Origin of the sequence: Streptomyces sp. NPDC007856 (genome assembly GCF_042868225.1) — a bacterium.
GTDB lineage: Bacteria > Actinomycetota > Actinomycetes > Streptomycetales > Streptomycetaceae > Streptomyces.
The window spans coordinates 1-54,383 of the sequence record NZ_JBIAEC010000020.1 but is presented as its reverse complement, the minus strand read 5'-3'; the positions used below and the strand labels follow the sequence as shown (position 1 = coordinate 54,383).

The 54,383-nt window shown below is 71.6% G+C and carries 58 protein-coding genes (1 of these 58 running past the window's edge); 33 read left to right on the top strand and 25 right to left on the bottom strand.

Annotation, left to right across the window (positions count from 1 at the left end; all coding sequences use genetic code 11):
• The 3 genes from ACFYOH_RS36475 to ACFYOH_RS36465 form a co-directional block, all read left to right on the top strand.
• A protein-coding gene (locus tag ACFYOH_RS36475) for an ABC-F family ATP-binding cassette domain-containing protein (RefSeq protein ID WP_388634873.1) crosses the window boundary here: on the top strand, positions 1–847 show its 3' portion. The gene continues 752 nt to the left of window position 1, outside the view; only the last 847 of its 1,599 coding nucleotides appear in the window; its start codon lies off the left edge, out of view; it ends in the stop codon at positions 845–847.
• Between the two features lie 323 nt (positions 848–1,170).
• Complete coding sequence (locus ACFYOH_RS36470) at positions 1,171–1,392, top strand: helix-turn-helix domain-containing protein (protein ID WP_017948860.1); 222 nt, start codon at positions 1,171–1,173, stop codon at positions 1,390–1,392.
• Between the two features lie 161 nt (positions 1,393–1,553).
• Positions 1,554–2,357: an enoyl-CoA hydratase/isomerase family protein gene (locus tag ACFYOH_RS36465; protein ID WP_388634871.1), complete on the top strand. Its 804-nt coding sequence runs from the start codon at positions 1,554–1,556 to the stop codon at positions 2,355–2,357.
• A 37-nt stretch (positions 2,358–2,394) separates the two neighbouring features.
• On the opposite strand, the gene ACFYOH_RS36460 is transcribed toward ACFYOH_RS36465, so the two are convergent.
• A complete protein-coding gene (locus ACFYOH_RS36460; RefSeq protein ID WP_388634869.1) occupies positions 2,395–3,117 on the bottom strand; it encodes a nucleopolyhedrovirus P10 family protein in 723 nt (240 codons plus the stop codon).
• A 97-nt stretch (positions 3,118–3,214) separates the two neighbouring features.
• Between ACFYOH_RS36460 and ACFYOH_RS36455 the strand changes: the two genes are divergently transcribed.
• From ACFYOH_RS36455 to amaP, 5 genes are read left to right on the top strand one after another with little or no spacing between them, the layout of a single operon-like run.
• Positions 3,215–3,688 (top strand): Asp23/Gls24 family envelope stress response protein, encoded by a 474-nt coding sequence (locus tag ACFYOH_RS36455; protein ID WP_388634867.1) that lies wholly within the window; start codon positions 3,215–3,217, stop codon positions 3,686–3,688.
• Between the two features lie 48 nt (positions 3,689–3,736).
• Positions 3,737–3,931, top strand: a complete 195-nt coding sequence (locus ACFYOH_RS36450) for a hypothetical protein (RefSeq protein ID WP_388634865.1) — start codon at positions 3,737–3,739, stop codon at positions 3,929–3,931.
• Between the two features lie 6 nt (positions 3,932–3,937).
• Positions 3,938–4,294: a hypothetical protein gene (locus ACFYOH_RS36445; protein ID WP_388634863.1), complete on the top strand. Its 357-nt coding sequence runs from the start codon at positions 3,938–3,940 to the stop codon at positions 4,292–4,294.
• Entirely contained in the window at positions 4,294–4,908 is a 615-nt protein-coding gene (locus ACFYOH_RS36440; RefSeq protein WP_388634861.1) for a DUF6286 domain-containing protein, read from the top strand. Before ACFYOH_RS36445 ends, ACFYOH_RS36440 begins: the two co-directional genes overlap by 1 nt.
• Positions 4,909–4,913: 5 nt before the next feature.
• Positions 4,914–5,495, top strand: a complete 582-nt coding sequence (amaP, locus tag ACFYOH_RS36435) for an alkaline shock response membrane anchor protein AmaP (protein ID WP_388634859.1) — start codon at positions 4,914–4,916, stop codon at positions 5,493–5,495.
• 19 nt (positions 5,496–5,514) lie between these two features.
• On the opposite strand, the gene ACFYOH_RS36430 is transcribed toward amaP, so the two are convergent.
• From ACFYOH_RS36430 to ACFYOH_RS36405, 6 genes are all read right to left on the bottom strand, one after another.
• Positions 5,515–6,270 (bottom strand): SDR family oxidoreductase, encoded by a 756-nt coding sequence (locus tag ACFYOH_RS36430; protein WP_388634857.1) that lies wholly within the window; start codon positions 6,268–6,270, stop codon positions 5,515–5,517.
• 5 nt (positions 6,271–6,275) lie between these two features.
• Positions 6,276–8,060: a glycoside hydrolase family 15 protein gene (locus ACFYOH_RS36425; RefSeq protein ID WP_388634855.1), complete on the bottom strand. Its 1,785-nt coding sequence runs from the start codon at positions 8,058–8,060 to the stop codon at positions 6,276–6,278.
• 102 nt (positions 8,061–8,162) lie between these two features.
• The gene (locus ACFYOH_RS36420) at positions 8,163–8,990 is read right to left on the bottom strand and encodes an SURF1 family protein (protein ID WP_388634853.1); all 828 of its coding nucleotides are present in this window, start codon (positions 8,988–8,990) and stop codon (positions 8,163–8,165) included.
• 16 nt (positions 8,991–9,006) lie between these two features.
• Positions 9,007–9,240, bottom strand: coding sequence for a hypothetical protein (locus ACFYOH_RS36415; protein ID WP_055704294.1), 234 nt, complete (start codon positions 9,238–9,240; stop codon positions 9,007–9,009).
• Positions 9,241–9,353: 113 nt separating this feature from the next.
• A complete protein-coding gene (locus tag ACFYOH_RS36410) occupies positions 9,354–10,346 on the bottom strand; it encodes a DEDDh family exonuclease (protein ID WP_388634851.1) in 993 nt (330 codons plus the stop codon).
• 71 nt (positions 10,347–10,417) lie between these two features.
• On the bottom strand, positions 10,418–11,101 hold the full coding sequence (locus ACFYOH_RS36405; protein ID WP_388634849.1) for a TetR/AcrR family transcriptional regulator: 684 nt from the start codon (positions 11,099–11,101) through the stop codon (positions 10,418–10,420).
• 101 nt (positions 11,102–11,202) lie between these two features.
• On the opposite strand from ACFYOH_RS36405, the gene ACFYOH_RS36400 reads away from it, so the two are divergent.
• The 6 genes from ACFYOH_RS36400 (at position 11,203) to ACFYOH_RS36375 (ending at position 17,379) form a co-directional block, all read left to right on the top strand.
• The gene (locus ACFYOH_RS36400; protein ID WP_388634847.1) at positions 11,203–12,021 is read left to right on the top strand and encodes an acetoacetate decarboxylase family protein; all 819 of its coding nucleotides are present in this window, start codon (positions 11,203–11,205) and stop codon (positions 12,019–12,021) included.
• Entirely contained in the window at positions 12,021–12,905 is an 885-nt protein-coding gene (locus ACFYOH_RS36395) for an SDR family NAD(P)-dependent oxidoreductase (protein ID WP_388634845.1), read from the top strand. Before ACFYOH_RS36400 ends, ACFYOH_RS36395 begins: the two co-directional genes overlap by 1 nt.
• Before the next feature lie 17 nt (positions 12,906–12,922).
• A complete protein-coding gene (locus tag ACFYOH_RS36390; protein WP_388634843.1) occupies positions 12,923–14,236 on the top strand; it encodes an amidohydrolase family protein in 1,314 nt (437 codons plus the stop codon).
• Entirely contained in the window at positions 14,233–15,462 is a 1,230-nt protein-coding gene (locus ACFYOH_RS36385; protein WP_388634841.1) for an amidohydrolase family protein, read from the top strand. The genes ACFYOH_RS36390 and ACFYOH_RS36385 overlap by 4 nt, the downstream gene beginning before the upstream one ends.
• 39 nt (positions 15,463–15,501) lie before the next feature.
• Positions 15,502–16,212: a VIT family protein gene (locus tag ACFYOH_RS36380; protein ID WP_388634839.1), complete on the top strand. Its 711-nt coding sequence runs from the start codon at positions 15,502–15,504 to the stop codon at positions 16,210–16,212.
• A 117-nt stretch (positions 16,213–16,329) separates the two neighbouring features.
• On the top strand, positions 16,330–17,379 hold the full coding sequence (locus ACFYOH_RS36375) for a zinc-dependent alcohol dehydrogenase family protein (RefSeq protein WP_388634837.1): 1,050 nt from the start codon (positions 16,330–16,332) through the stop codon (positions 17,377–17,379).
• Positions 17,380–17,383: 4 nt separating this feature from the next.
• Here ACFYOH_RS36375 and ACFYOH_RS36370 read toward each other — a convergent pair whose 3' ends face one another.
• The 3 genes from ACFYOH_RS36370 to ACFYOH_RS36360 form a co-directional block, all read right to left on the bottom strand.
• Positions 17,384–18,394 carry a CopD family protein gene (locus tag ACFYOH_RS36370; RefSeq protein ID WP_388634835.1) on the bottom strand — a complete coding sequence of 337 codons (1,011 nt, stop codon included), beginning with the start codon at positions 18,392–18,394 and terminating at the stop codon, positions 17,384–17,386.
• A gap of 124 nt (positions 18,395–18,518) precedes the next feature.
• Complete coding sequence (locus tag ACFYOH_RS36365; RefSeq protein WP_388634833.1) at positions 18,519–19,898, bottom strand: CoA transferase; 1,380 nt, start codon at positions 19,896–19,898, stop codon at positions 18,519–18,521.
• A gap of 57 nt (positions 19,899–19,955) precedes the next feature.
• The gene (locus ACFYOH_RS36360; protein WP_388634831.1) at positions 19,956–21,485 is read right to left on the bottom strand and encodes a S8 family serine peptidase; all 1,530 of its coding nucleotides are present in this window, start codon (positions 21,483–21,485) and stop codon (positions 19,956–19,958) included.
• 260 nt (positions 21,486–21,745) lie between these two features.
• Here ACFYOH_RS36360 and ACFYOH_RS36355 point away from each other — a divergent pair, with 260 nt between their 5' ends.
• From ACFYOH_RS36355 to moaA, 3 genes are all read left to right on the top strand, one after another.
• Complete coding sequence (locus ACFYOH_RS36355; protein WP_388634829.1) at positions 21,746–22,102, top strand: DUF485 domain-containing protein; 357 nt, start codon at positions 21,746–21,748, stop codon at positions 22,100–22,102.
• Complete coding sequence (locus tag ACFYOH_RS36350) at positions 22,099–23,718, top strand: cation acetate symporter (protein WP_388634827.1); 1,620 nt, start codon at positions 22,099–22,101, stop codon at positions 23,716–23,718. The genes ACFYOH_RS36355 and ACFYOH_RS36350 overlap by 4 nt, the downstream gene beginning before the upstream one ends.
• Before the next feature lie 155 nt (positions 23,719–23,873).
• Positions 23,874–24,863, top strand: coding sequence for a GTP 3',8-cyclase MoaA (gene moaA / locus ACFYOH_RS36345; protein WP_388635000.1), 990 nt, complete (start codon positions 23,874–23,876; stop codon positions 24,861–24,863).
• Here the strand turns inward: moaA and ACFYOH_RS36340 are convergent.
• On the bottom strand, positions 24,860–25,078 hold the full coding sequence (locus tag ACFYOH_RS36340) for a hypothetical protein (protein WP_388634825.1): 219 nt from the start codon (positions 25,076–25,078) through the stop codon (positions 24,860–24,862). The genes moaA and ACFYOH_RS36340 overlap by 4 nt on opposite strands.
• A 226-nt stretch (positions 25,079–25,304) precedes the next feature.
• On the bottom strand, positions 25,305–25,697 hold the full coding sequence (locus tag ACFYOH_RS36335; protein ID WP_388634823.1) for a DUF3099 domain-containing protein: 393 nt from the start codon (positions 25,695–25,697) through the stop codon (positions 25,305–25,307).
• Positions 25,698–25,898: 201 nt separating this feature from the next.
• Here ACFYOH_RS36335 and ACFYOH_RS36330 point away from each other — a divergent pair, with 201 nt between their 5' ends.
• Entirely contained in the window at positions 25,899–26,186 is a 288-nt protein-coding gene (locus tag ACFYOH_RS36330; protein WP_388634821.1) for a GlsB/YeaQ/YmgE family stress response membrane protein, read from the top strand.
• Between the two features lie 65 nt (positions 26,187–26,251).
• Here the strand turns inward: ACFYOH_RS36330 and tyrS are convergent, their stop codons facing one another.
• The 3 genes from tyrS to ACFYOH_RS36315 form a co-directional block, all read right to left on the bottom strand.
• Positions 26,252–27,520 (bottom strand): tyrosine--tRNA ligase, encoded by a 1,269-nt coding sequence (gene tyrS, locus ACFYOH_RS36325; RefSeq protein WP_388634819.1) that lies wholly within the window; start codon positions 27,518–27,520, stop codon positions 26,252–26,254.
• A 66-nt stretch (positions 27,521–27,586) separates the two neighbouring features.
• Entirely contained in the window at positions 27,587–28,981 is a 1,395-nt protein-coding gene (locus ACFYOH_RS36320; RefSeq protein WP_388634817.1) for a metallopeptidase TldD-related protein, read from the bottom strand.
• The gene (locus tag ACFYOH_RS36315; protein WP_388634815.1) at positions 28,978–30,540 is read right to left on the bottom strand and encodes a TldD/PmbA family protein; all 1,563 of its coding nucleotides are present in this window, start codon (positions 30,538–30,540) and stop codon (positions 28,978–28,980) included. The genes ACFYOH_RS36320 and ACFYOH_RS36315 overlap by 4 nt, the downstream gene beginning before the upstream one ends.
• 207 nt (positions 30,541–30,747) lie before the next feature.
• Here ACFYOH_RS36315 and fabG point away from each other — a divergent pair, with 207 nt between their 5' ends.
• The 3 genes from fabG (at position 30,748) to ACFYOH_RS36300 (ending at position 32,743) form a co-directional block, all read left to right on the top strand.
• On the top strand, positions 30,748–31,467 hold the full coding sequence (fabG, locus tag ACFYOH_RS36310; RefSeq protein WP_388634813.1) for a 3-oxoacyl-[acyl-carrier-protein] reductase: 720 nt from the start codon (positions 30,748–30,750) through the stop codon (positions 31,465–31,467).
• A 5-nt stretch (positions 31,468–31,472) separates the two neighbouring features.
• A complete protein-coding gene (gene fabI / locus ACFYOH_RS36305; RefSeq protein ID WP_365721999.1) occupies positions 31,473–32,240 on the top strand; it encodes an enoyl-ACP reductase FabI in 768 nt (255 codons plus the stop codon).
• A 155-nt stretch (positions 32,241–32,395) separates the two neighbouring features.
• Complete coding sequence (locus tag ACFYOH_RS36300; RefSeq protein WP_388634811.1) at positions 32,396–32,743, top strand: hypothetical protein; 348 nt, start codon at positions 32,396–32,398, stop codon at positions 32,741–32,743.
• Between the two features lie 9 nt (positions 32,744–32,752).
• Here the strand turns inward: ACFYOH_RS36300 and ACFYOH_RS36295 are convergent, their stop codons facing one another.
• Positions 32,753–33,445 (bottom strand): FadR/GntR family transcriptional regulator, encoded by a 693-nt coding sequence (locus ACFYOH_RS36295; protein ID WP_388634809.1) that lies wholly within the window; start codon positions 33,443–33,445, stop codon positions 32,753–32,755.
• A gap of 94 nt (positions 33,446–33,539) precedes the next feature.
• Here ACFYOH_RS36295 and ACFYOH_RS36290 point away from each other — a divergent pair, with 94 nt between their 5' ends.
• The 4 genes from ACFYOH_RS36290 (at position 33,540) to ACFYOH_RS36275 (ending at position 36,133) form a co-directional block, all read left to right on the top strand.
• Positions 33,540–34,946 carry a CynX/NimT family MFS transporter gene (locus tag ACFYOH_RS36290; protein WP_388634807.1) on the top strand — a complete coding sequence of 469 codons (1,407 nt, stop codon included), beginning with the start codon at positions 33,540–33,542 and terminating at the stop codon, positions 34,944–34,946.
• Between the two features lie 80 nt (positions 34,947–35,026).
• Positions 35,027–35,146: an SGM_5486 family transporter-associated protein gene (locus ACFYOH_RS36285; protein ID WP_279617406.1), complete on the top strand. Its 120-nt coding sequence runs from the start codon at positions 35,027–35,029 to the stop codon at positions 35,144–35,146.
• A 183-nt stretch (positions 35,147–35,329) separates the two neighbouring features.
• On the top strand, positions 35,330–35,536 hold the full coding sequence (locus ACFYOH_RS36280; protein WP_388634805.1) for a hypothetical protein: 207 nt from the start codon (positions 35,330–35,332) through the stop codon (positions 35,534–35,536).
• Between the two features lie 78 nt (positions 35,537–35,614).
• A complete protein-coding gene (locus ACFYOH_RS36275; protein ID WP_388634803.1) occupies positions 35,615–36,133 on the top strand; it encodes a SixA phosphatase family protein in 519 nt (172 codons plus the stop codon).
• Positions 36,134–36,197: 64 nt separating this feature from the next.
• On the opposite strand, the gene serB is transcribed toward ACFYOH_RS36275, so the two are convergent.
• Positions 36,198–37,421: a phosphoserine phosphatase SerB gene (serB, locus tag ACFYOH_RS36270; RefSeq protein WP_388634801.1), complete on the bottom strand. Its 1,224-nt coding sequence runs from the start codon at positions 37,419–37,421 to the stop codon at positions 36,198–36,200.
• Between the two features lie 207 nt (positions 37,422–37,628).
• Entirely contained in the window at positions 37,629–39,422 is a 1,794-nt protein-coding gene (locus ACFYOH_RS36265) for a streptophobe family protein (RefSeq protein WP_388634799.1), read from the bottom strand.
• 241 nt (positions 39,423–39,663) lie between these two features.
• On the opposite strand from ACFYOH_RS36265, the gene ACFYOH_RS36260 reads away from it, so the two are divergent.
• Positions 39,664–42,255, top strand: a complete 2,592-nt coding sequence (locus ACFYOH_RS36260) for an FHA domain-containing protein (RefSeq protein ID WP_388634797.1) — start codon at positions 39,664–39,666, stop codon at positions 42,253–42,255.
• A gap of 83 nt (positions 42,256–42,338) precedes the next feature.
• Here ACFYOH_RS36260 and ACFYOH_RS36255 read toward each other — a convergent pair whose 3' ends face one another.
• The 3 genes from ACFYOH_RS36255 to ACFYOH_RS36245 form a co-directional block, all read right to left on the bottom strand.
• On the bottom strand, positions 42,339–43,094 hold the full coding sequence (locus tag ACFYOH_RS36255; RefSeq protein ID WP_388634795.1) for a transglycosylase SLT domain-containing protein: 756 nt from the start codon (positions 43,092–43,094) through the stop codon (positions 42,339–42,341).
• Positions 43,095–43,395: 301 nt separating this feature from the next.
• Positions 43,396–44,502 (bottom strand): S-adenosylmethionine:tRNA ribosyltransferase-isomerase, encoded by a 1,107-nt coding sequence (locus ACFYOH_RS36250; protein ID WP_388634793.1) that lies wholly within the window; start codon positions 44,500–44,502, stop codon positions 43,396–43,398.
• A complete protein-coding gene (locus ACFYOH_RS36245) occupies positions 44,499–45,194 on the bottom strand; it encodes an SDR family NAD(P)-dependent oxidoreductase (RefSeq protein WP_388634791.1) in 696 nt (231 codons plus the stop codon). The genes ACFYOH_RS36250 and ACFYOH_RS36245 overlap by 4 nt, the downstream gene beginning before the upstream one ends.
• A 228-nt stretch (positions 45,195–45,422) precedes the next feature.
• On the opposite strand from ACFYOH_RS36245, the gene ACFYOH_RS36240 reads away from it, so the two are divergent.
• From ACFYOH_RS36240 to ACFYOH_RS36230, 3 genes are all read left to right on the top strand, one after another.
• Positions 45,423–46,568, top strand: a complete 1,146-nt coding sequence (locus ACFYOH_RS36240) for a GAF domain-containing sensor histidine kinase (protein ID WP_388634789.1) — start codon at positions 45,423–45,425, stop codon at positions 46,566–46,568.
• On the top strand, positions 46,561–47,202 hold the full coding sequence (locus ACFYOH_RS36235; RefSeq protein WP_388634787.1) for a response regulator: 642 nt from the start codon (positions 46,561–46,563) through the stop codon (positions 47,200–47,202). The genes ACFYOH_RS36240 and ACFYOH_RS36235 overlap by 8 nt, the downstream gene beginning before the upstream one ends.
• Before the next feature lie 170 nt (positions 47,203–47,372).
• The gene (locus ACFYOH_RS36230) at positions 47,373–47,618 is read left to right on the top strand and encodes a chaplin (protein ID WP_388634785.1); all 246 of its coding nucleotides are present in this window, start codon (positions 47,373–47,375) and stop codon (positions 47,616–47,618) included.
• Positions 47,619–47,705: 87 nt separating this feature from the next.
• Here the strand turns inward: ACFYOH_RS36230 and ACFYOH_RS36225 are convergent, their stop codons facing one another.
• Positions 47,706–48,494, bottom strand: coding sequence for a hypothetical protein (locus tag ACFYOH_RS36225; RefSeq protein ID WP_388634783.1), 789 nt, complete (start codon positions 48,492–48,494; stop codon positions 47,706–47,708).
• A 150-nt stretch (positions 48,495–48,644) separates the two neighbouring features.
• On the opposite strand from ACFYOH_RS36225, the gene ACFYOH_RS36220 reads away from it, so the two are divergent.
• From ACFYOH_RS36220 to ACFYOH_RS36210, 3 genes are all read left to right on the top strand, one after another.
• Positions 48,645–49,436: an ABC transporter ATP-binding protein gene (locus ACFYOH_RS36220; protein WP_208901649.1), complete on the top strand. Its 792-nt coding sequence runs from the start codon at positions 48,645–48,647 to the stop codon at positions 49,434–49,436.
• A gap of 104 nt (positions 49,437–49,540) precedes the next feature.
• The gene (locus tag ACFYOH_RS36215; RefSeq protein WP_388634781.1) at positions 49,541–49,972 is read left to right on the top strand and encodes an NfeD family protein; all 432 of its coding nucleotides are present in this window, start codon (positions 49,541–49,543) and stop codon (positions 49,970–49,972) included.
• 111 nt (positions 49,973–50,083) lie between these two features.
• A complete protein-coding gene (locus ACFYOH_RS36210; RefSeq protein WP_388634779.1) occupies positions 50,084–51,052 on the top strand; it encodes an SPFH domain-containing protein in 969 nt (322 codons plus the stop codon).
• Between the two features lie 115 nt (positions 51,053–51,167).
• Here ACFYOH_RS36210 and ACFYOH_RS36205 read toward each other — a convergent pair whose 3' ends face one another.
• The 3 genes from ACFYOH_RS36205 to ACFYOH_RS36195 all read right to left on the bottom strand — a co-directional run bounded on the left by ACFYOH_RS36205 (position 51,168) and on the right by ACFYOH_RS36195 (position 53,210).
• Positions 51,168–51,674 (bottom strand): HNH endonuclease, encoded by a 507-nt coding sequence (locus tag ACFYOH_RS36205; protein ID WP_356310418.1) that lies wholly within the window; start codon positions 51,672–51,674, stop codon positions 51,168–51,170.
• A gap of 168 nt (positions 51,675–51,842) precedes the next feature.
• Complete coding sequence (locus ACFYOH_RS36200) at positions 51,843–52,382, bottom strand: YbhB/YbcL family Raf kinase inhibitor-like protein (protein WP_388634777.1); 540 nt, start codon at positions 52,380–52,382, stop codon at positions 51,843–51,845.
• A gap of 45 nt (positions 52,383–52,427) precedes the next feature.
• Complete coding sequence (locus tag ACFYOH_RS36195; protein WP_388634775.1) at positions 52,428–53,210, bottom strand: sporulation protein; 783 nt, start codon at positions 53,208–53,210, stop codon at positions 52,428–52,430.
• Positions 53,211–53,309: 99 nt separating this feature from the next.
• Between ACFYOH_RS36195 and ACFYOH_RS36190 the strand changes: the two genes are divergently transcribed.
• Positions 53,310–53,960, top strand: coding sequence for a DNA-3-methyladenine glycosylase (locus ACFYOH_RS36190; RefSeq protein ID WP_388634773.1), 651 nt, complete (start codon positions 53,310–53,312; stop codon positions 53,958–53,960).
• Positions 53,961–54,383 lie beyond the last annotated feature (423 nt).

The following is a 54,383-nucleotide window of genomic DNA, read 5'->3' as shown; positions in this document are numbered from 1 at the left end:
CGACGAGAAGCGCCGCAGGCGGGAGCGGGCCAACGCCGAGAAGAAGGCCGCCGCCCTCAACGCCCAGGCCGACAAGATGCGCGCCAAGGCCACCAAGACGGTCGCCGCGCAGAACATGGCCCGCCGGGCCGAGAAGCTGCTCTCCGGCCTCGAAGAGGTCCGGATGTCCGACAAGGTCGCCAAGCTCCGCTTCCCGGAGCCCGCGCCCTGCGGCAAGACCCCGCTGATGGCGGAGGGCCTGTCGAAGTCGTACGGCTCGCTGGAGATCTTCACCGACGTCGACCTCGCCATCGACAAGGGCTCGCGGGTCGTCATCCTCGGCCTCAACGGCGCGGGCAAGACCACGCTGCTGCGCCTGCTCGCCGGCGTCGAGAAGCCCGACACCGGTGAGGTCGTCCCCGGCCACGGCCTCAAGCTCGGCTACTACGCCCAGGAGCACGAGACCCTGGACGCCGACCGCACGGTGCTGGAGAACATGCGCTCGGCCGCCCCCGACATGGACCTCGTAGAGGTCCGCAAGGTGCTGGGCTCGTTCCTCTTCTCCGGCGACGACGTGGACAAGCCGGCCGGCGTGCTCTCGGGCGGCGAGAAGACCCGGCTCGCCCTGGCCACCCTGGTCGTCTCCGCGGCGAACGTGCTGCTCCTCGACGAGCCGACCAACAACCTCGACCCCGCGAGCCGCGAGGAGATCCTCGGCGCCCTGCGCACCTACAAGGGCGCGGTCGTCCTCGTCACCCACGACGAGGGCGCGGTCGAGGCGCTCCAGCCGGAGCGGATCATCCTGCTGCCCGACGGTGTCGAGGATCTGTGGGGCTCCGACTACGCGGATCTCGTCGCCCTGGCGTGATCCACTGCGTATGGATCATTCGGCTCATCCGTGATCCATCATCTGTGTGAGATCTCCTCGTATCGAGGTGTGTCGTACACGGAATTCCCGGCCGATCCCTTGCGTACCAAGGGATCGGCCGCCGCGCGTCCCTGACCTGGCACTTCGCGAATCCACCCGTTCGGCCCCCTCGACACCACCCCATGGAATCCTTGATTCCGCTTGTGGGGATCGACTCCTGTCGTCACAACGATGTCTCACGGACCTTGCCGAATGGGTGGCCATCAGGCCCAAGAGGGGTGATCATGAGGGGACCAGAGCGCACTTCCCATGAGGAGGCACGGGTGGCCGAGACTCTGAAGAAGGGCAGCCGGGTGACCGGCGCCGCGCGCGACAAGCTCGCGGCAGACCTGAAGAAGAAGTACGACTCCGGTGCGAGCATCCGGGCGCTGGCCGAGGAGACCGGCCGCTCGTATGGCTTCGTACACCGGATGCTCAGTGAGTCGGGCGTCACGCTTCGTGGGCGTGGCGGAGCGACCCGGGGCAAGAAGGCCGCATCGACCTGACGCCGGGCGGCCATCGGCTTCGATGGTGGGCCACCCGGTCGGCCTCCCCCTGGGCTCTTATGGGGCCCGGGGGGACCCCCAGCTCAGCTGGGTGGTTACTGTGCAGTCACTTGAGCATGCCGTAGGCATGCCCGGATGACCGCACCCATCGGAGGCGCCCCATGGCTTCGCCCGACCAGGACCTCGCTCCTGTACTCGACAAGGACGGCGTACGGCTCACCATCGACGACGCGCTCGCCACGGTGACGCTGACCAACCCGGCCAAGCGCAATGCGCAGAGCCCCGCTCTGTGGCGCGCGCTCACCGAGGCCGGCCGGCTGCTGCCGGGCTCCGTCCGTGTCGTGGTGCTGCGCGGCGAGGGCAGGTCCTTCTCCGCCGGGCTGGACCGGCAGATGTTCACCCCGGAGGGGATCCCGGGCGAGGCGACCTTCATCGAACTCGCGCGCCGTGACGACGCCGGGCTCGACGAGAGCATCGCCGAGTTCCAGGAGGCTTTCACCTGGTGGCGGCGGAACGACATCGTGTCCATCGCCGCTGTCCAAGGACATGCCATCGGGGCCGGCTTCCAGCTCGCGCTCGCGTGCGATCTGCGGGTCGTCGCGGACGACGTGCAGTTCGCCATGCGCGAGACCAGCCTCGGCCTGGTCCCCGACCTGACCGGCACGTACCCGCTGGTCGGTCTGGTCGGCTACGCCCGCGCGCTCGAGATCTGCGCGACCGGACGGTTCGTCGGCGCCGCGGAGTCGGTGGCGTCCGGGCTGGCCAACGTCGCCGTGCCGGCAGCCGAACTCGATGCGGCGGTGCAGGACTTGGCGGCCGCGCTGCTGGCTGCGCCGCGGGACGCCGTCGTGGAGACCAAGGCGTTGCTGCGCGGGGCGCTGGGCCGCGACTACGAGGCGCAGCGGGCGGCCGAGCGTGCCGCTCAGGCACGGCGCCTTCGGGAGCTGGCCGGCCTCGGGGAATGAGCCTGCGCCGGTGAGGCACCCTGCGCGAGCGGGCCGCTCAGCCGACCGCCGTCACCAGCACGGCCACCGTCGGCCGGTCCTCCAGCGCATCCCTCACGGCCGTGCGGACCTGCCGAGCCACGTCGATGGCCCGGCGGTCGGTGCTCGTCGTCAGCTCCACGCGCGCGTGCCGGTGCGGTAGCGCCGTACCGGCTGTGCGCTCCTCCAGGTGCACCGCCCGGCCCACACCGCCGAGGGAACCCGTCAGCCCGGTCACACCGGGGACGGACAGCGCGGCCGCGGCCACCCGGATCTCGTCCGGGTCCGAGGGCTCCCGCGCGGGCACCGGCCGCGGTGCCCGCACCTCCGCGGGCGGCTCCGCCGCCGCGAGCAGGTCGGTGACCCGCAGGTCCACCTCCGTCACCGCGAGCCCGAGCCGCTCCACCGCGGCCGTCGCCAGTGCCAGCCGTAGCTCGGACGCGACGGCCGGCAGCGGCTCGGTGGCCGTCGCGGCGAAGTCCACCGTCAGCCGCAGCGGGCCCGGCGGCAGCGCACTCGGCGGCGCCGGTACGACGGGCTCGTGGACCGCCTCCGGATCGGCGAGCGCGAGCCGCGGGGTGCCGAGCCGCACCCCGGGCATCCCCTCCGCCGCCGCGCGTTCCAGTACCGCCGCGGCAGCGCCCTCCGCGATCCACACGCCGTCGCGCGGCCCGCCGAGCGGCAGCAGCCGTCCCAGCCCGACCTGGCGCCGGACCACCTGTGTCCACCGGTCAGCCGTCATTCCTCCAGCCTGCCGTATCACCGGGGCGCGGTCGGGGAACCTTGCTTACGGTGGGCGGAGGACGATCGAAGGGGACGACCGAAAGGGACGTACCGCGATGACCGACATGACGACGACCCCCGAGGGCGAACACGAGCCGCAGGTCTCGACCCGCAAGACGACCCGGCGCGGCGGTGGTGATCCCGCGGCCCGCGGACGGACGACCATCGCCGACGGCGTCGTGGAGAAGATCGCCGCTCTGGCCGCCCGGGACGTGGTCGGCGTGCACGCCCTGGGCAGCGGCCTGGCCCGCACCCTGGGCGCCGTGCGCGACCGGGTGCCCGGCGGCTCCAGGTCGGTCACCCGGGGCGTGAAGGCCGAGGTCGGTGAGGTGCAGACGGCGCTGGACCTGGAGATCGTCGTGGACTACGGCGTCTCGATCGCCGATGTCGCCCGCGCCGTGCGGGAGAATGTGATCGCCGCCGTGGAACGCATGACCGGACTTGAGGTGGTCGAGGTCAACATCGCCGTCAGCGATGTCAAGTTGCCCGAGGAAGAGGACGAGGAGCCCGAGCCGCCCCGGATCCAGTGAGGCCCCGGCGACCCGACACCGCACTCCCGACGAGCTGAGGAGCGAGGCATGAGCATGGCCGTGGTCGGCATGATCGCCGGAATGGCGCTGGGCTTCGCCGGGTACTTCGGCGGCTTCGGTGCCTTTCTGCTGGTGGCGGCGCTGGGTGCGCTCGGGTTCGTCGTCGGCCGGTTCGCCGAGGGCGACCTGGAACTGGGTGACTTCTTCCGCACCCGCGACGGCCGGCGCGAACGGCGGCGGTGACCGACGGTGAGTGCCGAGTCCGGCGCGGTGCGCCCGCCGTCGGCCCTCGTGCCGCCGGGCGAGCGCGGCGCCACCCGGATCGCCGACCGGGTCGTGGCGAAGATCGCCGCGCAGGCCGCCCGTGAGGCGCTGCCCCCGCTGCCCGCCGACGCGGCCGCCCCGCACGCCACGGTCGTCGTCCACCAGGAGACGGCCCGCGTGAGCCTGTATCTCGAACTCGGCTACCCCTGCGACATCGGCGCCCACTGCGCCGCCGTGCGTCGTCATGTCGCCGAGCGGGTAGGCGCGTTGGTGGACATGGCGGTGCCCGAGGTCGCCGTCCAGGTCGAACGGCTGCACCCGGCACCGCACGGGAGGGCGTGATGAGCGAACCCCAGTCGACTGCACCGACCCTCGACAAGGACCCCGGCACCACCCCGCCCGCACCCGCCGAGGGCAGCGGCCGCTTCTGGTCCCCGCGCCGCGTTCCGGCCGCCGTCGTCGCGCTCCTGCTGCTGGCCGGCGCGGGCCTGCTGTTGTACGACATCGCCGCCGTGCGCGCCCACCACCCCGCGATGCACTGGCGCCGCGCACTCGCCCGGCAACTGGCCGAACGGCCCCTGGACGGCATCTGGGTGCTGACCGGCGCGGCCGTCGCCGTCGCACTCGGCCTGTGGCTGATCGTCCTCGCGGTCACACCCGGCCTGCGCGGGCTGCTGTCCATGCGGCGCCCGCACCCCGATGTCCGCGCCGCACTCCGGCGGGACGCTGCGGCGCTCCTGCTCCGCGACCGGGCCATGGACATCTCCGGCGTCCGGTCGGTCCGGGTGCGGATGCGCCGCACGAAGGCCGACGTCCGTGCCGTCTCGCACTTCCGTGATCTCGACGAGGTACGCGCCGACCTGGACACCGTGCTCACGGACGCGATCCAGGGCCTCGGCCTGGCCCGGCCGCCCACACTGTCCTTGCGGGTGGCCCGGCCCGGACGGAAGGGGTGACGGCGATGCGCGCCGGCGGCCTCAACCGCGTCCTGCTGGCCCTCGTCGGCCTGCTTCTGCTCGCGCTCGGCGGCGCGGTGCTGGCCGTCGGCCTGGGGGCGCCGCCGCCCTCCTGGTGGATCCACACCGGCCCGCACGACGTCCTGCTCACGCGGGCCGAGCGCACCCACTGGCGGTCCGCCGGCTGGTGGTGGCCGGCGGTCCTCGCCGCCCTGGCCCTCGTCGTCCTGCTCGCCCTGTGGTGGCTCACGACGGTCCTGCGCCGCCGCCGGCTGACCGAGATCCTGATCGACACCGGCGACGAAGAGTCCGCCCTCCTGCGCGCCAGGGCCCTGGAGTCGGCCCTCGCCCAGGACGTCGTACAGCAGGAGGGCGTGGCGCACGCGGAGATCCTGCTGCGGGGCCGCCGTACGGCGCCCGCGGCAAGGGTGTGGCTCCAACTGGAGCCGCACGTGGACCCGGCAACGGCCCTGAACGAGTTCACCGCCAAGGCCCTGACCCGCGCCCGCCGGTCGGCCCGCTTGCCTGCGCTTCCGGCGGAAGTGCGGCTCGGGTCGGTCAAGCACCGCGCGGAAAGGGTCACTTGACCGCGAACGGCGATGTTGTTCAGAACCCGTGCCGCATGCCCCCGTCCACGGGCAACATGACCCCACTCAGATACGACGCGGCCGGAGACAGCAGAAACGCCGCCACCTTCCCGAACTCCGCCGGAGTCCCATACCTCCGCAACGGAATCCGGGCCTCGTTCGCGGTCCGGGTGGCCTCGGGATCCGCCGACAAGGCGTCCAGCTCGCGCACGCGGTCGGTGTCGATGCGCGACGGCAGCAGCCCCAGCACCCGGATCCCGCGTGGCCCCAGCTCGTCCGCGAGGGACTTGGCGAACCCGGCGAGCCCGGGCCGCAGCCCGTTGGAGATGGTCAGCCCCGGAATCGGCTCGTGCACCGACGCGGACAGCACGAATCCGATGACGCCGCCCGGCTCCAGCTCGGCCGCCGCCGCGCGAGCGAGCCGGACCGCACCGAGGAACACCGACTCGAACGCGGCGCGCCACTGGTCGTCGGTGTTGTCCGCGACGAACCCCGGCGCCGGCCCGCCCACGCTCACCAGGACGCCGTGGAAGCCCCCGAAGTGCTCACGCGCGGCCGCGATCAGCCGCTCCGGTGCCTCGGGGTCGGCGTTGTCCACGCCCACGCCCACCGCGTTCGGGCCCAGTTCGGCGGCGGCATCGGCCACCCGCTTCTCGTCCCGGCCGCTGATCACGACCTTCGCCCCGTCCGCGACGAGTTCCCGCGCGGCGGCGTTGCCCAGCCCGCGGGTCGCCCCGGTGACGACGTACACCCGGTCCTTCAGTCCAAGATCCATGGCCCCTATCCTGCCCGGTCGTCCCCGAACAGTGTGAGGGCGGTGTTCACCAGCGCGATGTGGCTGAAGGCCTGCGGGAAGTTGCCCAGATGGCGGCCGTCGACCGGGTCGTACTCCTCGGCCAGCAGCCCCACGTCGTTGACCAGGCCCACCAGCCGGCCGAACAGCTCCCGCGCCTCGTCCTTCCGGCCGGTCAGATGCAGGGCGTCGGCCAGCCAGAACGAGCAGGCCAGGAAGGCGCCCTCGCCGCCCGGCAGCCCGTCGATCACCGAGTCCTCGGTGTCGTAGCGGCGCAGGAAGCCACCGTGGCCGAGGGTGTGACGGATCGCGTCGACCGTGCCGACCACCCGGGGGTCGTCGGGCGGCAGGAAGCCGACGCGCGGGATGAGCAGCAGCGACGCGTCGAGTTCGTGGGAGCCGTAGTACTGGGTGAAGGTGTTGCGCTCGTGGTCGTAGCCCTTCTCGCACACCTCCTGGTGGACCTCGTCGCGGAATCTGCGCCAGCCCTCCAGGTCGCCCTTGAGGTCCTTGTACTGCTCCAGGGTCTTCACGGCCCGGTCGGCGGCCACCCACACCATCACCTTGGAGTGCACGAACTGCTGCCGGCCGCCGCGCACCTCCCACAGGCCCTCGTCCGGCTGCCGCCACGCCGACTCCAGGAACTGCATGAGGGCGCGCTGCATCGCCCACATGTGGGGCCGCGGGGACAGACCCGCGTTGCGGGCCAGGGCGAGCGAGTCCATCACCTCGCCGTACACGTCGAGCTGGAGCTGCTCGACCGCGCCGTTGCCGATGCGTACGGGGGCGGACTCGGCGAAGCCGGGCAGCCAGGACAGCTCCATCTCCGGCAGCCGCCGCTCGCCCGCGACGCCGTACATGATCTGCAGGTCGGCCGGGTCGCCCGCGACCGCGCGCAGCAGCCAGTCGCGCCAGGCCGAGGCCTCGTCGTGGTAGCCGGCGTTGAGCAGCGCGCCGAGGGTGAGGGTGGAGTCGCGCAGCCAGCAGTACCGGTAGTCCCAGTTGCGCACCCCGCCCGGCTTCTCCGGCAGCGAGGTGGTCGCCGCGGCGACGATCCCGCCGGTCGGGATGTAGGTGAGGGCCTTGAGGGTGATCAGGGAGCGGACGACCAGGTCCCGGTGGGGCCCCCGGTAACGGCACTGCCGACTCCAGCCCTGCCAGTCGGCGACGCTGCACTCCAGGCCCTCGAAGGGGTCGTTGAGCGGCGGGCGCTCCTCGTGCGAGGGATGCCAGGTGAGCACGAACGCGACCCGCTCGCCCTCGGCGACGGTGAACTCGGAGTGGGTGCCGAAGTCCTCGCCCCAGGTGTGCACGGACGGCTCGGAGCGCAGCCAGACCGAGTCCGGGCCCGCGACGGCCACCCGGTGCCCGTCCGCGCGGCGCATCCACGGCATGATCGAGCCGTAGTCGAAGCGCAGCCGGAGGGTGCTGCGGACGGTGACCCGGCCGCTGACGCCTTCGACGATGCGTACGACGTCGGGGGCGCGGTCGCGCTGCGGCATCAGGTCGGTGACCCGGACCGTGCCGTCCGGGGTCTCCCACTCGGTGTCGAGGACGAGGGTGTCGGGCCGGTAGGCGCGGCGCGAGCAGGTGTCCGCTCCCTTCGGGGCGATCCGCCAGTAGCCGTGGTCCTCGTCGCCCAGCAGCCGGGCGAAGCAGGCGCCGGAGTCGAAGCGGGGCAGGCACAGCCAGTCGATCGAGCCGTTCTTGCCGACCAGCGCCGCGGTCTGCTCGTCACCGATGAGTGCGTAGTCCGCGATGCGCGGGTTCACGGGATCCGGTTTCCCGGCGGGCCAGAGAGCCAATCAGGTGGTGCGCCGGGGGAGTGACGTAACCCGCGCGATGCTTCCCGTGACGCTTTCCCTGGTGCCCGGTCAGACCGTGGCCGGTGCGCTCTCCTCCGGCTGCACAGCCGCCGTGGCCTCCTCCCGGTCGCGGATCTCCCGCCGGACCAGGAACCACCAGCCGACCGGGACGCCCGCGGCGAACAGCCACCACTGGATCATGTACGCGTAGTTCAGCGGGGCGTCCTCGCTGCCGGGGTCGGAGATCTGCTCCGGGCCGCCCTTGGGCGTGGGCGCCGTCTGCTCGACATAGCCGCCGAGCACCTGCGCGCCGAGCCGGTGCGCCTCCTCCGTGCTGTTGATCAGCATGAGCTGCCGGTCGGGCAGGCCCTTGACGTTCTTGATTCCGCTCGCCGCGGTCGTCTCGTCGGCCATCAGCCGCCCCGTGATGGTGGTGCGGCCGGACGGCGGGGCGGGGATCTTCGGGAAGGCCGTCTGGACGCCGTCCGCCGGGATCCAGCCACGGTTGACGAGGAGGACCCTGCCGTCCGTGAGGACGAGCGGGGTGAGCACATGGAAGCCGACCTCGCCGTCGGAATTGGTCCGGCGCCGGACCACGACCTCCCTGGCGGTTTCGAAGGTGCCGGTCGCGGTGACCGTGCGGTACTTCTCGGTGCGGGTAACCGTGTGCCGGGGAGAGGTCAGCCGCTCGACCGGGACCGGCTTGGCGTGCAGCGCCGAGGAGACCAGGTCGTTGCGCGCGGTGCGCTCCTCGTACCGGTGCTTCTGCCAGAAGCCCAGCCTGATCATCGTCGGGATCAGTGCGATCGCGACGATGCTGAGGATCACCCACTGGCGGGACAACAGGAAGCGGTAGCGGTGCACCCCACGACGGTACATCCGGGCCGTGGGGTGCATTCAGGCGGGTACCGGGTCACACCCGGTCGACAATTCCCACCTTCCCCTCGGCGCGGGCGCAGTGGGCCCCGCAGTAGAACCGGCCGTCGGCCTCCACGCCCTGGCCGATGATCTGCACCCGGCAGTGCTCGCAGATGGGGGCCATCCGGTGGATCGCACAGGAGAAGCAGTCGAAAACGTGCACCGCGCCCTGTGCGTGGACCTCGAAGGTCATTCCGTAGTCATTGCCGCAAACTTCGCATTTCGCCATGCGCCACAGGGTGAGCCCGCCACCGGCGCACGGCGAGCGGTCGCCGGGTGAGTCGTCCGGCAACCACCCGTTCGTACGATTTCCTTCCGGTTCGGAGTCGGTCTTCCGTGCCGCTATCCGTCGGCGGGCTCGACGTCCCGCAGCAGCTGCCCGAACGCGGCCTCGTCCACGATCGGCGTGCCGAACTGCCGCGCCTTGACCACCTTGGACGTGCCCGCGTCGGGGTCGTTGGTCACCAGCAGGCTGGTCAGCCGGGAGATGCTGGACGCCACGTGCAGACCGGCCTCGGTGGCCCGGTCCTCCAGTAGCTCGCGCTCGACGGAGGTGTCCCCGGAGAACGCCACCCGCATGCCCTGTTTGAGGCGTTTGCCGTCTTCGTAGCGACCCGGGTTGGGGTACGGGCATGCGGGCCTTTTGCGGGAGGGTCGCCAACTGGTCGTCCGGTAGCCGCCGTAGCCCCCGTACCCGCCCGACGACTGCCGCGGCACCGGGCGGTCGGACCACTCCGTCAGCGGCCGGCACTCCAGCAGCGGCAGCCGTACGCCGCCCGCCGCCGCGGCCCGCAGGCTCGGCCGGAACGCCTCCGCCAGCACGCGCGCGTCGTCCAGCGCGTGGTGCGCCCGCTGCTGTACGACGCCGTAGTGCGCCGCCAGCGACTCCAGCTTGAAGTTGGGCAGCGGCAGCCCCAGCTCCTTCGACAGCGCGATGGTGCACAGCCGCTGACGCGCCGGCGCCTCGCGCTCCGCGCGCGCGTACTCCCGCGCGATCATCTGCCAGTCGAAGACGGCGTTGTGCGCGACCAGCACCCGGCCGTCCAGCCGGGCCGCGAACTCCTCGGCGATGTCCGTGAAGAGCGGCGCCCCTTCGAGTACCTCGCTCGTCAGACCGTGTATCCACACCGGCCCCGGATCGCGCTCCGGGTTGACCAGCGTGTACCAGTGGTCCTCGACCTCGCCGCGCTCGTCCAGCCGGTACACGGCCGCCGAGATGATCCGGTCGTCCCGGGCAAGGCCGGTGGTCTCCACGTCAACGACCGCGTATCCCTTCGGATACGCGGCCGGCCACTGGGTGGGGGAGGACACTGCGGTCGCACGGTCTTCGAGCATGGTCACTGAGGATACGGGCCGCGACTGACAGCGCGGTCCGGCAGGTGCCGGAGGCTTCGCCGGCTTGCCGCTCAGCCGCTCGGCCGCCGTACACACGTGCGTGCCGAGTCGGGCGAGTGGGTGGGCAAGTGGTCGGCCAGAAGCGACCGCACCAGCGCCCGGACGGCCGTCACGAACAGCCGGTCGGTGTCCACCGGCCGGGCCAGCGCACGCGCCAGCGCGGCGTCGCCCCCGGCGGCCTCCGCGCTCCACAGCTCCTCCTCGCCGGGGCACTGCACGGGGGCCCGCTCGCGGTTGCGCTCGACCAGTACATGGCCGACGACCTGGAACTGCACCGCCTGGACGAACTCGGCGGCCCGGGCGCCGCGCAGACCGGCCGCGTGCGCCTCGCGCACCAGGACCCGCTGCGCCGGCAGGAACATCCGCTCGGTCAGCCCCCGCTCGTGCACCAGGGCCACCAGATGCGGATGGTCGCGCAACTGCCGGCGCAGGGCGCGCGCCACGGAGACCACCCGCTGCTCGGGCGTGCGCCCGGACGGCCGGATCTCGCCGAGCTCGGCCACGGTCCGCTCCACGAGCGCGTCGAGCAGCGCCTCCCGGCCCCCGACGTGCCAGTAGATCGACGTCACGGCGGTGCCCAGCTCCGCTGCCAGCCCCCGCATGGTGAGCGCGTCCGGACCGTGCCGCTTCACCAGTCCCGCGGCCGCTTCCAGCACCGTCTGACGGCTCAGCGCACTCCTCGACCCGCTCGGCATGATCCCCCAACTCCCGTCCGTCCCCGTGCCTTTACCCCTCACCGAGTCTGCTGTAACTGTGTTACAGATGACGGCCCGTCAGAAGAAGGGCGGTACGGCGTATGGCACACGCACGCGTACGGTACGGCGCACGGACCGAGCGGGAGATCGCCGCGACGCGCACCGCGAGCGCGCGGCTTCCCGACATCTGGTCCACCGGGGTGGTGGCCGTCTGGGAGACCGACCCGGACGCGGTCGCCGCGGTCCTGCCGCCACCCCTGAAACCCACCGGCAGCCCGCTCGTCCGAGTGAACATCAGCAAGGTCGACCTGCCCGGGTATCCGCTCGGCGCGGGCTCGGTCGCGGTCGCCGCCGCCCATGGCACGGTCGAGGGCTGGTACCCGCTGGTCATGCCGATGACCCACGAGCGCGCCCTCACCTGCGGGCGCGAGGTCTTCGGCGAGCCCAAGAAGCTGGGCGAGGTGACCGTCGAGCGCGACGGCCCCGGTGTGCGCGCGGCGCTGAGCCGGCACGGCATCGCGTTCGTCGAGGTGCGCGGCACGGTCGGCGCCGGGCTGCCGCTGCCGGAGCCGAGCCGCAAGACCGACTTCTACTTCAAGTTCCTGCCCGCCGTGGACGGTTCCGGCTTCGACCTCGACCCGGTGCTGGTCCACTGCGTCCGCCACGAGCGGGTGCGCCGGCTGGAGCGGGTCATCGGGGAGGTCGTCCTGCGCGAGTCGGCGTACGACCCCGTGGCCGACCTTCCCGTGCAGCGCCTGTGCGAGATCACCGTCGGCGAGAAGACGAGCGACCAGAGCGGCCGGGTCGCCGAACGCGTCGACGCCCAGGCCCTGTTGCCGTACGTCCACCAGCGCTACGACGATCCGCTGCAGATCCTCGACGGGCCACCGGAGCTCGCCTCGCCCGAGGGGAGTGCGTGATGGACCTCCAAGCCGGACAGGTCGCGGTCGTCACCGGCGCCGCGAGCGGCATCGGGCTCGCGATGGCCCGGCGGTTCGCCGCCGAGGGCCTGAAGGTCGTCCTCGCCGACGTGGAGGGGGCCGCACTGGACAAGGCCGCGGCCGGGCTGCGGGCCGAGGGCGCCGACGTGCACGCGCGCGTGGTCGACGTCGGCGAACGCGCCCAGGTCATGGAGTTGGCCGACGCGGCGTACGACACCTACGGCGCCGTGCACGTCCTGTGCAACAACGCGGGCGTCGGCTCGGGCGCCGAGGGCCGGATGTGGGAGCACGACCCGAACGACTGGCGGTGGGCCTTCGCCGTCAATGTGTGGGGCGTCTTCCATGGTGTCCAGGCTTTCGTCCCCAGGATGATCAAGTCGGGTCAACCCGGTCATGTGGTCAATACATCCTCCGGCGACGGCGGCATCACGCCCCTCCCGACCGCCTCCGTGTACGCGGTCACCAAGGCGGCCGTCGTCACCCTGACCGAGTCCCTGTACGCCCACCTGAAGGCCGAGCACGCACGCGTGGGTGCCTCGGTGCTCTTCCCCGGCCCGCACATGCTGCGCACCGGCCTGTGGGAGTCGCACCGCAACCGCCCCGCCCGCTACGCCAAACAGCGCCCGCGCAGGACGCCGTACCGCAGCCTCGACCAGTGGGAGGCGGCGATGCGCGCGGCCGGCCAGGAGGTCCGCTTCACGCCGGTCGAGGACGTCGCCGGCCTCGTCGTGGCCGGCATCCGCGCCGGCCGCTTCTGGCTGCTGCCGGAGAGCGAGCACAGCGACGCGCAGATCCGCGCCCGGGCCCGGTCGATGCTGGACCGGGCGAACCCGTCGTACCTCGAAAGCTTCGTCCTGGACTGAACCGAGAGGAGGCCCTGGTGAGCGCATACGACGACCCGTACCTGATCATCTCCTCCGACTGCCACGCCGGGCTGCCCACCGAGGAGTACCGGCCCTATCTGGAGTCCCGTTTCCACCGGGACTTCGACGAGTTCCTCGCGGGTCGCGACCGGCGCCGCGAGGAGATGACCCGGCTCGGCATCCGCAACGAGGCCTTCGCCGACCGGTGGTTCCACGACAACGCCGAAGGCCTGCGCGGCGGCTGGGACACCGCACAACGGCTGAAGGAGCTGGACGGGGACGGCGTGGCCGCCGAGGTGGTGTTCCCGGACGCCGACGCCGTCGACAGCCGCACCGCCGCCCCCTTCGGCGTGGGCCTCGGCCTGAGCGGCGACCACGACCCGGAGCTGGGCATGGCGGGTGCCCGGGCGCACAACCGCTGGCTCGCGGACTTCGTCTCCGAGCATCCTGAACGGCACTGCGGAGTCGCCCTGCTGCCGGTCACGGCCCCCGTCGAGCAGGTCGTCGCCGAGATCCACGGGGCCCGGGAGTCCGGCCTCGGCGCGCTGATGATCCCGGCCATGTGGGCGCACAAGGAGCCCTACCACGACCGCCGTTACGACCCCGTGTGGGCGGCCGCCGCCGAGTGCCGCATGCCGGTGCTCACCCATTCCGGCGCAGCCCCGCGCCAGGAGTACGGCGACCACCTCGGCATCTATGTGAGCGAGGTGACCTGGTGGCCGGCCCGGCCGCTGTGGTTCCTGCTCTGGTCCGGCGTCTTCGAACGCCACCCCTCCTTGCGCTTCGGCGTCGCCGAGTCCGGCTGCTGGTGGCTGCCGAACCTGCTGTGGTTCATGGACCGCCTCTACCTCGGCGCGCACGGCGGCAAGAAGCTCTCCCCGTTCGAGGAGCTGAAGCGCCCGCCGCACGAGTACCTGGACCGGCAGGTGTTCGTCTGCGCCACCAACACCAAGCGGCGCGAGCTGGCCCAGCGCTACGAGATCGGCGTCGACAACATCCTGTGGGGCAGCGACTTCCCGCACCCCGAGGGCACCTGGCCCGACACGCGCGCGTGGCTGCGCCGTACCTTCCACGACATCCCCGTCACCGAGACCCGCCGCATGCTCGGCCTCGCCGCGGCCGAGGTCTTCGGCTTCGACGCCGACAAGCTCACGCCCCTGGCCCGCCGCATCGGGCCAACCCCCGCCGACCTCGGCCAGCCCGCCGACCAGACGGCCGTCGAGGCGTCCTGGGCGCGCTCGCGCGAAACGGGCCGGCACTGGCTGACCGACCGGGACTTCCCGGTGCTGGGCACCGACCCCGGCTCTTTTGCGGAGGGAGCGTCCGCATGAGCGACGACCGGTACACCGTCATCTCCGCCGACTGCCACGCCGGCGCCGACCTCCTCGACTACCGGCCCTACCTGGAGAAGCGGTACCACGACGACTTCGACGTCTGGGCCGCCACGTACGTCAACCCCTACGAGGACCTGCTCGCCGACTCCGCCGACCGCAACTGGAACTCCGAGCGGCGCCTCGCGGAGCTGGAGGCGGACGGGATCGTGGCGGAGGTGATCTTCCCGAACACCATCCCGCCGTTCTTCCCGTCGGGCTCCCTGATGGCCCCGCCGCCCGGCGCCGAGGACTTCGAGCGCCGCTGGGCGGGCCTGCGCGCGCACAACCGCTGGCTCGCCGACTTCTGCGCCGCCGCGCCGGGCCGCCGGGCGGGTGTCTTCCAGATCCTGCTGGGCGATGTCGAGGAGGCCGTCAAGGAGATCCGGTGGGCCGCCTCCGCGGGCCTGAAGGGCGGCCTGATGCTGCCGGGCACCCCGCCCGGCTCGGGGCTCCCCGAGCTGTACTCGCGGACGTACGACCCGATCTGGGCCACCTGCGCGGAACTCGGCGTCCCGGTCAACCACCACGCCGGTTCGGCCTCCCCGCCGCTCGGCGAGGAACCGGCCGCCCGCGCGGTGTTCATGGTGGAGACGACCTGGTTCTCCCACCGCGCCCTGTGGCACCTGGTCTTCGGCGGCGCCTTCCGCAGGCACGCCGAGCTGAAACTGGTCCTGACCGAGCAGGGCTCCGGCTGGATCCCCGGGGTGCTCGGCATGCTGGACTACTACCACGGCCGCCTGGTCGCCGCGGCCACGAGGGCCGACACGGCGGAGGCCAGGTTCGGCACCGGACTCGCCGCGGGCATGGGCGCGCCGCCCTCCCGGGTCTGGCAGGACAACTGCTTCGTCGGCGCCAGCTTCATGCGCCCGCACGAGGTGCCGCTGCGCGACCGCATCGGCGTCGACAAGATCATGTGGGGCAGCGACTACCCGCACGACGAGGGCACCCATCCCTACACCCGCGAGGCCCTGCGGTGCGCCTACGCGGGCGTGCCGCGCGAGGAGGTCGCGGCCATGCTCGGCGGCAACGCGGCCCGCGTCTACGGCTTCGACCTCGCCCACCTCGACCCCGTCGCGGCGAAGGTGGGGCCCACGGTGGCGGAGGTCGCCGAGCCCCTGACGCAGCCACCGGCGGACGCGACCAGTCCGGTGTTCGCCCGGGGGGCCTCACTGCGGGTGTGGTGATGTGGAGGCGGCAGCCCCGGGAGTGCGATCCTCCCTGCTGTGACGGATCCCACCCACGAAGAGGCCCACGGGGCCGCGCTCGGCTCGCGGCTGAACTGGCTGCGGGCCGCGGTGCTCGGCGCGAACGACGGCATCGTCTCCACCGCGGGCATCGTCGTCGGCGTGGCGGGCGCCACCCAGAGCCGGTCCGCCCTGCTCACCGCCGGACTGGCCGGCCTGCTCGCCGGGTCGATGTCCATGGCGGCCGGCGAGTACGTCTCCGTGTCCACCCAGCGCGACTCCGAGGTGGCCGCGCTGGCCGTGGAGAAACGGGAACTGCGGGAGCAGCCGGAGGCCGAGCTGCAGGAGCTGACCACGCTGCTGGAGGAGCGTGGGCTGTCCCACGAGGTGGCCCGGGAGGCCGCCGAACAGCTCACCGCGCGGGACGCGCTCAGGGCGCACGCGCGCGTGGAGCTCGGTATCGACCCGGAGGACCTCACCAACCCCTGGCACGCGGCCCGGGCGAGCTTCCTGGCCTTCACGGTGGGCGCGCTGCTGCCGCTGCTGGCCATCGTCCTGCCCCCGGCCGGCTGGCGGCTGGGCGTGACCGTCGTCTCCGTCCTGGCCGCGCTCGTCCTCACCGGCTGGATGAGCGCGAGGCTCGGCGCGGCCGACCCGAAACACGCGGTGCTGCGCAATGTGGTGGGCGGGGCGCTGGCGATGGGGGTCACCTACGCGGCGGGCAGCCTGCTGGGTGCGGTGGGGGTCTGATACGTGGCCGGGGACCCTGGGCGCGCGGGCCGGGCCGGCGACGGCGTACCGTGAGCTGCGCTCGACCACCCCCCCCCTGAGCACCCGGTACCGACCCGCACGAGAAGGACCCTCGCCATGCGCGCCACCACCATCCACGCCCCGTACGACATGCGCGTGGAGGACGTCCCCGAGCCCGTGGCGCAGCTGCCCACCGACGCCGTGGTAAGGGTGCTGCGCGCCTGCATCTGCGGCAGCGACCTGTGGGCCTACCGGGGCGAGGCGGCCCGGCAGCCGGGGCAGCGCATCGGGCACGAGTTCCTCGGGATCGTCGAGGAGACCGGCTCCGAGGTGAGCACCGTCCGGCGCGGTGACCTGGTGGTCGCGCCGTTCATGTGGTCCGACGGCGTCTGCGACTACTGCCGCGAGGGCCTGACGACGTCCTGCGAGCACGGCGGCTTCTGGGGCTCCGTCGGCTACGACGGCGGCCAGGGCGAGGCCGTGCGCGTGCCCTTCGCCGACGGCACCCTCGTCCAGCTCCCCAAGGACGCGGCCTCCGACGACCACCTGCTGTCCGCCCTGCTGACCCTCTCCGACGTCCTCGGCACCGGCCACCACGCCGCCCTCGGCGCGGGCGCCCGCCCCGGCGCCACGGTCGCCGTCGTCGGCGACGGCGCGGTCGGCCTGTGCGCGGTCCTCGCCGCCAAGCGGCTGGGCGCCGAGCGGATCATCGCGCTCGGCCGGCACGAGGTCCGCACCGACATCGCGCGCCGCTTCGGTGCCACCGACGTCGTCGCCGAGCGCGGCGACGCGGCCGTCGAGGCCGTCCGTGAGCTCACCCGCGGCCAGGGCGCGCACGCCGTCGTCGAGGCCGTCGGCACCGAGCAGTCCATGCGGACCGCCGTCAACATCACCCGCGACGGTGGCGCGATCGGCTTCGTGGGCGTGCCGCACGGCAGCGGCACCGGCCTCGACCTCGGCGTCATGTTCGACCGGAACATCGCTCTGCGCGGCGGCGTCGCCCCGGTCCGCGCCTACATCCCCGACCTGCTGCCCGACGTCCTGGACGGCACGATCGACCCGTCGCCGGTGTTCGACATGACCGTCGACATCGAGGGCGTGCCCGCGGGCTACAAGGCGATGGACGAGCGCACCGCCCTCAAGGTCCTGGTCACGTGCGACCGGTGACCCGCTAGGTCCAGCGGATCGGCAGTGGCAGCGCCGTGAGCAGACCCGAGACCGCGACCACCGCGCCCAGCGCGATCAGCTCGGCCCGCGCGGGCGGGTACGCGGTCAGCGGGTCGGCGGCGCGGCGCAGCCGGATCCGCGCCCACAGGGCGAGCAGCGCGACGACGGTGACCAGGATCACCTTGGCCAGCAGGGTGCGTCCGTACGCCGTCGTCGTCAGCTGGTCCAGGATCGTGGCCGACGGCATGCGGCGCAGCGAACTGCACACGCCCGTCGCGGTGATGGCGGCGAGCAGGACGGCCGCCACGCGCGCGTAGCGGCCGAGCAGCGCGGCACCGGCCGGATCGCCGCGCCACAGCCTCAGCAGCCGTAGGGCGTGCAGCAGACCGCCGGTCCACAGCGCCGCGCACGTCAGGTGCACCAGCGTCAGACCCGAGCCGGCCAGCGGGCTCTGCTCGGTCGTCGGGTGGGCGCGCAGCGCCTCCGCGACCACCACCGCGGCCAGCGGCCACACCTGGGCCGCCGGACGGCGCAGGAACGCGCACACGGCCGCCAGCAGAAAGGCGTTGACCTCCAGCAGGGCCAGCCTGCCGTCGCGGGAGCCGTACAGGCCGCCGACGTCGATCTGGCCGAGGCGGTGCGGGATCAGATTGCCGGCGGACACCACCGAGGCGAGCGCCAGCGCGGCGACGAAACCGGCGGCGGTCGCGAACAGCGCCCAGCTGTACGGCCGTTCGGGCGGGACACCGGGCAGGCGCCGGGCGAGCCGATGCACGAACAGCTCACCGAGGGGCACGCTCAGAGCGGCGAACACCACCGCGCGCAGCAGCCCGATGCCGCCGACCCCCGGCGCGGCGGCCTCCCCGGTGCCGTGCAGCGCAGCCGACGGCCCGAGCAGGGGGATCAGGGCGCCCAGCGCCACCAGGACCAGGAGCGCGACGGCCCGGCCGGTGCCGGACCGCCGCGCCGAGCCCTGGTCGTCGGGCGCCTCGGCGGTCGGTCGTGTCAAGCCCACCCTGTGATCTTCGCCAGCCGCCGCAGAACCGGGCAAGTCCCGGAAAACAACTGGCAGTACGGAATTCCACGCATACATACGTTTCCGGCCGCCCCCGCACTCACGTGTCTCCGGCCGCCGGCACTCACCGCCAGCGGGCGCTGTCCGACCCCCACGGCAGCGGAGGCCGCGCCCAGTCGGCGGGGCCGCCCGCGAAGGACACCGGCGGCAGCGCGTGCCGCAGCCGGCCGAGCGGGCTGTCCGTCTCGGCCAGCCAGGCGTCCGGCCCCGCGTACGGCGCACCCATGGCAGCGGTCGGCCGGATCCCGTCGGTCAGCCAGTGCGCGGTCCTGGCCAGCGCCAGCCGCACCGACCGGCCGCCGCCGTCGTACGACTGCTCGGTCAGCGCCCGCAGGACGGCCGCCGCCAGCAGATAGCCGGTGCCGTGGTCCAGCGCCTGCGCGGGCAGTGCGCCCGGCTCTCCGGCCGAGCTCTCGGTCGCGGCGATGCCGGTCGCGACCTGCACCAGGCTGTCGAAGCCGCGCCGCCCGCCCCAGGGACCGTACGCGCCCCACGCCGAGACCTGCGCCACGACCAGTCCGGGCCGGCGCGCGGCCAGTGCCTGCGGCGAGAGCCCGAACCGGTCGAGGGCGCCCGGCCGGTAGCCGGTGACGACGACGTCCGCCGCGGCCAGCAGTTCCTCGAAGGCGGCGCGGTCGGCGGTGAGGTCGAGCGTCGCCGACCGCTTCCCGAATCCCGTGTCGGCGTGCTGGTCGGGGAGTTCGGGCAGCCAGGGGGCGTCCACGCGGAGCACGTCCGCGCCGAGCAGGGCGAGGGTGCGGGTGGCGACCGGGCCGGCGAGGACCCGGGTCAGGTCCAGCACGCGCAGCCCGGCGGCGGGCAGCAGGGGAGCGGCGGCGGGATCGAGCGGGGTGAGCACGCGCGCGTGCGTGGAGCCGAGGCGCTCGCGCTCGACCAGCGGGCGTGCGGCGACCTCGGCGGCCTGCTCGGTGGCCGCCCACTCCTTCGGGGTGCGCAGGGCCACCGCGAGGCCGCCGGCGCCGTACACCGCCTGCTCGACCGCCACCGCGGACCGCTCGGCGAGCCGGCCGGCCACCGCCTCCGGCGTGGCGTCCGCCGGCAGGCCCAGCGCGTGGAGCAACCTGGCCCGGTGGTGCGGGTAGTTGGCGTGGGTGCGCACCCAGCCGTCGGCCGTCCGCCAGAACCGCGACAGCGGCGCGAAGACGACCGGTGCCCGCCCGTCGACCAGCAGGTGCCGTTCACTGTGGAAGGCGGCCGCCACGGCGCCGTCGTCGACCCGGACGGCGGGCACCTCGGCGAGCCCGGCCCGGCGGGCCGCCAGTTCTGCGGCGGCCAGCGCACAGACCCCGACGCACGCGCGCGCCAGCTCCCGCACGGGAAGCCGCGCCGGAAGCGCGCCGGGGCGCCCGACCGTCGTCACCCGGGAGACGAGGGCGGAGTCGCCGCCCAGTGCGGACCATGCCACCTCGATGTCAGCAGTCATGACCACACTATGCATTATTGATTGATCAATATTGATCGAATCAACTCGTGGAACGGGCTACTCGACTGCGCGCAGTGCGTTGACGACGCCGAAGCCGTAGAAGCCGTTGACGCGCTTGCCGCCGGCGCAGGTCGCGTCCACGACCCCGTCACCGTTGCCGTCGTAGGGCTCGCTCGGGCAGCCCGGGTTGTCCGCCTCGGCCTTCAGCAGGGCCTGCAGCTGGGCCGGAGTGGCGTTCGGATGGGCGGACTTCAGCAGCGCGGCCACCGCGGCCACGTGCGGGGAGGCCATCGAGGTGCCCTGGAGGAAGCCGTACTGGCCGTTCGGCAGCGTGGACAGGATGCGGCCGTTCTTCGACGGCGTGTCCGGGATCTGGTACTTGTCGCCGCCCGGCCCCGCCACGTCGATCACGCCCTGGCCGTAGCTGGAGTAGTAGGACTTGGCGCCCTTCACGCCCACCGCGCTCACCGTCACCACACCGGGCAGCTGGGTCGGCACGTCGAAGCACTCGTGCGGATCGACCGTGCGGGTCGTCGCCGTCGAGTCGTCGGGGCTGGAGGCGTCCACGAGCGCGTGCGAGTCCAGGTCGTCGTTGGAGTTGCCCGCGGAGGCCACATTGAGCGTGCCCTTGCTCTGTGCATACAGCTGGGCCCTGTTGACCGCGTCGACGATGGCCCGTTGATCCGGATCGTCCATGCAGTTGTACAGCCACGGATCAACGTAGTAGCTGTTGTTGGTGACCTGGATGCCGTGGTCGGCGGCGAACACGAAGGCGCAGACCACGCTCTCCGGGTAGAACAGCTGCGTGGAGTCCGGCTGGGCCACGGTGATGCTCGCGACCTTCACGCCCGGTGCCACGCCGGCCACGCCAATGCCGTTGCGGGCCGCGGCTATCTCGCCGGCCACATGGGTGCCGTGGTAGTGGGCGGCGTCCGCCGGGCGCCAGGCGCCGTACGTCGTGTCCGCCTTGCCGCTCACGCAGTTCGCCGACTGGGAGGCGGAGAAGTTCGGGGCGATGTCCGGATGGGTGTCGTCCACGCCCGTGTCGATGACACCGACGGTCACACTGCTGCTGCCCGGGTTGATCCGCGCGGCCCGGTCGGCGCCGATCGCCCGCAGGTCCCACTGGTCCGCCTCCAGCGGCTCCTCGCCCGGGGCCGCGGCCTGGGTGAGCCTCGCGGCCTCCGCCTTCGACAGGACCTGCACCGCGCCCTCGTCGGTCGTGCCCGCGGCGCTCAGCGGCGCGGTACGCGTGGCGCCCGCCGAGTCCACCCCGCGCACCGCGCGCATCCGCGCGGCGAAGTCCGCCTTCGCGGAGTGGGCGACGATCACGCCGATCCTGTCGTAACTGGCCACGACCGAGCCGCCGTTGCGCAGGATCTCCCGCTGCACGGACTCGATCGTGCCGTGATCCGTACGGGTGTTGACCACGTACGCGAGGTTCGGTCCGTCGTCCGCCACCCGCGCCGCCCTGGCCGCGGCGGGCGCCGCGGAGGCCGCCGTCGGCAGGAAGCCGAGCGAGGCGGTCAGCGACAGCACGACGGGCACGGCGAGCGCGAGCCGGCGTCTGGAACGCAGATGAACCATGGGATCTCCACATCATCCGGATACGAAACCGCCCGAGACACAGATGGTGCCCGGGCAGGTGCATGGCGAGTGGTGCAGGCAGAAGCTATCCCCACGGCTCACCGCTCGGCAATGACTTGGCAATGCCTCGACAAGACCGCTTGCGAAAGAACTCATAGGACTTGAACCGGTCCTCGCGTGGCGCCGTGGACCTTGGGCAGGGAGCGCCAGCACGATCGAGCTCCCCGTTCGTCATTGCTTCCGCAACGCGAGGAGACCCCGTGGCCACCGAGACACCGCCCCCCGCCACACCGGGGGCCCCACTTCCCTCCACCGAGGAGTTCGCCGAGGTGCAGCAGAGCGCGGAGTTCGGCGAACTGCGCCGCGCCCACCGCTCGTTCGTCTTCCCGCTGGCCGTCGCCTTCACCGCCTGGTACCTGCTGTACGTGCTGCTCTCCAACTACGCGGGCGGCTTCATGGGCACCAAGGTGGCCGGCAACGTCAATGTGGCCCTCGTCCTGGGCCTCGCCCAGTTCCTCACCACCTTCCTCATCGCCTGGTGGTACGCACGGCACGCCGCCACCCGGCTCGACCCCAAGGCGGAGGCCATCAAGTCCCGGATGGAGGGCGGCGCATGAGCCCCGCGATCACGCTGGCCGCCGGCGAGGCGAGCGACCACCGGACGCTGATCATCACCCTGTTCTCGGTGGTCGTCGCCGCGACCCTCGTCATCACCGTCTGGGCCGGCCGCCAGACGAAGAACGCCGCCGACTTCTACGCCGGCGGACGCCAGTTCACCGGCTTCCAGAACGGACTCGCCGTCTCCGGCGACTACATGTCCGCCGCGTCCTTCCTCGGCATCGCCGGCGCCATCGCGCTGTTCGGCTACGACGGCTTCCTGTACTCCATCGGCTTCCTCGTCGCCTGGCTCGTCGCCCTGCTCCTGGTCGCCGAACCCCTGCGCAACTCCGGCCGCTACACCATGGGCGACGTGCTGGCCTACCGCATGCGCCAGCGCCCGGTCCGCACGGCCGCCGGCACCTCCACCATCGTGGTCTCGATCTTCTACCTACTGGCCCAGATGGCGGGCGCGGGTGTCCTCGTCTCGCTCCTGCTCGGCATCACCAGCGACGGCGGCAAGATCGGCATCGTCGCCCTGGTCGGCCTGCTGATGATCGTCTACGTCACCATCGGCGGCATGAAGGGCACCACCTGGGTCCAGATGGTCAAGGCCGTGCTGCTGATCGCGGGCGCTCTGCTGCTGACCTTCCTGGTCCTGCTGAAGTTCCACTTCAACGTCTCCGACCTGCTCGGCAAGGCCGCCGACAACAGCGGCAAGGGCTCGGCGTTCCTGGAGCCCGGTCTGAAGTACGGCGCCACCGGCACCACCAAGCTGGACTTCATCTCGCTCGGCCTCGCCCTGGTCCTGGGCACCGCCGGCCTGCCGCACATCCTGATCCGCTTCTACACGGTCCCGACCGCAAAGGCCGCCCGTAAGTCGGTCATCTGGGCGATCGGCCTGATCGGCGCCTTCTACCTGATGACCCTCGCCCTCGGCTTCGGCGCCGCCGCGCTGATCAAACCGGACGAGATCATCGCCTCCAACAAGGCGGGCAACACCGCGGCACCCCTGCTGGCGCTGCATCTCGGCGGCGTCGACTCCAACTGGGGCGCGATCCTGCTCGCCACCATCTCGGCCGTCGCCTTCGCGACGATCCTCGCTGTCGTCGCGGGCCTCACCCTGGCCTCGTCGTCCTCCTTCGCCCACGACATCTACGCCAACGTCATCAAGAGGGGGCAGGCCACCGAGAAGCAGGAGGTCGGCGCGGCCCGCTGGGCGACCGTCGGCATCGGCGCGGTCTCGATCGTCCTCGGCGCCCTGGCCCGCGACCTGAACGTGGCCGGCCTGGTCGCCCTCGCCTTCGCGGTCGCCGCCTCCGCCAACCTGCCGACCATCCTCTACAGCCTGTTCTGGAAGCGGTTCACCACCTCGGGCGCCCTGTGGTCGATCTACGGCGGCCTGGTCACCGCGGTCGGCCTGGTGCTGTTCTCCCCGGTGGTCTCCGGCAGCCCGGCCTCGATGTTCCCCGGCGTCGACTTCCACTGGTTCCCGCTGGAGAACCCCGGCATCATCTCCATCCCCGTCGGGTTCCTGCTCGGCGTCGTGGGCACCCTGCTGTCCAAGGAGGTCCCGGACGCCGGCAAGTACGCCGAACTGGAGGTGCGGTCCCTGACCGGCACCGGAGCACACTGAGATTCGTACGACGGCCGCGTCGTGGGGGGCTGTACGGTCCTACGACGCGGCCGTGTCGTACCTCGTCGGATCGGGCCGCTGTCGTTGTCAGTGGTGTCACGTAGGCTCGCAGGTGACGGAAAATGAGTGATCCGGGATCTAGGGAGGGGGCCCACGTGCTCATCGACACCTACGGCCGGGTGGCCACCGACCTGAGGGTCTCGCTGACCGACCGCTGCAATCTGCGCTGCACGTACTGCATGCCCGAGGAGGGCCTGCAGTGGCTGGCCAAGCCCGATCTGCTCACCGACGACGAGATCGTCCGCCTCGTCGACATCGCCGTGCGCATGCTCGGCATCGAGGAGGTCCGCTTCACCGGCGGCGAGCCCCTGCTGCGCCCTGGCCTGGTCGGCATCGTCGAGCGCGTCGCGGCCCTCACCCCCCGCCCGCAGACGTCCCTCACCACCAACGGCATCGGCCTCAAGCGCACCGCGACCGCGCTGAAGGCGGCCGGCCTGGACCGGGTCAACGTCTCCCTGGACACCCTCCGCCCCGCCGTCTTCAAGACCCTGACCCGCCGCGACCGCCACAGGGACGTCCTCGAAGGCCTCGAGGCCGCCCGCGAGGCCGGTCTGACCCCCGTCAAGGTCAACTCGGTCCTGATGCCGGGCATGAACGACGACGAGGCCCCCGACCTGCTGGCCTGGGCCGTGGAGCACGACTACGAACTTCGGTTCATCGAGCAGATGCCACTGGACGCCCAGCACGGATGGAAGCGCGAGGGCATGGTCACCGCCGGGGACATCCTGGCCTCCCTGCGCACCCGCTTCGACCTCACCCCCGAGGGCGCCGACAAGCGCGGCTCGGCCCCGGCGGAGCGCTGGCTGGTGAACGGCGGCCCGCACCGGGTCGGCGTCATCGCCTCGGTCACCCGCCCCTTCTGCGCGGCCTGCGACCGCACCCGCCTCACGGCCGACGGGCAGATACGCACCTGTCTCTTCGCGACGGAGGAGACGGACCTGCGTGCAGCGCTGCGCAGCGACGCCCCCGACGAGGAGGTCGCCCGCATCTGGAAGCTGGCGATGTGGGGGAAGAAGGCGGGAGCGGGCCTGGACGACCCGTCGTTCGTCCAGCCGGACCGACCGATGTCGGCGATCGGCGGCTAGGCGTCCTCGGGATCCTGCCAGTCGGCGAACTTCACGACGTCCTTCAGGAAACCCCGCACTCCGAGGAACTGCGAAAGATGCTCGCGATGCTCCTCGCACGCGAGCCACGTCTTGCGCCGCTCCGGCGTGTGGATCTTCGGGTTGTTCCACGCCAGCACCCACACGGCAGCGGCACGGCAGCCCTTGGCGGAGCAGATCGGCGTCTCGTCACTCACGGGTTCGTCTCGGGTTCGTCGTGCAGAAGGGGCCTGAACAAGGCGACGCCGAGCAGCCACGGGGGGAGCTGCCCGGCGTCGGTCCGTCGCTCCGACGGGGGATGCGGAGCGCGTACGCAGTATGTCACGGCTACCCCGCCGCCCGGCACTGGAACTACACGATCCATCTGAGCTTTTCTTGAGCTTGACGGGCGACGGCATTCCGCTTCCGGCGTATCCGCAACGGTCACATCGGGTCCGACCGCTCACCACCCGCCGCCGTCGGACGAGCCGCCGCATCCTCCGGAACGGATTCCGCCTGCGCCTCCTCCGCCCGCGGCGGCGTGATCATCGGCCGTGTCGGCGCGGTGATGAACGTGGAGGGCAGGGACGGCGGCCGCTCTCGGCCGGCGTTCGCGATCACCACCGCGATATAGGGGAGCAGCGCCCCGGCGACGAGCGCCACGACGGCGACGTACCGCTCGACGTTCCACAGGGAGACCGCGAGGATCACCGACACCGTGCGGATCGTCATCGAGATGACGTACCTGCGCTGCCGGCCCCGTACGTCCTCGGCGAGTCCCGTCCGGGCTCCGGTGATCCGGAACACCTGGACGTTGCCGCCGTGCTGTTTCCGCATCGCATTCCACCATCCGCCCACATCGGCTCGCCCCGACCCTTTACGTTACGCCGCGGCTGCGCAGCCCACGAGACCGGGTCGCCCGCTGCCTGCGGCAACGCCACCGGCCGTACCGCGCACGGGGGAACCCGACATGCGCCGTACGGACCACCGACCCACACTTGCCGTAATGCTCACGTCGAGCCGTACGAGGAGGCAGCCATGGGCTGGTTGTGGGCGATCATCGTGGGATTCGTGCTGGGCCTGATCGCCAAGGCGGTCATCCCGGGCAAGCAGCACAGCCCGCTCTGGCTGACCACCATCTGCGGCATGCTCGGCGCCATCGTGGGCAACGCGGTCGCCCGCGCCGTCGGCGTGGCGCAGACCCGCGGCATCGACTGGACCCGGCACGCCTTCCAGCTCGTGGCGGCGATCATCATCGTCGCAGCGGTGGACGCCCTGTACATGGCGACGCTGGGCAAGCGGAAGCAGGAGAGGGTCGGGGCGTGAGATCTCGTTGAGCGGGGGCGCCCCGAAAGGGGCGCGGGGCTGTGTTCCCCCCGCCCCACACGGCGCTAAGCGGAAACGACCTCCACCGCGGCCAGGTTCTTCTTCCCCCGCCGCAGCACCAGCCACCGCCCGTCCAGCAGATCCTCGGACGAGGGCACCGCGTCCTCGGAGCCGACCTTCGCGTTGTTCACGTAGGCCCCGCCCTCCTTCACGGTCCGCCGCGCGGCGGACTTGCTGGCGACGAGCCCGACCTCGGCGAACAGATCGACCACCGGACCCAGCTCGGCGACCTGGATGTGCGGGACCTCGGACAGCGCCGCGGCCAGTGTCCGGCCGTCCAGCTCCGACAGCTCGCCCTGCCCGAACAGGGCGCGCGACGCGGCGATCACCGCGGCCGTCTGGTCCGCGCCGTGCACCAGCGTCGTCAGCTCCTCGGCGAGCGCACGCTGCGCGGCCCGGGCCTGCGGCCGCTCCTGCGTCTGCCGCTCCAGCTCCTCGATCTCCTCCCGGGACTTGAAGCTGAAGATGCGCAGGAACTTCGAGACGTCACGGTCGTCCGCGTTCACCCAGAACTGGTAGAACGCGTACGGCGTCGTCATCTCGGGGTCGAGCCAGACCGTGCCGGACTCGGTCTTGCCGAACTTGGTCCCGTCCGCCTTGGTGATCAGCGGCGTACCGAGCGCGTGCACCACGGCGTCCTGCTCGACCCGGTGGATGAGGTCCGTGCCCGACGTGAGGTTGCCCCACTGGTCGCTGCCGCCCGTCTGCAGGGCGCAGCCGTACCGCCGGTAGAGCTGCAGGAAGTCCATGCCCTGCAGGATCTGGTAGCTGAACTCGGTGTAGCTGATGCCCGCATCGGAGTTCAGCCGCCGGGAGACGGCCTCCTTGGCGATCATCTTGTTGACCCGGAAGTGCTTGCCGATGTCCCGCAGGAACTCGATGGCCGACAGGCCCTGGGTCCAGTCCAGGTTGTTGACCATGACAGCGGCGTTCGGCCCGTCGAAGTGCAGCAGCGGCTCGATCTGGGCGCGCAGCCGGTCCACCCAGCCCGCCACGGTCTCCGGCGCGTTCAGCGTGCGCTCGGCCGTCGGCTTCGGGTCGCCGATGAGACCCGTGGCACCGCCGACCAGCGCCAGCGGCCGGTTACCGGCCTCCTGGAGGCGACGCATCGTGAGGATCTGCACCAGGTTGCCGAGGTGCAGGCTGGGCGCGGTCGGGTCGAAGCCGCAATAGAACGTGACGGGGCCGTCCGCGAACGCCTTGCGCAGTGCGTCCTCGTCCGTGGAGAGGGCGATGAGCCCACGCCACTTCAGCTCGTCGACGATGTCCGTCACGGTTCTCGTGTCTCCTTGATGATCTTCGGGCAGCCGGGTGACACCCGACCACGAACGCCTACGAGGTTATACGCCCTGGCTGACAGAGCTCATGTTGAAATCAGGGATCCGCAGCGCCGGCATCGCGGCCCGGGTGAACCAGTCGCTCCACTCGCGCGGCAGCGTCTTCTCCGTACGGCCCGCCTCCGTGGCCCGCCGCAGCAGGTCGACCGGCGACTCGTTGAACCGGAAGTTGTTCACCTGCCCCGTCACCTCGCCGTTCTCCACGAGGTAGACGCCGTCCCGGGTCAGACCGGTGAGCAGCAGCGTGGCCGGGTCCACCTCGCGGATGTACCACAGACAGGTCAGCAGCAGCCCGCGCTCGGTGCCCGCGACCATGTCCTCCAGGGAGCGGTCGTTCCCGCCGTCCAGGATCAGGTTCCCGAGGACCGGGGCGACCGGCAGCCCGGTCAGACCCGCGCTGTGCCGGGTGGTCGTCAGGTGCTTGAGCACACCCTCGCCGATCCACTCCGTCGTGTGGGTCGGCAGCCCGTTGTCGAACACGGACTGGTCCCCGCCGGAGGAGTGGGCGACCACGAAGGGCGGGCACTCAAGGCCCGGCTCGTTCGGGTCGCTGCGCAGGGTCAGCGGCAGCTCGGTGAGCCTCTCGCCGACACGCGTGCCGCCGCCCGGCTTCGAGAACACCGTCCGGCCCTCGGCCGCGTCCCGGCCGGACGCCGACCACAACTGGTAGATCAGCAGGTCCGCGACGGCCGTGGGCGGCAGCAGCGTCTCGTACCGGCCGGCGGGCAGCTCCACGCGCCGCTCGGCCCAGCCGAGCCGTACCGCCAGCTCGGCGTCGAGGGCACCCGGGTCGATGTCCTTGAAGTCCCGCGTGGAGCGGCCCGCCCACGCCGAGCGGGTGCGGTCGGGCGACTTGGCGTTCACCTCCAGCGTGCCGGTGGGCTGGTCGTGCCTGAGGCGCAGCCCGGTGGACGTGCCCAGGTACGTCGAAACCAGCTCGTGGTTGGCGAAGCCGTACAGCTCACGGCCGCCCGCACGCGCGCGTGCGAACGCCTCGCCGAGCGCCGGGGCGAAGTCGGCGAACACCGCGGAGGAGGTCGCGGCGGGCGCGTCCGTGAAGTCCGGCGACTGCGGCACATCGCCGACCAGCGGCTGCGCGTCCTCGGCGGGCCCCGCACCGCGCGCGGCGGTCTCGGCGGCCCGCACCAGCGGCTCCAGCTCCTGAGCGGTGACCGCCGAGCGCGACACGACACCGGAGGCGGTGCCCTCCTTGCCGTCCACGGTCGCGATCACGGTGAGCGTACGGCCGCGGGTCACGCCGTTCGTGGTGAGCGCGTTGCCCGCCCAGCGCAGGTTGGCCGTGGAGTACTCGTCCGCGATGACGACACAGCCGTCGGCCCGGGACAGCGCGAGCGCCTGCTCGACGATCTCGTGCGGCTTGTTCGTACGGGCGCTCATCGACCGGCCTCCTGCGTGGTGTTCAGAATGTTGACGCCCCTGAAGAGGGCGGACGGGCACCCGTGCGACACCGAGGCCACCTGCCCCGGCTGGGCCTTGCCGCAGTTGAAGGCGCCGCCGAGGACATAGGTCTGCGGACCGCCGACCGCGGTCATCGAGCCCCAGAAGTCGGTCGTGTTCGCCTGGTACGCCACGTCCTTCAGCTGACCGGCGATCCGCCCGTTCTCGATCCTGAAGAAGCGCTGCCCGGTGAACTGGAAGTTGTACCGCTGCATGTCGATCGACCAGGAACGGTCGCCGACCACGTAGATGCCCCGGTCGACACTCCCGATCAGGTCCTCCGTGGACAACCCCGCCGGGTCCGGCCGGAGCGAGACGTTGGCCATGCGCTGCACCGGCACATGCGCGGGGGAGTCGGCGTACGCGCACCCGTTGGACCGGTCGAAGCCGGTGAGCCGGGCGATCCGCCGGTCCAGCTGGTAGCCGACCAGCGTGCCGTCCTTCACCAGGTCCCAGGACTGCGCCTCGACGCCCTCGTCGTCGTACCCGACGGTCGCCAGGCCGTGCTCGGCGGTGCGGTCGCCGGTGACGTTCATCAGCTCGGAGCCGTAACGCAGCTTGCCCAGCTGGTCGAAGGTGGCGAAGGAGGTGCCGGCGTAGGCGGCCTCGTAGCCGAGCGCCCGGTCCAGCTCCGTCGCGTGCCCGATGGACTCGTGGATGGTCAGCCACAGGTTGGACGGGTCGACGACCAGGTCGTACAGGCCCGGCTGCACACTCGGCGCCCGCATCTTCTCGGCGAGCAGCTCCGGGATCCGCTCCAGTTCCTGGTCCCAGTCCCAGCCGGTGCCGGTCAGGTACTCCCAGCCCCGGCCGACCGGCGGCGCGAGGGTCCGCATCGAGTCGAACTCGCCGCTGGACTCGTCCACCGACACCGCGGTCAGCTGCGGATGCAGCCGCACCCGCTGCTGGGTCGTCACGGTCCCGGCGGTGTCGGCGTAGAACTTGTTCTCGTGCACGGTGAGCAGGGAGGCGTCCACGTGGTTGACGCCCCTCGCGGCCAGCAGCCGTGCGCTCCAGTCCGCCAGCAGCGCGGCCTTCTCCTCGTCCGGCACGGAGAACGGGTCGATCTCGTACGACGACACCCACGTGCGGTCCGCGTGCACCGGCTCGTCGGCCAGCTCCACCCTTTCGTCCGACCCGGCCGCCTTGATGACCTGCGCGGACAGCTTGGCCATGGCCACCGCCTGCGAGGCCACCTTGGCGGCCGCGTCCATGGTCAGGTCCACACCGGAGGCGAAGCCCCACGTACCGCCGTGCACGACCCGCACCGCGTACCCGAGGTCGGTGGTGTCCGAGGACCCGGCGGGCTTGGCGTCCCGCAGCCGCCAGGACGCGTTGCGCACCCGCTCGAACCGGAAGTCCGCGTGCTCGGCCCCGAGCGCACGCGCGCGTGCCAGAGCGGCGTCGGCGAGGGACCTTAGCGGAAGCGCCGTGAAGGCTTCGTCGATGGAATGGGGCACGGAGGTCTCCCTGCTGTCGTGGCCTGTGGGTCCGATCATGTCGCGGGAACGGCCCGGCGGACCACACGTTTCGCGCCCGGACCGAGCGGTTCTGTAGGGATCCGACAGTGACTCCCGCCCGCCACTGTCGGTGCCCGATTGCCCACGGGCCCGGCCGTACCGATAGGTTTTCGATGAAGCCGCCTGTCATCCAGGTGTCCGGGCGGGTTGTCCGACATCTGCAGACCGCTACGAAAGGGTGATCCGTTGAGCCGCTCGGTTCTCGTCACCGGAGGAAACCGGGGCATCGGCCTCGCCATCGCCCGCGCGTTCGCCGACGCCGGCGACAAGGTCGCGATCACGTACCGCTCGGGTGAGCCGCCGGTCGCCCTGACGGAACTGGGCTGCCTGGCCGTCAAGTGCGACATCACCGACCCGGAGCAGGTGGAGCAGGCCTACAAGGAGGTCGAGGAGCAGCACGGCCCGGTCGAGATACTGATCGCCAACGCAGGTGTGACCAAGGACCAGCTCCTGATGCGCATGTCCGAGGAGGACTTCACCTCGGTCATCGACACGAACCTCACCGGCACCTTCCGTGTGGTCAAGCGCGCCAACCGCGGCATGCTGCGCGCCAAGAAGGGCCGCGTCATCCTGATCTCGTCCGTCGTCGGCCTGCTCGGCTCGGCGGGCCAGGCGAACTACGCCGCCTCCAAGGCCGCCCTGGTCGGCTTCGCGCGCTCCCTCGCCCGTGAGCTGGGCTCGCGCAACATCACCTTCAACGTCGTCGCGCCCGGTTTCGTCGACACCGACATGACCAAGGTGCTCAGCGACGAGCAGCGCCAGAACATCGTCTCGCAGGTGCCGCTCGGCCGTTACGCGCAGCCGGAGGAGATCGCCGCGACGGTGCGGTTCCTCGCCTCGGACGACGCCTCGTACATCACTGGAGCCGTCATCCCCGTTGACGGCGGACTGGGAATGGGTCACTGATCACCATGAGCGGAATCCTCGAGGGCAAGCGCGTCCTGATCACCGGCGTGCTGATGGAGTCCTCCATCGCCTTCCACGCGGCCAAGCTGGCCCAGGAGCAGGGCGCGGAGATCATCCTGACGGCGTTCCCGCGGCCCACGCTGACCGAGCGCATCGCCAAGAAGCTGCCGAAGCCCACCAAGGTCATCGAGCTGGACGTCACCAACGACGAGCACATGGGCCGGCTGGCCGACGTCGTCGGCGAGGAGCTGGGCGGCCTCGACGGCGTCGTGCACTCCATCGGCTTCGCGCCGCAGGACGCGCTCGGCGGCAACTTCCTCAACACGCCGTTCGAGTCGGTGGCCACCGCCATGCACGTCTCGGCGTACTCCCTGAAGTCGCTCACCATGGCCTGCCTGCCGCTGATGCAGAACGGCGGCTCGGTCGTCGGCCTGACCTTCGACGCGCAGTTCGCCTGGCCGCAGTACGACTGGATGGGCCCGGCCAAGGCGGCCCTGGAGGCCACCAGCCGGTACATCGCCCGTGACCTGGGCAAGCAGAACATCCGCTGCAACCTGATCTCCGCGGGCCCGATCGGCTCCATGGCCGCCAAGTCCATCCCGGGCTTCGGCGAGCTGGCCTCCGTCTGGGACACCCGCGCCCCGCTGGAGTGGGACCTGAAGGACCCGGAGCCGGCCGGCAAGGGCATCGTCGCCCTGCTGAGCGACTGGTTCCCGAAGACGACCGGCGAGATCATCCACGTCGACGGCGGTCTGCACGCCATCGGCGCCTGATCCTCGTTACCCTGACGCCCCGTTTCCCGCAGCGCGGGGAGCGGGGCGTCACCCGTTCGGCCCACCTGCCGGGCGCCGCGCGGCCCGGGCGGCTCACCCTGGATTGAGCGTTCACCCCACGCGTCCCTCCCCAGCCCGGCCGAGGAGGTCCCGTTGTGCGCCTGTCCCGAAGCCTGGCCCCGGTGACCGTGGCCGTGGCCCTCGTGCTCCTCCTGCCGTACGACGCGATGCCCTACGCGCGCGTGGACCACGGAAAGCCCCCCGCGCCGAGCTTCGGGGCCACCTGCCGTACGACCGTCCACGGCTCCCATGTGGTGGCGTACTGCCACAATCCCTATGTCGACACCGATCGCGTGCGTCTGCACATCGAGTGCGCCCGCTGGTGGGACATCGACACCGACAGCGCACCGGTGGACACCGGACCCGCCATGACCGTACGGCTGACGGGCCGGTGCTGGAAGGAAGTCCGCTCGGTGTGGATCAGCCACCAGAACGAGCACTGAGCGGCTCGATCAGTCACCGGAAGGGGCGCTGAACCGGCCCGGGCGGCACAGGAACGGATAGCTCGCGGCCTCGGCCGCCGCCGCCTCGGCGTCCCCGGTGCGGATCGCGTCCACCAGACGCGTGTGGTCCATGTACGTCTCCGGAGTCAGCTCCGCGCCCACGTCCGCGCGCAGCCAGTCCCGCAGCACCTCGCTCAGATCGGCGTACATCGCGGTGATCACGTCGTTGTGGGAGGCGGCCACGACGGCCAGGTGGAAGGTGGCGTCGGCGGTCACGAAGGCCTCCGCCTCGCCGGTCTCCCAGGCCACCTCGCGCCGGTCCAGCAGCGCGTCCAGCTGCTTGAGGTCCTTCTCGGTGCGCCGCTCGGCGGCCAGTTTCGCGGCGGCCGACTCCAGCGCGGCGCGCAGTTCGGCGATGTGCCGGGGGTCGGCGTCGGCGAACCGGCGGTGCATCACGCCGGCCAGCTCGCTCGTCGCCACCACATAGCTGCCCGAGCCCTGCCGGATGTCCAGCAGCCCGTTGTGGGCGAGCGCGCGGACGGCCTCGCGGACGGTGTTGCGGGCGACGCCGAGCTGCTCGACCAGTTCCGGCTCCGTCGGGATGCGCGCGCCGACCGGCCACTCGCCGGAGGTGATCTGGTTGCGCAGTTCTGCGATGACCTGCTCGGACAGCGCCGAACGGCGCGGGTGGCTCAGGGGCATGGCACACCTTCGCACGCGAGGCCCGGACGGGGACGCCCCGGGGCCGGAACACGGAATGGACAACCAATCATCCCATGATTCTATGATGGGTCTCATGGCATGTGAGGAAACCCGGACAGCGGAGACCCGTACGGCGATGTCACCGACCGAACCCGGTACGGCCGCCACGACGAGCAGCCTCGAGACGCCCCCCGGCGCCGCCCGCACGCGCGCGTGGGCGCTCCGCCTGGTCGTCGTCGGCATCGTCCTGTCCGCGCTGAACCTCCGCCCGGCCATCACGAGCCTCGGCGCGCTCCTGGAGGAGGTCCGCGGCGGGCTCGGCATGAGCGGCAGCGTGGCCGGCGTGCTCACCTCCGTGCCTCCGCTCTGCTTCGCGGTCTTCGGCGTCACCGCGCCCCGGCTGGCCCGCCGCTTCGGACCGGCCGCCGTGGTGTGCGCCGGCATGGCCGCCATCACCGCCGGCCTGCTGATACGGCCGTTCGCCGGCAACACGGCCGGGTTCCTGGCCGCCAGCGCGCTCGCCCTCATGGGCATCGCCGTCAGCAACGTGCTCATGCCGGTCATCGTCAAGCGCTGGTTCCCCGACCGGGTCGGCTCCATGACCGGCCTGTACTCGATGGCCCTCGCCCTCGGCACCTCCCTCGCCGCCGCGGTGACCGTGCCCCTGACCGACGCCCTCGGCGGCAGCTGGCGGTCCGGCCTCGTCGTGTGGGGCGCCCTCGCGGGCGCCGCCGTCCTGCCCTGGCTGCCGCTCGTCCGGGAGCGTGGCGGCGAGGCCGCGACCGCGCCGCGGACGGGGCAGCGGGAGCGCGCGGAGCAGCAGCGTGGGAAGGCCCAGTACGGGGACGTACGGCGCACGGATACACGGCAGGCGGGGGACCGGCACGCGGGGGCGGCGGTACAGCACGCGCCGCTGCGCATCACCCGCAGCCGCACGGCCTGGGCGCTCGCCGTCTTCTTCCGCCTCCAGGCCACCGCCGCCTACATCACCATGGGCTGGATGCCGCAGATCTTCCGCGACGCCGGTGTCCCGGCCGGCACCGCGGGCGTGCTGCTCGCCGTCACCATGGTGATGGGCGTGCCGCTGGCCTTCGTCATCCCGCGGGTCGCCGCCCGGCTGTCCCACCAGGGGCCGATCGTGCTGGTCCTGGGCGTGTGCGGGCTCGCCGGATACGCGGGCCTGTACTTCGCGCCGGCCGCCGGAGCCTGGGCCTGGGCGCTCCTGCTCGGCGTCTCCAACTGCGCCTTCCCGCTGGCCCTGACGATGGTCGGCATGCGGGCCCGGAGCGGGCCGGGCGTGGCCCAGCTGTCCGCTTTCGCGCAGAGCACCGGCTATCTGATCTCCATCCCCGGCCCGCTGCTGGTCGGCGTGCTCTACCAGCAGAGCGGCGGCTGGGGCCTGCCGATCGCCCTCATGACGGGCCTGATGCTGCCGCAGATGCTGGTGGGCTTCCTGGCGGGCCGCAACCGCACGGTCGAGGACGAGGCGACCGCAGGCTGACCTGGGGGTCGGGCCGCGGGGCGGGACGCACCGACCGCCCCGGCCGACCCCCGCGGAGCGGAGGGTGCGAGACTGGGCGCATGCAGCCTGTGCTCGACCCGAACCCGCAGAACGGCCAGAAGAAGATGCTGATCGTCTTCGGCTCGTTCTTCGCCATCTTCGTGATCATCGCCGTCATCGCGACCCTCGCCTCCCCGTGACGGCCGCGTCCCGGCCCGCGTCTTCGGGCGGATGGTGGGGTTAGCTCCACCATCCCCTAGGGGGAAAGGGTCAGGGTCAACTGGGTGGAAGTCCGGATGGCTTGGCCACCCCGGATTCCGTAGCTTCGAGATGTGACCGCACGACCCGGTCACGGACCCGCTCGAAGACCCACGGAGGCGATCATGTCGGCCCGCACCCACTCCCGGCCCCACCCGGCGACCACGGGCGGCGTCGACATCCGGCTGCCCTGGTGGGCCCTCGCCCTCCCCGCGCTCGCCTTCATCGCACTGCTGGCGCTGATACTGAACCCGCCGGACGCCCACGCGGCGAGCGGCGACCCGGCGATCACGCACCTCTTCGAGCGCGCCCACCAGCTCCTCACGCGCTGACCAGGAGCCTCCGTACGCGATGAATCCGCATGTCAACTCCCTGCGCCGCATGGCCTGTTTCATGCGAAGCTGGGTCACATGAGCGCCGCAGAACCTCGCAGTATCGTCCTCCTCCGGCATGCGAAAGCCGACTGGCCCCAGGTGTCCGACCATGAGCGCCCGCTCGCCGAGCGCGGCCGCAAGGACGCCGCGGTCGCCGGACGCAAGCTGGCCGACACCGGCATCACCTTCGATCTCGCCCTGTGCTCCACCGCCAACCGGACCCGCGAGACCTGGAAGCTCGCCGTCCACGAACTGGCGCACCGGCCGAAGACCGTCTACGAGGAGCGGGTCTACGAGGCCTCGCCCGGCGAACTGATCGCCGTGCTGAACGAGACGCCGGACGACGTGCGGAACGTGATCCTGATCGGCCACAACCCGGGCGTCCACGGCCTGGCCGACATCCTGTCCGGCACCGCCGAGGGCGACGCCCGCGACCGGATGAACCGCCGCGGCTTCCCGGCCGCCGGTTTCGCGCTGCTGTCCTTCGACGGCCCCTGGAAGAGCCTGGAGCCGGGCGTGGCCACGCTCACGGACTACTGGGCGCCCGAGGAGTGACCCACCCATGCGGCGAGGGCCCGGCACCTGTGCGGTACCGGGCCCTCGCGCATCTCAGGCCTGCTCAGCCCTCGTCGTGCGTGTCGGCCGCCTCGACCTCTTCCCGGGTGACGCCCAGCAGATACAGGACCGTGTCGAGGAAGGGGAAGTTCACCGCCGTGTGCGCGGCCTCGCGGACCACCGGCTTGGCGTTGAAGGCGACGCCCAGACCGGCCGCGTTCAGCATGTCCAGGTCGTTGGCGCCGTCGCCGATCGCCACCGTCTGCGACAGCGGCACCCCGGCCTCCGCGGCGAACCGGCGCAGCAGCCGGGCCTTGCCCGCGCGGTCCACGATCTCGCCGGTGACCCGGCCGGTGAGCTTGCCGTCGACGATCTCCAGCGTGTTGGCCTGTGCGAAATCCAGGCCCAACCGTTCCTTCAGATCGTCCGTGACCTGGGTGAAGCCACCGGAGACGACCCCGACCTGGTAGCCGAGCCGCTTCAGCGTGCGGATCAGGGTGCGGGCGCCCGGCGTCAGCCGTACCTCGTTGCGCACCTTCTCCACCACGGAGGCGTCCAGCCCCCGCAGCAGCGCCACGCGCGCGTGCAGCGACTGCTCGAAGTCCAGCTCCCCGCGCATCGCCGCCGCCGTGACCTCGGCGACCTTGTCCTCGCAGCCGGCGTGCGCCGCGAACAGCTCGATGACCTCGTCCTGGATCAGCGTGGAGTCCACGTCCATGACCACCAGGCGCTGAGCGCGCCGGTGCAGGCCCGCCGCGACGACCGCGACATCGACACCCAGTGCCGCCGCGTCCGTGACCAGGGCCGTGCGCAGCGGCTCGGTCTCCACGCCGGACACCGCGAACTCCACTGCCGTCACCGGGTACTTGGCGAGCCGGAAGATGCGGTCGATGTTGCCTCCGGCCTTCGCGATCCGGTCGGCGATGGCGGCCGTCGACTCGGCGGTCAGCGGATGGCCGAGGACGGTCACCAGCGAACGCCCGAGGCCGCGGGGCCGGTTGTCGCCGTGCCCCGAGATGATCTCCGCCTGCATCTTCATCGACTCGGCCCAGCTGTGCACGGTGGCCCTCAGATCGCCCTCCAGGCCGGCCGGCGGCTGCGTCACCAGCGCGCACAGCACCAGGCGGCCCCGGGTGACGACCTGCTCGATGTCGACCACGTCGACGAGATAGGCGGCGAGGGTGTCGAAGAGACCCGCCGTGATGCCCGGCCGGTCCTTGCCGAAGATCTTGACGAGGAGGGTGGGGACCTCGGGGGTCTGTTCAGCGGAGGTCTGCGAAGCGCTCATGGTGTCACCACCGTATCCGGCACCCAGTGCCGTCCGCCGTCGAGGTCCGACTGACGGACACGGAACAATGGATGTCGCGCCGGTGTCAGGGATCTTGCCACCGGGAGACACCGCCCGCCCGCACACGGCGGCCCCCGGCCCCACCACGACTGTGCCACGAGATGCCCCGGCGGGCAGGACGTGCGCTTGTGCACGCCCCCGGCCGACTCACCCCCGGCGCTTCGGCTTCCCCGGAGGTGCCGGGGGCGGCGGCGGAGGGGGCGGCGGTGGCCATTCGGTGCCGTCGGAGCCCTGCGGGCGCTCACCCCGCCGGGCCGGGGGACGGCGCCGGGGCGGCGGGGGAGCGGAGCCGAGCGGGCGGGCGATGGTCGGAGCGCCGTACATGTCGTCCCCGGCGGGCCCCGGCCCGGCACCCGGCGCCTCCTCGCGCAGGTCCCGCGGCACCTGAAGGTCCTCCGGCACCTGGAGATACGGATTCGTGTCAGGGTTCGGCGGACGGTACGGCGCGCTCGGCGCATACGGCCCGACACCGTCGCCGCGTCCGGAACCACCGGCGCCCTCGCGCCCGCCACCACGGTCACCCCCGACCGCCACGCCCCCCGGCACCCCGCGAGCCGCCCAAACCGCCCGTCCCCCCGCCGCCCCCGTCGCCCAGGCCGTCAGGGCGCCGATCGCCCCGCCGCCCGCGCCCCACGCCGCGCCGAGGAGCAGGGCCATGCCGAGGCGGCCGTGCAGTTCGAGGCCGGCGTCGAAGGCGTCGAAGCCGAGCACGGACAGGGACGAGGTGACGGACACGCCCGTCAGCCAGGCGAGCAGGGGCAGGGCGAGGGCGGTGGTGATGCCCAGGCGCAGTCCGCACCGCGCGGCGAAACCCAGGGCGCTGTCGGCCTGCCGCACCACCGGCGTGCGGACCGCCGTCAGGACGCCGGCCAGCAGCATCGCCAGGGCCGCGGCCAGGGTCAGCAGCCACACCCGGCCGTCCAGGTCGGCCAGCCGGCCCAGTGTCACGGGCTGATCGGTGTGCGCTCCGAGGAACTGGTCCAGCGGGTGGGGGAGGGACCTGCCGAGGACGCCGGAGGCGTGGCCGTCCCAGGGGACGAACAGACCGAGGGGCAGGCCGAGCCAGACCCCGTTCGGCGCGCCGAGCAGGGCCGCACCGGCGATCCGCCCGGGATGGTCGTCGCCGATCGCCGCGTACGCCGCCGCCGCGAGCCCCGCCGCCACGGCCACCAGCAGCACGGTGACGAGCGCCGAGACCGCCGGCCGTACCACCCGGTGCACGGCGGACCAGCCCGGTGGCAGGGGAGCGCGACGGGAGGCGAGCAGGGCGAGCAGCAGGACGCCAGCACACCAGAGCGCGCCGCCGAGCAGCGTGGCCGTCGTGTCCACGGTGAAGCCGACCGCGGCCCTGGCATGGACGAGGTCACCGATCCGGCCCGGCAGCAGTCCGCTCACGTCGCCGAGGCCGGGGATGCTCAGCCGTCCGCCTCCGTCGCCGCCCGTGCCCGGCAGCTTGTCCAGCCCGAGCGAGCCGCCGTCGATGGTGACGACGTCGTGACCCGCCCAGGCGAGACCGCCCAGCAGCGCGACGAAGAGCGCGACCACCGTGCCCGCGCGGGCGAGGAGTTCGGCGGGCGCGACGACAACTCCGGCCCTGCGCAAGGACCGTAGGAAGAACCACGACAGCAGCAGGGCACCGGCCAGGCTCACCCCGAGTGGCGTGATCTCGATGGCAGTGCGGGCCGCGGCGCCCTTCAGTCCGAAGGCGGACACATCGCCCGACGGCGTGACCGAGCCACCCACCCCCAGCGCCACAACTGCCGCCGTCATGGGGCCGAGTGAGCCGGCCGCGTCCGCCTTCAGCAGGTGCAGGCCGAGCGCGGCCGTGCCCGCCATACCGATCAACGCCCAGCTCACCGCGGCGATCGCGGACAGCAGGACGTCCTTCCAGGGCACCGTCGTGGCACGCGGCGCGGTCTCGGTGCTCGTGGCAGACCTCATGGCAGACCCCCCGATCCGCGGCGCGGCACCGGAGCCGCGCTTGTCCCCCTCGCCGGGATTACCACTCTCCGGCCCGGTTTCAACCCCGTCAACGGGGCGAGTTGAAGCGTGCGCGGGCGCCCGTCGACAAGGCCCGGGTTTCGGTCAGCGGGCCGGGCCTGAAATAGTTCCCCCCGATGTTCGACATCCCTAGACTCCCTGTGACGGGGGTAATTCGGGGGACAACTCAGTGGGGCATGGAGTGCCGGAACTCGTACTGGAATCAAACGGACGGACCTGGACGTTGGACCCGTCCAGGCCCTACACCCTCGGCCGCGATCCGCAGGGTGACATCGTCTTCGACGACGCCAGGGTGTCCTGGCGGCACGCCACGGTCAGCTTCAACGGCCGCAGTTGGGTCATCGAGGACCATGGCAGCACCAACGGCACGTTCGTTCAGGGCCGGCGGATCCAGCAGATGGAGATCGGGCCGGGCGCGTCGCTGCACCTCGGCAACGCGACCGACGGACCGCGGCTGAACCTGTCGGGCGCCACGGCCGGTCGGCAGCAGCCGGCGCCGTACGCCGCGCAGGGCGCCGGAGCGCCGGGCTGGGCCCAGCAGGCCCCCGCCTCGCAACAGGCCGCGCAGCCGCAGGCACTGGCCCCGCAGCAGGCCGTACCGCACCAGGCTGCCGCGGGAGCACAGGCTCCACAGCAGGGCTGGCAGCAGCAGGCGCCCGCGTTCCCGCAGCAGCAGGCCGGGCCCGCGGACCAGTACGCGCAGAAGACGCCCGGTGATGGCGCGGGGGCGCCGCCGGTCTACGGCGACCGCAGCCCGACCACGTTCCACCAGTTCGCCGTCGGCCGGGTGATGCGCATCGGCCGTGCCCTGGAGAACGACCTGGTCGTCTCCGACCTCCAGGTCTCCCGGCACCACGCCGAGTTCCACGCCACGCCCGACGGCCGGCTGGAGATCCGCGACCTCGGCTCGCACAACGGCACCTACGTCAACGGCCAGCCGATCCCCAAGGGCGGCTCGGTGCAGTTGGGTCCGGCCGACATCGTCGGCGTCGGCCACTCCACCTTCCGGATCGTCGGCGACCGGCTCGAGGAGTTCGTCGACACCGGCGAGGTCTCCTTCTCCGCGCGCCATCTGACCGTCACGGTCGACGGCGGCAAGCAGATCCTGAAGGACGTCTCCTTCGGCGTCCCGGAGAAGTCCCTGATCGCGGTCATCGGCCCGTCCGGCTCCGGCAAGTCGACCCTGCTCAAGGCGCTCACCGGCTACCGGCCCGCCAACCAGGGCGAGGTCCTGTACGACAACCGCAACCTGTACAAGCAGTTCGCCGAGCTGCGCCAGCGCATCGGTCTGGTCCCGCAGGACGACATCCTGCACAAGGAGCTGACCGTCAAGAAGGCCCTGAAGTACGCGGCCAAGCTGCGCTTCCCGGCCGACACCACCGCCGCCGAGCGCGAGGCCCGCATCGACGAGGTGCTGCGCGAGCTCAAGCTCGACATCCACAAGGACAAGAAGGTCACCTCGCTCTCCGGTGGCCAGCGCAAGCGTGTCTCGGTGGCCCTGGAGCTGCTCACCAAGCCGTCGCTGATCTTCCTGGACGAGCCGACCTCGGGTCTCGACCCGGGCATGGACCGCGATGTCATGCAGCTGCTGCGCGGCCTCGCCGACGACGGCCGTACGGTCCTCGTGGTCACCCACTCGGTGGCCGAGCTGGCGCTGTGCGACAAGCTGCTGGTGATGGCGCCGGGCGGCGCGGTCGCCTACTTCGGCCCGCCGGAGGAGGCGCTGAACTTCTTCGGCTACGACAGCTGGGCCGATGTCTTCTCCGCCTTCGAGAACTACCGCGACTACGACTGGGCGGGCCGCTGGAAGGGCTCGCAGCACTACCAGATGTACGCCGCGGACGTGGACTCGGTCGCCCCGCAGGCCGTACACATGCCTCCGCCGCAGGCCATGAAGCCGCCCAAGCCACAGGGCTGGGGTTCGCAGCTGATGACCCTGATCCGGCGCTATGTGTCGGTCATCGTGTCCGACAAGGGTTTCCTGGCGCTGACGGTGATCCTGCCGGCGGTGCTCGGCGCGGTCAGCCTGCTGATCGACCACAAGAGGGGCCTGCTGGTCAACGCGGCGATCAACCCGAGGACCGGCACGCACATCCCCAACGGCACCGCCACCACCGTGCTGCTGATCCTCGCGGTCGGCGCGTGCTTCGCGGGCGCCGCGAACTCCGTGCGCGAGCTGATCAAGGAACGGGTGATCTACGAGCGGGAGCGCGCGACCGGCCTGTCCCGGTCGGCGTACCTGATGTCCAAGGTGGTCGTGCTCGGCGCCGTCACGGTGCTGCAGGGCCTGATGGTCGGTGTGATCGGCTTCTCCAGCCGTGAGATCCCGGACCAGGGTGTCGTGCTCGGCGGTTCCACCCTGTTCGAGCTGTGCGTGCCGATCATGGCGCTCGGCTTCACCTCGATGATGGTCGGCCTGGTGATCTCCTCGCTGGTGAAGACCGCCGAGAAGACCATGCCGCTGCTCGTGATGTTCGCGATCATCCAGGTCGTCTTCACCGGCTGCCTCTTCACCCTGCACGGCACGCTCGGCGTCAACGAGTTCTCGTATCTGATGCCGTCGCGCTGGGCGGTGGCCGCGGCCGGTGCCACGCTGGACTTCAACAACATCGCCCCGAACGCCGACGACCCCGGCAACACCGATCCGCTGTGGAACCACACGGCCGGGGCCTGGACGCTGGACATGGTCGCGCTGATCGCGCTCGGCGTGGTCTGCGGCTTCCTCGTGGCCCGCTTCCTGCGTCGCCATGAGCCGGAGGTCATGCGCAAGTAACCGTGCCGGTACGACGCGAAGGGCGGCACCCCGCGAGGGGGTGCCGCCCTTCGGCGTCACGTGTCAGAGGTCCGCGCCAGACCTCAGTACGCGCTGTTGACGTTGTCCATCGAGCCGTACCGGTGCGCCGCGTAGTTGCAGGCGGCCGTGATGTTGGCGACCGGGTCGTAGATGTTCCACGAGGTGCCGGACACGTGGTAGGCGCGGAAGGTCGGGTCGATGACCTGGAGCAGCCCCTTGGACGGGATGCCGTTCTGGGCGTTGATGTCCCAGTTGTTGATGGCCATCGGGTTACCCGAGGACTCACGGATGATGTTGCGGTGCAGACCGCTGTAGGAGCCCGGGATGCCGTGCTGCTTCATGATGTCCAGCGCCTGACGGATCCAGCCGTCGAGGTTGTTGGCGTACGTCTTCGCGGCGACCGGCTGCATGTCGATCCGCTGGGCGGAGCGGCTGGCGGCGTCCTGGGCGGCACGGTCCTGCGCGGCCTTCTTGGCGGCGTCGGCGGCGGCCTGCTGCGCGGCGGCCTTCTTCGCGGCCTCGGCGCGCTGCTTGGCGGCGGCGGCCTCGTCGGCGGCCTTCTTCTGCGCGGCGAGCGTGTCGAGCTTGACCGTCTCGGGGGCGAGCTGGTCGGTGACCGTGCCCTTGACGTTCTTCAGCGTCGTGCTGGTGGCGACCTGGGCGGCCGTGGCCGGGGCGCCGGTGGTGACGGTGTCGGCGCTGCTCGGGACGGCCGAGGCGGCGATGGCGGCGGTGCCGAGAGCGGCGACGCCGGCGATGGCGAGCTTGTGCTGCTTGGTCAGGGCACTATGAGCACGGTTGAGGATGTTCTTGGGCATGGCTTGATGGACCTCTTCGATAGCGCGGAGGTCGCTCCTGCGTCCGCCGGGGGAATCGGCTCCTCCCACACGAACGCCGCGGGCCGGTGACCCACGGCGCTGAGCGACGAGAGCAATTCTTAGCTGGCGCAAAATTCCCTGGCAAAGATGTGACGTACGATCCTGCCTAGTGGATCGCAGAACGGCAAAACGGGACAGACTGGGCCGTCTGTCCCGTTCATGCGGGGATGCTTTATCTCCTATGTCCGTTCGTACGTGACGTGGACCCTATGTGCGGGCTCACATCGGAGACGGACGAGTCTCACCAGGAGTTGCCATCGCAATGCTCTGTGTGAGGCCCCTCCGCCGGGAGGATGAGATGTACGTCGCCGAACTCGCGCCCCCGGAGCGCCTCCTCGTAGGCACGGTCGACCGCGGCCCGCCCCGCGACCGCCTCCAGCATCAGCAGATGCGAGGCCTCGGGCTCGTGCAGCCCGGTCAGCAGCCCGTCCACGACCCGCACCCCGCGCTCGGGCGTCACGACCAGATCCGTCCATCCCTCGGCCGCCCGCACCACCCCGTCCGTCCCCGCCGCCGACTCCACGGCCCGCACGGCGGTCGTACCCACGGCGATCACCCTGCTGTCGCCCGCCCGCACGGCGTTGATCAGTCGCGCCGAGGCCTCCGGCACCGAGAACCGCTCCGGATACGGCGGCTCGTGCGCCTCCGTCGACGCCACCCCCGTGTGCAGCGTGATCGGCGCGAACCGCACACCCCGGCTCATCAGCTCCGCCACCAGGGCCGCGGTGAAGGGGCGCGCCGCACTCGGCATCTCCGCACTGCCCGATCCGTCCGGCGACGGCAGCGCGAACACCGTCTGGTACGCCGACAGCGGCTGCTCCCCCTTTGTATAGGAGTAGCGAATCGGCCGCCCGTGCACGCGCAGCATCCCGAGGACGTCGACGTCCGCCCGGGCCCACCACAGCCGCTGCCCGCGCGGGCTCAGCGGCTCCTGGAGCACCAGCCGCCCCGCTCCCGGCAGCACCACCTCCGTATCCGCACGCGTGCCCGTACGCGCGCGCGTGGTACCCCGCCCGTCCGGTTCCCGCAGCTCGACCGCCCACCGGCCGTCGTCCCCGCGCGTGGAGAAATGCACCACCACGCGCGCGTGCCCGACCCGCCCGTCCACCGCCGCGGCCAGCGTGGGCGAGGTGTTCACCACCAGCAGGTCCCCGGCCCGCAGCAGCAGCGGCAGCTCCGGGAACACGTGATGGGTCACTCCTGTACCGCGCGACACCAGCAGCCGGACGGCGTCCCGGCCCAGCCCCGGACCCCGCTGCTCGGCGGGCACGCGCGCGGACAACTCCTCCGGCACCCTCCCCCACTCCCGACTCCGCTCGAGCGGGGGGACCCCCATGCCGGTCCTCATCGCCGCTCCAGCAGGGCCGGCGCCGCGTACCTCCCGCTGGCCGGCCGCTCGTCCAGCAGCCGCAGGAACGCCGGTACGACCGTGTCCGGCGCCGGACGCGGACCGTCGTCACCGGGTACGGCCGCCGCGTACAGTTCCGTCGCCATGTCCCCGGGATCCACCGACCACACCCGCAGGCCGGGCTCCTCCACGCCCAGCACCGCCGCCAACTGGTCCAGGGCCGCCTTCGAGGCGCCGTAGCCGCCCCAGGTCGCGTACGCCTCGGCCGCCGCGTCCGAGCTGACCGCGACCACCGTCCCGGCCGGCGACTCCCGCAGCAGCGGCAGCGCCGCACGGACCAGGCCGAGCGCGGCGACGACATTCACCTCCAGCGCCCGCCGCAGCCCCTCCAGGGGCAGCTCGGCCAGCCGTACCAGCGGCTCCGCACCCAGCGCGCTCGCATTGCTGACCAGCAGATCGACCCCGCCCAGCCGGCGCGCGGCCGCCACCAGCGCGGCCCGGTGCCCGGCATCCGTCACATCCCCGGCCAGCGCCGCCACGCGCGTGCCGTGCCCGGCGACGCTCTCCGCCGCCTCCTTGAGGGCCTCGGCGCCCCGGGCGTCCAGCACCAGATCCCAGCCTCGCGCGGCCAGCGCGGCTGCGAGCGCCCGCCCCAGGCCCTTCGAAGCCCCCGTGATGATCGCAACCGGCATGACTACCGTCCCCTCGTCGCTCACCGCCCTTCGCCGAGCGGTGACCACACCGTAGGAACGGCGCCGTCCCGGCCGCCTCGGACGCGGGCCGCACACCGCAGGGGCCCTTCGGCGTACACCGCACGTCCGGGGCCCCGGGACCTAGACCGGCCGCCCTAGGACCAGCGGACCGGGCCCCGCCGCCACAGGTCCGATCCGCTTGTCGGACCCCGCCGGTACCGTGAGGGCATGAGTCAAGGCCCCGGGTCCGGCCTCGCCGCGGTCAGTGCCGCGCTGCTGGCCATGAGCAGGCATCTGGAGGTGCGCGACGTCCTCAAGACGATCGTCGCCTCCGCCCGCGAGCTGCTGGACGCCCAGTACGCCGCCCTCGGCGTCCCCGACGACCACGGCGGCTTCGCCCAGTTCGTCGTCGACGGCGTCAGCGACGAGCAGTGGCGTGCCATCGGGCCGCTCCCTCGCCAGCACGGCATCCTCGCCGCGATGCTGCGCGAGGCGAAGGCCGAGCGCCTCGCCGACGTGCGCCAGGACCCCCGCTTCGAGGGCTGGCCGACGGCGCACCCGGACCTGGCCGACTTCCTCGGCCTGCCCATCCGCGACGGCGACGAGGTCATCGGCGCGCTCTTCCTCGCCAACAAGAACTGCCCCAAGCCGGAAGGAAGCTGCGGCTTCACGGAAGAGGACCAGGAACTGCTCTCCATCCTCGCCCAGCACGCCGCCATCGCCCTCACCAACGCCCGGCTCTACGAACGCAGCCGCGAACTCACCATCGCCGAGGAACGCTCCCGCCTCGCCCATGAACTGCACGACGCGGTCAGCCAGAAGCTCTTCTCCCTGCGCCTGACCGCCCAGGCCGCGGCCGCCCTCGTCGACCGCGACCCCGCCCGCGCCAAGGGCGAACTCCACCAGGTCGCCATGCTCGCCGCCGAGGCCGCCGACGAACTGCGCGCCGCCGTCGTGGAGTTGCGGCCCGCCGCCCTGGACGAGGACGGCCTCGTCGCCACCCTGCGCACCCAGACCCAGGTCCTCGACCGCGCCCACACCGCGCGCGTGACCTTCACCAGCGACGGCTTCCGCGCGCTGCCCGCCGCCCAGGAGGAAGCCCTGCTCAGGGTCGCCCAGGAAGCCCTGCACAACGCACTGCGCCACTCCGGCGCCGCACACGTCGACGTGAGCGTGCAGCGGCGCGGCAGCGGAGCCGTGCTGCGCGTCACCGACGACGGCAGCGGCTTCGACCCGAAGGCCGTCCGCCGTGCCGGACGCCACCTGGGCCTGGTCTCGATGCGTGACCGCGCGAGCGGGGTCGGCGGCACGCTGACCGTGGAGTCGGTGTCCGGCAAGGGCACCACGATAGAGATGGAGGTCCCCGGTGGCTGACGCGATCAGAGTGCTGCTCGTCGACGACCACCAGGTCGTCCGCCGGGGCCTGCGCACCTTCCTGGAGGTGCAGGACGACATCGAGGTCGTCGGCGAGGCCGCCGACGGCGCCGAGGGAGTCGCCCGGGCCGAGGAACTGCGCCCGGACGTCGTCCTGATGGACGTCAAGATGCCGGGCATGGACGGCGTCGAGGCCCTGCGCCGGCTGCGCGAACTCGACAACCCCGCGCGCGTGCTCATCGTCACCAGCTTCACCGAGCAGCGCACGGTCGTACCGGCCCTGCGCGCGGGCGCCGCCGGATACGTCTACAAGGACGTGGACCCCGACGCCCTCGCCGGCGCCATCCGCTCCGTGCACGCCGGCCACATCCTGCTCCAGCCCGAGGTGGCCGGCGCCCTGCTCACCCAGGAGGAGGCCAACTCCGGCCAGAGCAGAGGCGGTTCGCTCACCGACCGGGAGCGCGAGGTGCTCGGCCTGATCGCGGACGGCCGCTCCAACCGCGAGATCGCCCGCGCCCTCGTCCTGTCCGAGAAGACCGTCAAGACGCATGTCTCCAACATCCTGATGAAACTCGATCTCGCGGACCGCACCCAGGCCGCGCTGTGGGCCGTGCGACACGGGGTGACCGGCTGAAACGCCAGGCCCGGGGCGTTGGCCCACGGCAACACGGAGGGTTCCGCTCCGGACCGAGATTCATACCGTCGTGGGAATGTCACCTGGATGGCGCATCCTCCGGCGATCTCCGCCGTTCTCCAGTGCGTGCCGCGGCGAACCGCCGCGGTGACCGCTAGGAGGGGTTGAAAGTGAAGAACCTGAAGAAGGCCGCGGCCGTGACGATGGTGGCCGGTGGCCTCGTGGCCGCCGGAGCGGGCATGGCCTCCGCCACGACCGGCAGCTGGGCCGGCGGCGAGGCCCACTGCTCCCCGGGCGTCGTTTCGGGCAACGTCGTCCAGGTCCCGGTGCACGTCCCGGTGAACGCGGTCGGCAACAGCGTGAGCGTTATCGGCGTGCTGAACCCGGCCTTCGGCAACCTCGGCCTCAACCACTGAGGTCCGGCCGACACCGACCACAGGCCTCCCGGTGCCCGCCGGGAGGCCTGCCATGTGCGGTTCGGTGCCGGCGCCCCCACAACCCGGTTACCGGGCTCCCCGCTCCCGCTCCTCCACGATCGAGTTGTACGCCGCCACCTGCGCCCGCCTCGCCGTCCGCTCGACGGGCCGCAACGCCTCCGCACGCGCCGCCATCTCGCTGGAACTGACCGCACCACCGTGCCCGTTGCCGTACGCCAGCGACACCAGCAGCGCGACCCGCTGCGCCAGCTCCAGCACCCGTACCGCACGCGGCGGATACCCCGGCGCCAGCACCTCCCGGCCGCGCTCGGCCCGCGCCCGGTACGCGTCGATCGCCGCCTCCGCCACCGGACCCGACCCGGCGACGTCCAGCTTCGACAGCACCTCGGTCGCCTCGCGCAGCGCCTCCGCCAGCTCCCGCTCGGCCTCGCCCAGCGACGGCACATCGGCGGGCGGCGCCTCCCGCACCGGCAGCACCTGCCAGATCACCTCAGCATGCACATCACCCTCCGGCCCGGCCTCGTACACCTCAGGCACCAGCCCGAACGCGGTGCCGTAGCAGACCACCGCCTCCTCGGCCTCCAGCGCCCGCGCATTGAACTCGGGCGGACCGCTCAGCCCCAGCGGATGCCCCGGCGCCGGCAGCGCGACCCGCAGCCCGGTAGCCCCCAGCGTCCGCAGCCGCCCCAGGGCCAGCGTCAGCCCGACCTGCGCGGACTCCCCGGGCAGCCCCTCCACCCGGTGCACGGTGTCCTCGCCCACGATGGCGAGCGCGGCGTCATCCGGAGAGACAAGTCCGGCCAAAAGGGCATTTCCCCAAGCGGCGAGGCGTCCTGAACGCGGTTCCGTGAGCATGCTCCCACCCTAAGGACCGGACCGATGGAATGGAGCGGGGCACTCGTGGCGTAGATTTCATAGGGGCTGCGCCCACAGGCGCGGCGGACCGAGCCACAGGCGTACGCGGCAGCCGAGACCGGCCACACTGCAAGGGGAGACAACGCGCTCATGAGCGATGTTCTGGAGCTTCAGGACGTATCCGTGGTCCGCGAGGGCCGGGCTCTGGTGGACCAGGTCTCCTGGTCGGTGAAGGAGGGCGAGCGCTGGGTCATCCTCGGACCCAACGGCGCCGGCAAGACCACCCTCCTGAACGTCGCCTCCAGCTACCTGTTCCCCAGCAAGGGCACCGCAACCATCCTCGGCGACACCCTCGGCAAGGTCGACGTCTTCGAGCTGCGCCCCCGCATCGGCGTGGCCGGCATCGCCATGGCCGAGAAGCTCCCCAAGCGCCAGACCGTCCTGGAGACGGTACTGACGGCCGCGTACGGCATGACCGCCCACTGGCAGGAGGAGTACGACGAGGTCGACGAGCAGCGCGCCCGCGCCTTCCTCGACCGCCTCGGCATGAGCGACTACCTCGACCGCCGCTTCGGCACCCTCTCCGAGGGTGAGCGCAAGCGCACCCTGATCGCCCGCGCCCTGATGACCGACCCCGAGCTGCTCCTGCTGGACGAGCCCGCCGCCGGCCTCGACCTCGGCGGGCGCGAGGACCTGGTCCGCCGCCTCGGCCGGCTCGCCCGCGACCCCATTGCCCCTTCGATGATCATGGTCACGCACCACGTCGAGGAGATCGCCCCCGGCTTCACCCACGTCCTGATGATCCGCCAGGGCAAGGTCCTCGCCGCCGGCCCGATCGAGCTCGAACTCAGCTCCCGCAACCTCTCCCTCTGCTTCGGCCTCCCGCTCGTCGTCGAGCAGGTCGGCGACCGCTGGACGGCTCAGGGCCTGCCCCTGTCCTGACCCTTCGTCCGAGGCCCCCCGAGCCCCTGCCGAGGCCTTCCCGAGCCCGCCCCGGTCCCTTTCGCGCCCTGTCCGCCGCCCGACCCCGGCCCTACCATGACCGTGTGAACGACATCGACGCATGGGTGTGGTGGCTCGTCGGCGCGGCGGCGCTCGGAATCCCGCTCGTGGTCACCGCCATGCCGGAGTTCGGCATGCTCGCGGTGGGAGCCATCGCGGCCGCCGTCGCCGCGGGCCTCGGCCTGGACGCCGTGATCCAGGTCCTCGTGTTCGTCGTCGTCTCCGTCGCGCTCATCGCCGTCGTCCGCCCCATCGCGGCCCGGCACAGCAGACAACTCCCCCGACTCGCCACCGGAGTCGACGCCCTGAAGGGCAAGCAGGCGGTCGTCCTGGAGCGCGTCGACGGCTCCGGAGGCCGCATCAAGCTCGCCGGGGAGATCTGGTCGGCCCGCGCCCTCGACACCGCCCGCGCCTACGAAGTGGGCCAGGAGGTGGACGTCGTGGAGATCGAAGGGGCCACCGCCATCGTCATCTGAGGCATCATGCCCACGAGTTGGGCGATGGTCTGTCAGACTCGACCAGCAAGATCTTCTACAACCACGAGATCTGCCGAAGGCGCCGAGGCGGAGAGGGGTACGGGGAACACGATGGAACCGGTCATCATCGTCCTGGTCATTCTGGTGGTGTTGGTCTTCATCGCCCTGATCAAGACCATCCAGGTCATCCCACAGGCCAGCGCCGCCATCGTCGAGCGCTTCGGCCGCTACACACGCACCCTGAACGCGGGCCTGAACATCGTGGTCCCGTTCATCGACACCATCCGCAACCGCATCGACCTGCGCGAACAGGTCGTCCCCTTCCCGCCGCAGCCGGTGATCACCCAGGACAACCTGGTGGTCAACATCGACACGGTCATCTACTACCAGGTGACCGACGCCCGCGCGGCCACCTACGAGGTCGCCAGCTACATCCAGGCCATCGAGCAGCTGACGGTCACCACACTCCGCAACATCATCGGCGGCATGGACCTCGAACGCACCCTGACCTCCCGCGAGGAGATCAACGCCGCCCTGCGCGGCGTCCTCGACGAGGCCACGGGCAAATGGGGCATCCGCGTCAACCGCGTGGAACTGAAGGCCATCGAACCGCCCACCTCCATCCAGGACTCGATGGAGAAGCAGATGCGCGCCGACCGTGACAAGCGCGCCGCGATCCTCACCGCCGAAGGTACGCGCCAGGCCGCCATCCTCACCGCGGAGGGCGAGAAGCAGTCCCAGATCCTGCGCGCCGAGGGTGAGGCCAAGGCCGCGGCCCTGCGCGCCGAGGGCGAGGCCCAGGCGGTCCGTACGGTCTTCGAGGCCATCCACGCCGGCGACCCGGACCAGAAGCTCCTGTCCTACCAGTACCTGCAGATGCTCCCGAAGATCGCCGAGGGCGACGCCAACAAGCTCTGGATCGTCCCCAGCGAAATCGGCGACGCCCTCAAGGGCCTCTCCGGCGCGATGGGCAACTTCGGCCCCCTGGGCGGCGGCGGCCAGGGCACCGGCGGAGCCAACGTCCCCGCACAGAACAACGGCCCGGGCACGGAGCGCCGGGAGAAGCCGAGCATCGACTGAGGGTGTCCATGTGAACGCCGGGTTCCTTCCGCGCCCTTCACGGGCGCGGGGAACTGCGCGAGAAACCAGGAACCACCGGTAGCCGACGTATGTCACAAGCTCCTACGGCGACTGGTCAGGCGGCATCCCGAGCCAACCAGTCCGGCAGAGCCTCGAACTCCTCGGCGCCCAGAGCCAGAAGCATCGCGTCCGCTGGAGTCGGCTCAAAAGGCTGACGCAGCAAAGCCATACCGGCCTCCTCAGGAGTCCGGTTGGCCTTCCGATGATTGTCCTCCGCACACGCGGCAACCGTATTCAGCCATGTGTCCTGCCCACCCTGCGCCCGCGGCACCACATGGTCCACGGTCGTCGCCCTGCGCCCGCAGTACGCGCACCGGTGCCGGTCCCGGACCAGCACCCCCCGCCTCGACCACGGGGCTTGTCTTCGGAACGGCACCCGTACATACCTGCAGAGCCTGATCACCCGAGGCGCGGGTATGTCCACATCGGCCCCACGCATGCGCAGTTCGGGATGGGCCTGTTCGACGACGGCCTTGTCCTGGAGCACCAGAACGACGGCTCGATTCAACGTCACCGTCGACAGCGGCTCAAAGCTCGCGTTCAGTACCAGCGTGTCCCGCATCCAGCCCACCTCCCGTGCGCATCTGCCCACCCCCCGGCGGGCTTGGATCAACTCTGGACGGGCGCGCCGAGATGGACAACGCAATAAAAAATGCCCGCCTCCGATCACTTCCAAGACCGGAGGCGGGCAAACGTTCAATGAACGCTCGGCTGAATCCGTGCGGTGCGGTCAGCCCTGTGCGGGGTTCTCGTACTCACCGATGAGCTGGGCACGGGCGAGCGTGTGGAACCGCAGATTGAAGCCGACGACGGCCGGAGAGACGTCGGCATCCGGACCGAGCTTCTCCTGGTCCACCGCGTACACCGTGAAGACGTACCGGTGCGGCCCGTCCCCGGGCGGCGGCGCGGCGCCACCGAAGTCCTTCGTCCCGTAGTCGTTGCGCACATGCACCGCGCCCTCGGGCAGGCCCTCGAACTTGCCGCCGCCCGCACCCGCCGGCAGCTCCGTCACCGAGGCCGGGATGTCGAACAGGACCCAGTGCCAGAACCCGCTTCCGGTCGGCGCGTCAGGGTCGTAGCACGTGACGGCGAAGCTCTTGGTCTCCGCGGGGAAACCCTCCCAGCGCAGATGCGGCGAGGTGTTGCCCTCCGCGTGCACCTGGTCGCTCTTGAGCGTCGCACCCTCCTCGATGTCCGCACTCGTGACCGTGAACGACGGCACGGGTGGATGGAAGTCATGGGGGAGCGGCCGCCGCGTGAGCTCGGTCACCTCGGTACCTCCTGATCGATGATCTGGAACCAGCAGTCCCCGAGCCTAGAACCAGTTGCGCTTGCTGCCGACCTCGGACAGCCACTGGTTCAGATAAGCCGCCCAGTCGGTCCCCATCCAGTCGTTCAGACCCACCTGGAAGGACCGGTAGGTGTCCGAACCCTCGCTGAACAGACCCGGCTTCTTGTCCATCTCCAGCACGACGTCCATCGCGTGCTCGTCGGCCACGAAGCTCAGCTCGACCTGGTTCAGACCCCGGTACTGGGACGGCGGGTGGAACTCGATCTCCTGGTAGAAGGGCAGCGTCTGCCGCGTGCCCCGGATGTGGCCGCGCTCCATGTCCGCGTTCTTGAAGCGGAAGCCCAGCTGGATGAAGGCGTCCAGGATGGCCTTCTGCGCCGGCAACGGGTGGACGTTGATCGGGTCCAGGTCGCCGGAGTCCACGGCCCGCGCGATGGCCAGCTCGGTCGTCACCCCGATGTGCATCCCGCGCAGCGCCTGCCCGTCGATCATCGTGACCGGCGTCTCCCAGGGGATCTCCAGACCGAACGGCACCGCGTGCACCGCACCCGCCTGCAACTCGAAGGCACCACCGAGCCGCACCTTGGTGAACTCGATGTCCTGCTTGTACTCCTGGTCGCCGCTCTCCACCTCGACCTTGGCCTGCAGACCGACCGAAAGCCCCTCGATGTCCTGGTTCACGGAGCCGCCCTGGATCCGCACCTCACCCTGGACGACACCGCCCGGCACCACATTGACCTCGGTCAGCACCGTCTCGACCGAGGCCCCGCCGGCCCCGAGGCTCGCGAGCAGCTTCTTGAACGCCATTGACTCTCCCTTTACGAAGGAACCTCGACCCTACAAACGCCATCCGCCCCCGAGCGGTTCCGCCGGCGCGATGTCCCGTCTGCATTACCCTCGGACGGCATGATCGCGCCCCCGGACCGTACGCCACTGCCCAGAGAGTTCTTCGACCGCCCGGTCCTGGAGGTGGCGCCGGACCTCCTCGGCCGCATCCTGGTGCGTACGACCCCGGACGGCCCGATCGCCGTCCGCCTCACGGAGGTCGAGGCGTACGACGGCCCGAACGACCCCGGCTCACACGCCTACCGTGGCCGTACCGCCCGGAACGAGGTGATGTTCGGTCCCCCCGGACACGTGTACGTCTACTTCACCTACGGCATGTGGCACTGCATGAACCTAGTCTGCGGTCCCGAGGGCCGGGCGAGCGCCGTACTGCTCCGCGCCGGTGAGGTCGTCGACGGCGTGGAGCTGGCCCGCAAACGGCGAGTTTCGGCCCGGAACGACAAGGAACTGGCCAAGGGCCCGGCCCGCTTGGCGACGGCCCTGGAAGTCGACCGCGCCCTGGACGGCACGGACGCCTGCGCCTCCGGCGAGACCCCGCTGCGGATGCTCACCGGTACGCCGGTAGCCGCTGACCAGGTACGAAGCGGCCCCCGCACCGGAGTCGCCGGCGAAGGCGGGAACGGCGACATCCATCCGTGGCGTTTCTGGGTGGCGGACGACCCGACGGTGAGCCCCTATCGGGCCCACGTCCCGAGGCGGCGCCGAAGTTGACGCACCCCACGAAGGTGCGTAACGTATCCCGAGCCGCTGAACCGGGTACGGCGATCGCCTGCAGCCGGAGCGGCCAACCCACTACTCAGTTATATCCCCTCAGCGGGGTCGGTTTTGGCGCGCCCGCGTGCCCGAATTCGAACTCGCGAGACTCGATTATGAGTCGCCGAGAGAATGAGCTAACGTAGTGAATGTCGAAAGGGCGGACGGCGAAAGCCGAAAACCTCGAAGACATCCCGCCGACAGGGAATCGGATCGAGAAAAGATCTGATAGAGTCGGAAACACCGAAGGGAAGCGCCCGGAGGAAAGCCCGAGAGGGTGAGTACGAAGGAAGCGACCGTTCCTTGAGAACTCAACAGCGTGCCAAAAATCAACGCCAGATTAGTTGATACCCCGTCTCCAGCATCTGCTGGGACGAGGTT

Bases quoted from the DNA above. Each gene is read 5' to 3' on its own strand.
- ACFYOH_RS36225 (WP_388634783.1), bottom strand. From the start codon at position 48,494: ATGCTCACGGAACCGCGTTCAGGACGCCTCGCCGCTTGGGGAAATGCC.
- ACFYOH_RS36410 (WP_388634851.1), bottom strand. From the start codon at position 10,346: ATGCTCGAAGACCGTGCGACCGCAGTGTCCTCCCCCACCCAGTGGCCG.
- ACFYOH_RS36315 (WP_388634815.1), bottom strand. From the start codon at position 30,540: ATGATCGGACCCACAGGCCACGACAGCAGGGAGACCTCCGTGCCCCAT.
- ACFYOH_RS36290 (WP_388634807.1), top strand. From the start codon at position 33,540: ATGGCATGTGAGGAAACCCGGACAGCGGAGACCCGTACGGCGATGTCA.
- ACFYOH_RS36210 (WP_388634779.1), top strand. From the start codon at position 50,084: ATGGAACCGGTCATCATCGTCCTGGTCATTCTGGTGGTGTTGGTCTTC.
- ACFYOH_RS36255 (WP_388634795.1), bottom strand. From the start codon at position 43,094: ATGCCCAAGAACATCCTCAACCGTGCTCATAGTGCCCTGACCAAGCAG.
- ACFYOH_RS36205 (WP_356310418.1), bottom strand. From the start codon at position 51,674: ATGCGGGACACGCTGGTACTGAACGCGAGCTTTGAGCCGCTGTCGACG.
- ACFYOH_RS36265 (WP_388634799.1), bottom strand. From the start codon at position 39,422: ATGAGGTCTGCCACGAGCACCGAGACCGCGCCGCGTGCCACGACGGTG.
- ACFYOH_RS36350 (WP_388634827.1), top strand. From the start codon at position 22,099: ATGAGCCCCGCGATCACGCTGGCCGCCGGCGAGGCGAGCGACCACCGG.
- ACFYOH_RS36240 (WP_388634789.1), top strand. From the start codon at position 45,423: ATGAGTCAAGGCCCCGGGTCCGGCCTCGCCGCGGTCAGTGCCGCGCTG.
- ACFYOH_RS36455 (WP_388634867.1), top strand. From the start codon at position 3,215: ATGACCGACATGACGACGACCCCCGAGGGCGAACACGAGCCGCAGGTC.
- ACFYOH_RS36400 (WP_388634847.1), top strand. From the start codon at position 11,203: ATGGCACACGCACGCGTACGGTACGGCGCACGGACCGAGCGGGAGATC.
- ACFYOH_RS36195 (WP_388634775.1), bottom strand. From the start codon at position 53,210: ATGGCGTTCAAGAAGCTGCTCGCGAGCCTCGGGGCCGGCGGGGCCTCG.
- amaP (WP_388634859.1), top strand. From the start codon at position 4,914: ATGCGCGCCGGCGGCCTCAACCGCGTCCTGCTGGCCCTCGTCGGCCTG.
- ACFYOH_RS36465 (WP_388634871.1), top strand. From the start codon at position 1,554: ATGGCTTCGCCCGACCAGGACCTCGCTCCTGTACTCGACAAGGACGGC.
- ACFYOH_RS36280 (WP_388634805.1), top strand. From the start codon at position 35,330: ATGTCGGCCCGCACCCACTCCCGGCCCCACCCGGCGACCACGGGCGGC.
- ACFYOH_RS36330 (WP_388634821.1), top strand. From the start codon at position 25,899: ATGGGCTGGTTGTGGGCGATCATCGTGGGATTCGTGCTGGGCCTGATC.
- ACFYOH_RS36405 (WP_388634849.1), bottom strand. From the start codon at position 11,101: ATGCCGAGCGGGTCGAGGAGTGCGCTGAGCCGTCAGACGGTGCTGGAA.
- serB (WP_388634801.1), bottom strand. From the start codon at position 37,421: ATGAGCGCTTCGCAGACCTCCGCTGAACAGACCCCCGAGGTCCCCACC.
- ACFYOH_RS36460 (WP_388634869.1), bottom strand. From the start codon at position 3,117: ATGACGGCTGACCGGTGGACACAGGTGGTCCGGCGCCAGGTCGGGCTG.
- ACFYOH_RS36295 (WP_388634809.1), bottom strand. From the start codon at position 33,445: ATGCCCCTGAGCCACCCGCGCCGTTCGGCGCTGTCCGAGCAGGTCATC.
- ACFYOH_RS36275 (WP_388634803.1), top strand. From the start codon at position 35,615: ATGAGCGCCGCAGAACCTCGCAGTATCGTCCTCCTCCGGCATGCGAAA.
- ACFYOH_RS36420 (WP_388634853.1), bottom strand. From the start codon at position 8,990: ATGCACCCCACGGCCCGGATGTACCGTCGTGGGGTGCACCGCTACCGC.
- ACFYOH_RS36220 (WP_208901649.1), top strand. From the start codon at position 48,645: ATGAGCGATGTTCTGGAGCTTCAGGACGTATCCGTGGTCCGCGAGGGC.
- ACFYOH_RS36285 (WP_279617406.1), top strand. From the start codon at position 35,027: ATGCAGCCTGTGCTCGACCCGAACCCGCAGAACGGCCAGAAGAAGATG.
- ACFYOH_RS36385 (WP_388634841.1), top strand. From the start codon at position 14,233: ATGAGCGACGACCGGTACACCGTCATCTCCGCCGACTGCCACGCCGGC.
- ACFYOH_RS36320 (WP_388634817.1), bottom strand. From the start codon at position 28,981: ATGAGCGCCCGTACGAACAAGCCGCACGAGATCGTCGAGCAGGCGCTC.
- ACFYOH_RS36245 (WP_388634791.1), bottom strand. From the start codon at position 45,194: ATGCCGGTTGCGATCATCACGGGGGCTTCGAAGGGCCTGGGGCGGGCG.
- ACFYOH_RS36360 (WP_388634831.1), bottom strand. From the start codon at position 21,485: ATGGTTCATCTGCGTTCCAGACGCCGGCTCGCGCTCGCCGTGCCCGTC.
- ACFYOH_RS36375 (WP_388634837.1), top strand. From the start codon at position 16,330: ATGCGCGCCACCACCATCCACGCCCCGTACGACATGCGCGTGGAGGAC.
- ACFYOH_RS36395 (WP_388634845.1), top strand. From the start codon at position 12,021: ATGGACCTCCAAGCCGGACAGGTCGCGGTCGTCACCGGCGCCGCGAGC.
- ACFYOH_RS36440 (WP_388634861.1), top strand. From the start codon at position 4,294: ATGAGCGAACCCCAGTCGACTGCACCGACCCTCGACAAGGACCCCGGC.
- ACFYOH_RS36335 (WP_388634823.1), bottom strand. From the start codon at position 25,697: ATGCGGAAACAGCACGGCGGCAACGTCCAGGTGTTCCGGATCACCGGA.
- ACFYOH_RS36415 (WP_055704294.1), bottom strand. From the start codon at position 9,240: ATGGCGAAATGCGAAGTTTGCGGCAATGACTACGGAATGACCTTCGAG.
- fabI (WP_365721999.1), top strand. From the start codon at position 31,473: ATGAGCGGAATCCTCGAGGGCAAGCGCGTCCTGATCACCGGCGTGCTG.
- ACFYOH_RS36190 (WP_388634773.1), top strand. From the start codon at position 53,310: ATGATCGCGCCCCCGGACCGTACGCCACTGCCCAGAGAGTTCTTCGAC.
- ACFYOH_RS36250 (WP_388634793.1), bottom strand. From the start codon at position 44,502: ATGAGGACCGGCATGGGGGTCCCCCCGCTCGAGCGGAGTCGGGAGTGG.
- ACFYOH_RS36450 (WP_388634865.1), top strand. From the start codon at position 3,737: ATGAGCATGGCCGTGGTCGGCATGATCGCCGGAATGGCGCTGGGCTTC.
- ACFYOH_RS36430 (WP_388634857.1), bottom strand. From the start codon at position 6,270: ATGGATCTTGGACTGAAGGACCGGGTGTACGTCGTCACCGGGGCGACC.
- ACFYOH_RS36365 (WP_388634833.1), bottom strand. From the start codon at position 19,898: ATGACTGCTGACATCGAGGTGGCATGGTCCGCACTGGGCGGCGACTCC.